Annotated in this window: 42 protein-coding genes, 2 rRNA genes and 1 other RNA gene (1 of these 45 running past the window's edge); 33 read left to right on the plus strand and 12 right to left on the minus strand. The window is 73.3% G+C overall.

The annotated features are described in order from the left end of the window. From ACFWIS_RS14505 to ACFWIS_RS14520, 4 genes are all read left to right on the plus strand, one after another. Positions 1-93, plus strand: a 23S ribosomal RNA gene (locus ACFWIS_RS14505); the annotation flags it as partial. A 71-nt stretch (positions 94-164) separates the two neighbouring features. Continuing rightward, positions 165-281: ribosomal RNA gene (rrf, locus tag ACFWIS_RS14510) — 5S ribosomal RNA — on the plus strand. Between the two features lie 216 nt (positions 282-497). Next, the gene (locus ACFWIS_RS14515; RefSeq protein ID WP_380453631.1) at positions 498-905 is read left to right on the plus strand and encodes a YciI family protein; all 408 of its coding nucleotides are present in this window, start codon (positions 498-500) and stop codon (positions 903-905) included. Positions 906-913: 8 nt separating this feature from the next. Further along, entirely contained in the window at positions 914-2,071 is a 1,158-nt protein-coding gene (locus ACFWIS_RS14520) for an RNA polymerase sigma factor (protein WP_380453747.1), read from the plus strand. Positions 2,072-2,098: 27 nt separating this feature from the next. On the opposite strand, the gene ACFWIS_RS14525 is transcribed toward ACFWIS_RS14520, so the two are convergent. The 5 genes from ACFWIS_RS14525 to ACFWIS_RS14545 form a co-directional block, all read right to left on the minus strand. Continuing rightward, on the minus strand, positions 2,099-3,409 hold the full coding sequence (locus ACFWIS_RS14525; protein ID WP_380453632.1) for a DUF58 domain-containing protein: 1,311 nt from the start codon (positions 3,407-3,409) through the stop codon (positions 2,099-2,101). Between the two features lie 63 nt (positions 3,410-3,472). After that, the gene (locus tag ACFWIS_RS14530; protein WP_380453749.1) at positions 3,473-4,453 is read right to left on the minus strand and encodes an AAA family ATPase; all 981 of its coding nucleotides are present in this window, start codon (positions 4,451-4,453) and stop codon (positions 3,473-3,475) included. Between the two features lie 26 nt (positions 4,454-4,479). Beyond that, a complete protein-coding gene (locus ACFWIS_RS14535) occupies positions 4,480-5,733 on the minus strand; it encodes a DUF4350 domain-containing protein (RefSeq protein ID WP_380453633.1) in 1,254 nt (417 codons plus the stop codon). After that, positions 5,730-6,431 (minus strand): DUF4129 domain-containing protein, encoded by a 702-nt coding sequence (locus ACFWIS_RS14540; RefSeq protein WP_380453634.1) that lies wholly within the window; start codon positions 6,429-6,431, stop codon positions 5,730-5,732. Before ACFWIS_RS14540 ends, ACFWIS_RS14535 begins: the two co-directional genes overlap by 4 nt. A 5-nt stretch (positions 6,432-6,436) precedes the next feature. Beyond that, positions 6,437-7,591, minus strand: coding sequence for a hypothetical protein (locus ACFWIS_RS14545; protein WP_380453635.1), 1,155 nt, complete (start codon positions 7,589-7,591; stop codon positions 6,437-6,439). Between the two features lie 287 nt (positions 7,592-7,878). Between ACFWIS_RS14545 and mtrA the strand changes: the two genes are divergently transcribed. The 3 genes from mtrA (at position 7,879) to ACFWIS_RS14560 (ending at position 12,521) form a co-directional block, all read left to right on the plus strand. Further along, entirely contained in the window at positions 7,879-8,556 is a 678-nt protein-coding gene (gene mtrA / locus ACFWIS_RS14550; RefSeq protein WP_030283937.1) for an MtrAB system response regulator MtrA, read from the plus strand. A gap of 124 nt (positions 8,557-8,680) precedes the next feature. Then, positions 8,681-10,663: an MtrAB system histidine kinase MtrB gene (gene mtrB, locus ACFWIS_RS14555; RefSeq protein WP_380453638.1), complete on the plus strand. Its 1,983-nt coding sequence runs from the start codon at positions 8,681-8,683 to the stop codon at positions 10,661-10,663. Next, positions 10,638-12,521 (plus strand): LpqB family beta-propeller domain-containing protein, encoded by a 1,884-nt coding sequence (locus tag ACFWIS_RS14560; protein WP_380453640.1) that lies wholly within the window; start codon positions 10,638-10,640, stop codon positions 12,519-12,521. The genes mtrB and ACFWIS_RS14560 overlap by 26 nt, the downstream gene beginning before the upstream one ends. A 15-nt stretch (positions 12,522-12,536) precedes the next feature. Here the strand turns inward: ACFWIS_RS14560 and ACFWIS_RS14565 are convergent, their stop codons facing one another. Next, positions 12,537-13,259: a ComF family protein gene (locus ACFWIS_RS14565; protein ID WP_380453642.1), complete on the minus strand. Its 723-nt coding sequence runs from the start codon at positions 13,257-13,259 to the stop codon at positions 12,537-12,539. A 378-nt stretch (positions 13,260-13,637) separates the two neighbouring features. Between ACFWIS_RS14565 and hpf the strand changes: the two genes are divergently transcribed. Beyond that, entirely contained in the window at positions 13,638-14,333 is a 696-nt protein-coding gene (gene hpf / locus ACFWIS_RS14570) for a ribosome hibernation-promoting factor, HPF/YfiA family (RefSeq protein ID WP_380453644.1), read from the plus strand. Positions 14,334-14,573: 240 nt separating this feature from the next. After that, entirely contained in the window at positions 14,574-15,332 is a 759-nt protein-coding gene (locus tag ACFWIS_RS14575) for a response regulator transcription factor (protein WP_363433966.1), read from the plus strand. Between the two features lie 21 nt (positions 15,333-15,353). Here ACFWIS_RS14575 and ACFWIS_RS14580 read toward each other — a convergent pair whose 3' ends face one another. Together ACFWIS_RS14580 and ACFWIS_RS14585 are read right to left on the minus strand one after the other, a co-directional pair. Beyond that, a complete protein-coding gene (locus ACFWIS_RS14580; RefSeq protein WP_380453646.1) occupies positions 15,354-16,577 on the minus strand; it encodes a winged helix-turn-helix domain-containing protein in 1,224 nt (407 codons plus the stop codon). Between the two features lie 100 nt (positions 16,578-16,677). Continuing rightward, positions 16,678-17,244 (minus strand): GNAT family N-acetyltransferase, encoded by a 567-nt coding sequence (locus tag ACFWIS_RS14585; protein WP_380453648.1) that lies wholly within the window; start codon positions 17,242-17,244, stop codon positions 16,678-16,680. 242 nt (positions 17,245-17,486) lie between these two features. On the opposite strand from ACFWIS_RS14585, the gene secA reads away from it, so the two are divergent. Beyond that, positions 17,487-20,249 carry a preprotein translocase subunit SecA gene (secA, locus tag ACFWIS_RS14590; protein WP_380453650.1) on the plus strand — a complete coding sequence of 921 codons (2,763 nt, stop codon included), beginning with the start codon at positions 17,487-17,489 and terminating at the stop codon, positions 20,247-20,249. Between the two features lie 77 nt (positions 20,250-20,326). Here secA and ACFWIS_RS14595 read toward each other — a convergent pair whose 3' ends face one another. Continuing rightward, entirely contained in the window at positions 20,327-20,911 is a 585-nt protein-coding gene (locus ACFWIS_RS14595; RefSeq protein ID WP_380453652.1) for an Rv3235 family protein, read from the minus strand. A 319-nt stretch (positions 20,912-21,230) separates the two neighbouring features. Here ACFWIS_RS14595 and ACFWIS_RS14600 point away from each other — a divergent pair, with 319 nt between their 5' ends. The 6 genes from ACFWIS_RS14600 (at position 21,231) to ACFWIS_RS14625 (ending at position 31,778) form a co-directional block, all read left to right on the plus strand. Further along, a complete protein-coding gene (locus ACFWIS_RS14600; RefSeq protein WP_380453654.1) occupies positions 21,231-22,352 on the plus strand; it encodes a patatin-like phospholipase family protein in 1,122 nt (373 codons plus the stop codon). Between the two features lie 122 nt (positions 22,353-22,474). Further along, positions 22,475-22,984, plus strand: coding sequence for a DUF6912 family protein (locus tag ACFWIS_RS14605; RefSeq protein WP_380453656.1), 510 nt, complete (start codon positions 22,475-22,477; stop codon positions 22,982-22,984). A gap of 88 nt (positions 22,985-23,072) precedes the next feature. After that, on the plus strand, positions 23,073-23,729 hold the full coding sequence (locus ACFWIS_RS14610) for an HAD family hydrolase (RefSeq protein WP_380453657.1): 657 nt from the start codon (positions 23,073-23,075) through the stop codon (positions 23,727-23,729). Positions 23,730-23,959: 230 nt separating this feature from the next. Next, on the plus strand, positions 23,960-25,585 hold the full coding sequence (gene pruA / locus ACFWIS_RS14615; RefSeq protein ID WP_380453750.1) for an L-glutamate gamma-semialdehyde dehydrogenase: 1,626 nt from the start codon (positions 23,960-23,962) through the stop codon (positions 25,583-25,585). A gap of 286 nt (positions 25,586-25,871) precedes the next feature. Next, complete coding sequence (locus ACFWIS_RS14620; RefSeq protein WP_380453659.1) at positions 25,872-30,818, plus strand: NAD-glutamate dehydrogenase; 4,947 nt, start codon at positions 25,872-25,874, stop codon at positions 30,816-30,818. 129 nt (positions 30,819-30,947) lie between these two features. After that, positions 30,948-31,778, plus strand: a complete 831-nt coding sequence (locus ACFWIS_RS14625; protein ID WP_380453661.1) for a hypothetical protein — start codon at positions 30,948-30,950, stop codon at positions 31,776-31,778. Between the two features lie 184 nt (positions 31,779-31,962). On the opposite strand, the gene ACFWIS_RS14630 is transcribed toward ACFWIS_RS14625, so the two are convergent. Then, positions 31,963-34,908, minus strand: coding sequence for an FtsK/SpoIIIE domain-containing protein (locus ACFWIS_RS14630; RefSeq protein ID WP_380453663.1), 2,946 nt, complete (start codon positions 34,906-34,908; stop codon positions 31,963-31,965). Positions 34,909-35,224: 316 nt separating this feature from the next. Between ACFWIS_RS14630 and ACFWIS_RS14635 the strand changes: the two genes are divergently transcribed. From ACFWIS_RS14635 to prfB, 3 genes are all read left to right on the plus strand, one after another. After that, positions 35,225-37,096, plus strand: coding sequence for a serine/threonine-protein kinase (locus ACFWIS_RS14635; protein WP_380453665.1), 1,872 nt, complete (start codon positions 35,225-35,227; stop codon positions 37,094-37,096). 247 nt (positions 37,097-37,343) lie between these two features. Beyond that, positions 37,344-38,597 carry a serine/threonine-protein kinase gene (locus ACFWIS_RS14640; protein ID WP_380453667.1) on the plus strand — a complete coding sequence of 418 codons (1,254 nt, stop codon included), beginning with the start codon at positions 37,344-37,346 and terminating at the stop codon, positions 38,595-38,597. Between the two features lie 58 nt (positions 38,598-38,655). Then, positions 38,656-39,768 (plus strand): peptide chain release factor 2, encoded by a 1,113-nt coding sequence (gene prfB, locus ACFWIS_RS14645; RefSeq protein WP_380453669.1) that lies wholly within the window; start codon positions 38,656-38,658, stop codon positions 39,766-39,768. Positions 39,769-39,866: 98 nt separating this feature from the next. Here prfB and ACFWIS_RS14650 read toward each other — a convergent pair whose 3' ends face one another. Further along, positions 39,867-40,061 carry a hypothetical protein gene (locus ACFWIS_RS14650; protein ID WP_380453671.1) on the minus strand — a complete coding sequence of 65 codons (195 nt, stop codon included), beginning with the start codon at positions 40,059-40,061 and terminating at the stop codon, positions 39,867-39,869. Positions 40,062-40,429: 368 nt separating this feature from the next. Here ACFWIS_RS14650 and ftsE point away from each other — a divergent pair, with 368 nt between their 5' ends. The 8 genes from ftsE (at position 40,430) to ACFWIS_RS14690 (ending at position 49,454) form a co-directional block, all read left to right on the plus strand. After that, positions 40,430-41,119 carry a cell division ATP-binding protein FtsE gene (ftsE, locus tag ACFWIS_RS14655; RefSeq protein ID WP_188307673.1) on the plus strand — a complete coding sequence of 230 codons (690 nt, stop codon included), beginning with the start codon at positions 40,430-40,432 and terminating at the stop codon, positions 41,117-41,119. A 78-nt stretch (positions 41,120-41,197) separates the two neighbouring features. Beyond that, the gene (gene ftsX, locus ACFWIS_RS14660) at positions 41,198-42,109 is read left to right on the plus strand and encodes a permease-like cell division protein FtsX (RefSeq protein WP_380453673.1); all 912 of its coding nucleotides are present in this window, start codon (positions 41,198-41,200) and stop codon (positions 42,107-42,109) included. Between the two features lie 113 nt (positions 42,110-42,222). Continuing rightward, positions 42,223-43,359 (plus strand): S41 family peptidase, encoded by a 1,137-nt coding sequence (locus tag ACFWIS_RS14665; RefSeq protein WP_380453675.1) that lies wholly within the window; start codon positions 42,223-42,225, stop codon positions 43,357-43,359. Positions 43,360-43,422: 63 nt separating this feature from the next. Continuing rightward, a complete protein-coding gene (smpB, locus tag ACFWIS_RS14670) occupies positions 43,423-43,899 on the plus strand; it encodes an SsrA-binding protein SmpB (RefSeq protein ID WP_188304143.1) in 477 nt (158 codons plus the stop codon). A gap of 86 nt (positions 43,900-43,985) precedes the next feature. Continuing rightward, positions 43,986-44,367: a transfer-messenger RNA gene (gene ssrA / locus ACFWIS_RS14675) on the plus strand. Positions 44,368-44,518: 151 nt separating this feature from the next. Continuing rightward, positions 44,519-46,822 (plus strand): HelD family protein, encoded by a 2,304-nt coding sequence (locus ACFWIS_RS14680; protein ID WP_380453677.1) that lies wholly within the window; start codon positions 44,519-44,521, stop codon positions 46,820-46,822. 348 nt (positions 46,823-47,170) lie between these two features. Beyond that, complete coding sequence (locus tag ACFWIS_RS14685; protein WP_380453679.1) at positions 47,171-48,640, plus strand: NAD-dependent malic enzyme; 1,470 nt, start codon at positions 47,171-47,173, stop codon at positions 48,638-48,640. A gap of 532 nt (positions 48,641-49,172) precedes the next feature. Then, the gene (locus ACFWIS_RS14690) at positions 49,173-49,454 is read left to right on the plus strand and encodes an HU family DNA-binding protein (RefSeq protein WP_030059737.1); all 282 of its coding nucleotides are present in this window, start codon (positions 49,173-49,175) and stop codon (positions 49,452-49,454) included. Positions 49,455-49,524: 70 nt separating this feature from the next. Here the strand turns inward: ACFWIS_RS14690 and murA are convergent, their stop codons facing one another. Then, complete coding sequence (murA, locus tag ACFWIS_RS14695) at positions 49,525-50,865, minus strand: UDP-N-acetylglucosamine 1-carboxyvinyltransferase (protein WP_380453681.1); 1,341 nt, start codon at positions 50,863-50,865, stop codon at positions 49,525-49,527. 299 nt (positions 50,866-51,164) lie between these two features. Between murA and ACFWIS_RS14700 the strand changes: the two genes are divergently transcribed. From ACFWIS_RS14700 to ACFWIS_RS14725, 6 genes are all read left to right on the plus strand, one after another. Next, entirely contained in the window at positions 51,165-51,758 is a 594-nt protein-coding gene (locus ACFWIS_RS14700) for a YqgE/AlgH family protein (protein WP_380453683.1), read from the plus strand. 75 nt (positions 51,759-51,833) lie between these two features. Continuing rightward, complete coding sequence (locus ACFWIS_RS14705; protein WP_380453685.1) at positions 51,834-52,118, plus strand: DUF3039 domain-containing protein; 285 nt, start codon at positions 51,834-51,836, stop codon at positions 52,116-52,118. 91 nt (positions 52,119-52,209) lie between these two features. Then, the gene (locus ACFWIS_RS14710) at positions 52,210-53,946 is read left to right on the plus strand and encodes a beta-N-acetylhexosaminidase (protein WP_380453687.1); all 1,737 of its coding nucleotides are present in this window, start codon (positions 52,210-52,212) and stop codon (positions 53,944-53,946) included. Positions 53,947-54,265: 319 nt separating this feature from the next. After that, positions 54,266-55,132: an FAD binding domain-containing protein gene (locus ACFWIS_RS14715; RefSeq protein ID WP_380453752.1), complete on the plus strand. Its 867-nt coding sequence runs from the start codon at positions 54,266-54,268 to the stop codon at positions 55,130-55,132. Then, positions 55,129-56,343: a (2Fe-2S)-binding protein gene (locus tag ACFWIS_RS14720; RefSeq protein ID WP_380453689.1), complete on the plus strand. Its 1,215-nt coding sequence runs from the start codon at positions 55,129-55,131 to the stop codon at positions 56,341-56,343. Before ACFWIS_RS14715 ends, ACFWIS_RS14720 begins: the two co-directional genes overlap by 4 nt. Continuing rightward, positions 56,340-57,671 carry the 5' portion of a xanthine dehydrogenase family protein molybdopterin-binding subunit gene (locus tag ACFWIS_RS14725; RefSeq protein ID WP_380453691.1) on the plus strand. 999 nt of this gene lie beyond the right edge of the window, so only the first 1,332 of its 2,331 coding nucleotides appear in the window; its start codon is at positions 56,340-56,342; its stop codon lies off the right edge, out of view. Before ACFWIS_RS14720 ends, ACFWIS_RS14725 begins: the two co-directional genes overlap by 4 nt.

Below are 57,671 nucleotides of genomic sequence, written 5' to 3' on the forward strand. Positions count from 1 at the left end.
GGCTCCCAGTAGACGACTGGGTTGATAGGCCGGATATGGAAGCCCTGTAAGGGGTGGAGTTGACCGGTACTAATAGGCCGAGGGCTTGTCCTCAGTTGCTCGCGTCCACTGTGTTGTTCTGAAACAACGACCGCCTTGTCGGCGGGTCGACAGTTTCATAGTGTTTCGGTGGTCATAGCGTGAGGGAAACGCCCGGTTACATTCCGAACCCGGAAGCTAAGCCTCACAGCGCCGATGGTACTGCAGGGGGGACCCTGTGGGAGAGTAGGACGCCGCCGAACAATTCTTCAGAAAAGGCCCACCCGGGTTTCCGGGTGGGCCTTTTCGCGTTTCCGGCGGAAACGGGATCCAGCAAAGCGGCACTCGGGGGACGGGAACGGGGGAGCGGGGGATCCCGGAAAAGATCTTGGCCGGCCGTGTCGAGAACCCTTCACCTGCTCCGTCCCCGGGGTGGACGCGGCCACAATGGGTCGCACCAGCACCGAAGGAGAAGCACGATGGCCAAGTACCTGCTGCTCAAGCACTACCGCGGTGGCCCCGCGCCGATCGACTGCGCGCCGATGGACCAGTGGACGCCGGAGGAGGTCACGGCGCACATCAAGTACATGCAGGACTTCGCGGCCCGGCTGGAGCAGACCGGTGAGTTCGTCGACGCCCAGGCGCTCGCCCCGGAGGGGACGTGGGTCCGGTTCGACGGCGAGGGGCGTCCGCCGGTGACCGACGGTCCGTTCGCCGAGACCAAGGACCTCATCGCCGGCTGGATGGTGATCGACGTCGACAGCTACGAGCGCGCGCTGGAGCTGGCCGGGGAGCTGTCCGCGGCCCCCGGAGCCGGGGGCGAACCGATCCACGAGTGGCTGGAGCTCCGTCCGTTCCTGGCCATGCCGCCGACCATCACGGAGTGACCTCCCCGATGAACGAGGCCCTGATCCGGAGCCTCACCCCAGGTGTGCTCGGTGTTCTCGTCCGCCGCGGAGCCGATTTCGCGGCGGCCGAGGACGCCGTGCAGGAGGCGCTGGTGGAGGCGGTGCGCGTCTGGGAGCGCGATCGGCCGAGGGATCCCAAGGGCTGGCTGGTCACCGTCGCCTGGCGGAAGTTCCTCGACGCGGCCCGGGCGGACACCGCCCGCCGACGGCGGGAGGACCAGGTCGAGCGGGAGCCGGAGCCCGGGCCGGCGGCCGAGCTGGACGACACGTTGCAGCTCTACTTCCTGTGCGCCCACCCGTCGTTGACGCCGTCCTCGGCGGTGGCGCTCACCCTGCGGGCGCTGGGCGGGCTGACCACCCGGCAGATCGCCCGGGCCTACCTGGTGCCCGAGGCGACCATGGCGCAGCGGATCAGCCGGGCCAAGCGGACCGTCTCGGCCGTCCGGTTCGATCAGCCGGGCGATGTCGCCACCGTGCTGCGCGTCCTCTACCTGGTCTTCAACGAGGGCTACTCCGGTGACGTCGACCTCGCCGCCGAGGCGATCCGGCTGACCCGGCAGTTGGCGGCGGCCATCGACCACCCGGAGGTGGCGGGGCTGCTGGCGCTGATGCTGCTGCACCACGCCCGGCGGGCCGGCCGGACCGCGCCGGACGGCAGTCTGGTCCCGCTCGCCGAGCAGGACCGCGGCCGCTGGGACACCGGGCTGATCGCCGAGGGCGTCGTGATCCTGCAGACCGCCCTGGCCCGGGACCGGCTGGGCGAGTTCCAGGTCCAGGCGGCCATCGCGGCGCTGCACGCGGACGCGCCCACCGCCGGGGAGACGGACTGGGTGCAGATCGTCGAGTGGTACGACGAGTTGGTGCGGCTGACGGACAGTCCGGTGGTGCGACTCAACCGCGCGGTGGCAGTCGGCGAGGCCGACGGGCCGCGGGCCGGGTTGGTGGCGCTCGGGGAGTTGGACGGCTCGCTGCCCCGGTACGCCGCCACCGCGGCCTACCTCCACGAGCGTGATGGGGACTTGGCTACGGCGGCCCGGCTGTACGCCGAGGCGGCCCGCCAGGCGTCCAACCTCGCCGAGCGCGATCACCTGACGCGCCAGGCCGCCCGGCTCAATGCCCGGCTCAACGCCCGCCGCAGCGGCTGACCCCGGCGGCTGACCCCGGCGGCCGGTTCAGAGTCGGCCGGCCGCCTTGAGCGCCAGGTAGGCGTCCGCCAGGGCCGGGGCGATCTGGGCGGGCGGCGCGTCGAGAACGGTGACGCCGTGCCGGGTGAGCCGGTCGGCGGTCTGCCGCCGGTCGGCGCGGGTCTGCTCGGCGGCGGCGGCCCCGTAGACGGCCTCCACGGTGCCGCGGCCGGCCGCCAGCACGTCCAGGTGCGGGTCGGCGACGGAGGCCAGGACGACCTCGTGGCGCTTGGTCAGCAGTGGCAGCAGCGGGCGCAGGCCGTCCTCGACGGGCGCCGCGTCCAGGCCGGTGAGCAGGACGATCAGTGAGCGGTGCGGGGCCATCTTGAGCGCGGTGGAGACCAGCGAGCGCATGTCGGTCTCGTGCAGCGCGGGCTCCAGCAGGGCCATGGCGTTGGTGAAGGCCGGCAGGATCTCGCTGGGCGAACTGCCGATGACCGAGGCGCGCTTGCGGGCGTCGTGGGCTAGCAGGTCGACCCGGTCACCGGCCCGGGTGGCGAGGGCGGTGATCAGCAGGGCGGCGTCGAGGGCGGCGTCCAGGCGGGGGGCGTCGCCGACCCGGCCGGCCGAGGTGCGGCCGGTGTCGAGGACGACGAGGATGTGCCGGTCGCGTTCGGGGCGCCAGGTGCGGACGGCGACGGTGTTGCGGCGGGCGCTGGCGCGCCAGTCGATCGAGCGGACGTCGTCGCCGGGCAGGTACTCCCGCAGCGAGTCGAACTCGGTGCCCTGGCCTCGGGTCAACACCGAGGTGCGGCCGTCGAGTTCGCGCAGCCGGGCGAGCCGGGAGGGCAGGTGCTTGCGGCTGTTGAACGGGGGGAGGGCACGGACCGTCCAGGGGACGTGGTGGGAGCCCTGGCGGCCGGCCAGGCCGAGCGGGCCGAGCGAGCGGACCGTCACCCGGTGGGCGCGGTGGTCGCCGCGCCGGCCCGGGGTGAGGACGGAGACGGCCCGGCGCCGTTCGCCGCCGGGGACGGCGAGGGTGTGCCGGGAGGCGGTCTCGGCGGTGCCGGGGCGCCACGCGGAGGGGGCCCAGGCGTCCCGGATCAGCGCCCGGAGCGGCCGCCCGGAGGGGTTGGTGACGGTGAGTTCGACCGAGGCGTCGTCGCCGAGCCGGACGGTGGTGTCGCCGCTCCGGACGATCCGCAGACTGCGGACGGGGGCGGCGAGCACCAGGTCGACCAGGACGGCGAGCAGCAGCGCGCCGGTGACGGCCCCGATCCCGGTCCAGGAGGGCAGCAGCAGGCCCACGAAGAGCGCGCCGAGCGCGGCGATCAGGGCGGTTCGCCCGGTGAGGGCCATGCGGGGTGCGCTCCTTCGGAAGCCCGGTGGATTCGAGGACCCGGTACGCCTACCGGTGGTGGATCAGCGGGGGGCGGGCGTCTGGGCGAGGACGGCCTGGATGACGGAGTCGGCGGTGACGCCCTCCATCTCGGCCTCGGCGCGCAGCGCGACCCGGTGCCGCAGGGTGGGCAGGGCGAGGGCCTTGACGTCGTCCGGGGTGACGTAGTCCCGCCCGGCCAGCCAGGCCCAGGCGCGCGAGGCGGCGAGCAGCGCGGTGGCGCCGCGAGGGGAGACGCCGATGGACAGCGACGGGGACTGCCGGGTGGCCCGGCAGAGGTCGACGATGTACGCCAGGACCTCGGGCGAGACGGTCAGCCGGGCGATCTGCTCGCGGGCGGCGGCGAGGTGCTCGGGCCCGGCGACCGGGCGGACGCCGGCGGCGGCGAGGTCCTTGGGGTCGAAGCCGGAGGCGTGCCGGGACAGCACCTGGAACTCCTGGTCGCGGTCGGGCAGCGGCAGGATCAGCTTGAGCAGGAAGCGGTCCAGCTGGGCCTCGGGCAGCGGGTAGGTGCCCTCGTACTCGACCGGGTTCTGGGTCGCGGCGACCAGGAACGGGACGGGCAGCGCGCGGGGCTCGCCGTCGACGGTGACCTGCCGTTCCTCCATGGCCTCCAGCAGGGAGGCCTGGGTCTTCGGCGGGGTGCGGTTGATCTCGTCGGCCAGCAGCAGGTTGGTGAAGATCGGGCCGGGCTGGAAGGAGAACTCGGCGGTGCGGGCGTCGTAGACGAGCGAGCCGGTGACGTCGCCGGGCATCAGGTCGGGGGTGAACTGGATGCGCTTGGTCTCCAGGCTGAGCGCCGTGGACAGGGTGCGGACCAGCAGGGTCTTGGCGACGCCGGGGACGCCCTCCAGCAGCACGTGGCCGCCGCAGAGCAGCGCCACCACCAGGCCGGTGACGGCGGCGTCCTGGCCGACCACGGCCTTGCCGATCTCGGCGCGCAGGGCGGTCAGCGCCGTGCGCGGGTCGGTGGCGGGGGTAGCGGGTGCCGTGGCGGGGGTGATGCGGAGCTGGGCGGTTGCCTGTTCGGTCACGGGTTCCGTACCTGCCTTTCGAGGGCGTCGAGATCGTCGGCGAGCCGCAGCAGCGCGGCGTCGTCGGTCGGGGGCGGGCCGTACAGCAGGGCCCGGACGTCCCCGGCGGGTCGTTCGGGGAGGCGGCCGGCGACGGCCGCGCAGAGTGCCTCCGGCTCGGGTGCGCCGGCCTGCAGCGGGACGCCGAGGGCGGGGGCGAGGCGGTGGGCGGCGGCCCGGCGCAGGGCGTCGGCGGCGCGGCCGCGGGCCCTGGCCCGCCGGTAGAGACGGGCGCGGCCCTCGGTGGTCTCGGCGGCGCGGACCACCACGGGCAGGTTCTCGCTGACCACCGGCCCGAGTCGGCGGGCGCGCCAGAGGGCGGCGAGCACGGCGGCGACGGCGAGCTGGTAGAGCGCCCAGTGCCAGCCCTTCGGAATGAAGTCGCCGAAGGTCTTGTGCTGGGTACCGGCGGCGACCGGCGCGGAGTAGTCGGGCAGGTGCCAGGTGAGGCGGGGCTGCGCGCCGAGCAGGCCGAGCGCGAGCGAGGCGTTGCCGTCCTCGGCGAGGTGGCCGTTCGCCAGGAACTGGCCGCTGCCGAGCACGATGACGTCGCCGCCCCCGCTGGGGGTGCTGACCAGCGGGTAGCCGTGGCCGTGCGAGTAGCAGCCGTCGCCGCGGCTGCCGCTGGTGTAGAGCGTGCCGCCCATCGAGGCGGTGCCGGCCCGGACGGCCTCGGGCAGTTCGCAGCCCGGGCGGATGCTGCGGACGGCCGCGAACGGACCGCCACTGGCGTCCTCGGCGACGCGGATGCCGGGGGCGAGCTCGTGAAGGGCGGCCGGGCCCGGGTTGATCAGGACCAGCCGCTGGTGCCGGGCGGCGGCGACCGCGCGCAGCTGGGCCGGGCTGAGCAGGTCGGGTTCGGGCAGGAGCAGGGTGTCGGCGCCGTTCGCCGGGGCCGCGGGGTCGGTGTTGAGGTCGGCCTTGACGCCCTGGCGTTCGAGTAGCGCGACCACGGCGTGGGAGCCGTCGGCGTCGTAGGAGCGCGGGTCGTTCGGCGGGTAGCGGTGGCCCTGGTTGACGACGGCGAGGCCGATGGCGGCGACCAGCAGGACGGCGAGGAAGAGCAGGTACCAGCGGGCCCGGCGGAGCAGGCCGCGCCCGGTGGGGGCGAGGCTGGTCGGCGTGGCGTCGGTGGCCTGCTCGGCGGGTCGCTCGGCAGATGGCTCGGCAGGTCGTTCGGCGGCGGGGGGAGCCGGGGCGGTGCTGGTCATGCCGCTCCTCCCGGGGTCGGGGTCGGGGCCGGGGCGGTGGCCGTGACGGGGGTGTGGACCGGACGGGTGCGCTCCAGCGTCCGGTCGAGGTCCAGCAGCAGCCGGTAGGCGGCCTGGTCGGCGGTGCGCTCGCCGTACGCGATGTCGTCGAAGGCGCGGGCCGCGGCGGTCAGTTCGGCGGCGTGCTCGGGCAGGGCCCGGCCGGCTTCGGCGGCGGCCTCGTCGGCGGTGCGGCCGGGCCGGTTGTCGAGCAGGGTGCGCTCCTCCAGGGCCCGGACCAGCGCGCGCATCTGCTCGCGGACGGCTTCGGCCCAGCGCCCCGCGGCGGCGTGTCCGGCGGCGTCGGCGCGGTACCGGGCGGCGCTGCGCGGGCCCTCGGCGCCGTACACGCCGACGACGGTGCGGGCGGCGCGCTTGGGCGCGCCGAGGCGCCACCAGACGGCGGCGGCGATCACCACGGCGACGATCAGGAAGAGCACCAGGCCGGTGCTGCCGTCGGTGCCGCCGGCGGAGATGGTGCCCACGGCGCGGTCGATGTGGTCCCAGATCCAGTCGACGACGCGTTCCAGGACACCCGGGTCGTTCTTGTGGTACTCGGCGTTGAGCAGCTCGTCGCGGGCGGCGTCACGGGCCGGGTCACGCGGAACGGTGACCGGGGCGCCGCCGGCGGCGAGGAGCCTGTCCCCCCAGATAGGCATCCGGTTCAGCGCCTCGCCGGAGTCTGGTCGGCCGGGTCGTTCCAGCCGGGGCCGCCCGGCTCGGCCAGTCCGGCGGCGCGGGCGAGTTCGATGTCCAGGGCCTCGCGGCGGATCCGCTGGTCGATGTAGACCAGCACGCTGACGGCGGCCAGGAAGGGGGTGGACAGCGCGGAGGAGATGATCCCGGAGATCGCGGTCATCACCATCATGCCGATGGACTCGTGGGCGGTGTCGCTCAGCCGGTCCAGGGAGCCGAAGCCCAGTACCAGGCCGATGAAGCGGAACGGGACGGCGAACGTCACCCCGACGATCCCGGCCAGCACCCGGCTCAGCAGGACGATGCCGAGGATCCGCCACCAGGAGCCGCGGGCCAGCCGCCGGGAGCGCGACAGCGCGGTCAGCACGCCCTGCTTCTCCAGCATCAGTGCGGGGGCGGCCAGGCTGTAGCGGATCAGCAGCCAGAGGGCGACCGGGACGGTCAGCAGGCCGACCAGGAACAGCAGGGAGACGGTGGCGGGGGTGTCGGCGCCGCCGGCGCTGTAGCCGAGCAGCGGGGTGAAGCCGAGCAGCACCACGCCGGCGCTCATCAGGGTGGTGAGCACGGTGAGCCCGAGCAGCTGCAGCAGCCGGGGGCGGGCGTCGCGCCAGGCGTCCCCGGCGGTCACCGACCGGCCGAGGACGGCGCGGCTGACCACGATGGTGAGCAGGGCGACGGCGAGCGCGTCGAGCACCAGTGTCAGCGGCATGCTGACGAGCACGGTGAGCAGCTGGGTGGAGGCGCCGGTGCGGCCCCTGACCAGGAGCGCGGCGACGAAGGCGCCGGCCTGGTCGAGCACGGCGACGCCGAGCGAGAGGGTGAGCGCGGTGCGCCAGTGCCGGCGGACGGTGGTGACGGCGCCGTCGAGCAGTTCGCCGACGCTGAGCGGGCGCAGCGGGATGACGCCGGGCCGGGGGCTGCGCGGGACGTCCCAGCCGTACGGGCCGCGGCCGGGCGGCTGGGCACCCCGGTTCGGCTGTCCGTACTGTGCGTCCCGGCCGGGGGTGGCCTGAGGGGGTGCCGACGGCCCGGGCACGGCGGCGGGCGCGTCGGCCGGGGGCCGGGCGCCGTCGCGGGGCGGCTCGGACGAGCTGGGCGAGGCCCAGCCCGGAGTGTCGGTCATCACTGCTCCTCGGAGGGCGTCACTGGGCGCGGCTCCGGGCGGATCTTTCGCCCGCGCGCAGCGCCCATCGTGCCATGGGGCCCGGAGACGCCCCAGGGGTATCCGGTTGCTGATCGGCAACAGGGGCCGCCGGGGGGTTCGACGGCGGGTGCCGGACGGTTCGGAGGCACTTCGGCGGGGGCTATTCGCCCGGTATGGCCGGAATTCGACGGCGGGCGAGTTGGCCGTTGTGGAGCATTGGCACTGCTGTGCGGCAGGTCACAATCCGGTAATGAGAAGATGGACCCATGAAGGGACGCGTCCTCGTCGTTGATGACGACTCCGCACTGGCCGAGATGCTCGGCATCGTGCTGCGTGGTGAGGGTTTTGAGCCGTTTTTCGTCGCGGATGGGGACAAGGCGCTAGCCGCGTTCCGGGAGAGCAAGCCCGATCTGGTCCTGCTCGACCTGATGCTGCCCGGCCGGGACGGCATCGACGTATGCCGGCAGATCCGGGCGGAGTCCGGCGTGCCGATCGTCATGCTGACCGCGAAGACCGACACGGTCGACGTCGTGGTGGGCCTGGAGTCCGGCGCCGACGACTATGTCACCAAGCCGTTCAAGCCCAAGGAGCTGGTGGCCCGGGTGCGAGCCCGGCTGCGGCGTGCCGAGGAGCCGACGCCCGAGCAGCTGACCATCGGCGACCTGGTGATCGACGTGGCCGGCCACTCGGTGAAGCGGGACGGGCGGAGCATCCCGCTGACCCCGCTGGAGTTCGACCTGCTGGTCGCGCTGGCCCGCAAGCCCTGGCAGGTGTTCACCCGGGAGGTGCTGCTGGAGCAGGTCTGGGGCTACCGCCACGCGGCGGACACCCGCCTGGTCAACGTCCACGTGCAGCGTCTGCGCTCCAAGATCGAGAAGGACCCGGAGCGCCCCGAGATCGTGGTGACCGTCCGCGGCGTCGGCTACAAGGCCGGACCCAGCTGAGGTGACGGACCGGGCTGAGGACACCCCGTCGGGTACCGCGACCGACGGGGCGGGGGCCGTGCGCGGGGACGTGCTGAGTTCCACCACCCGCCGCCGTCGCGGCCCGTCCGGAGTGTTCGGTCTGATGAAGCGACAGTTGCGGAGGCCCGCGCGCCGGGTGAGCGCGCTGTACCGCCGGTCGATCCAGCTGCGCGTGGTCGCGGTGTCCCTGCTGGCCTCCATCGCGGTGGTCCTGGTGCTGGGCGTGGTCGTGGTGGCGCAGGTGCGCAACGGCCTGCTCGACACCAAGATCGACGCGGCCCGGGCGCAGGCCCGGATCGGCTTCCAGGTCGAGCAGAAGAAGATCGACGAGGCCCGGGACCAGGCCCTGCGCGGCGCCGTCGACCCGAGCACCGGTGAGGCCGGCACCTGGCTGCTGCGCCAGGTCAACGACCTGGCCGCGAGCGGGCAGACGGTCTACTCGGTGATCGCGATGGCCCCCGGCACCGGGGCGGTCGTCCCGGACAGCGCCGGCTTCGCGCCCCGCTACTCGGGCGACATCCAGCCCAGCAGCGTCCCGGACACCCTGCGGGCCAAGCTCATCGAAGAGCCCGGGCAGATGTTCGACCAGCCGACCCGGATCCACCGCTCGCCCGAGGCGGGCGGCAAGAGCGAGCCCGGACTGGCCCTCGGCATGCAGTTCGTCGGCCCGGCCGACACCAGCTACCAGCTGTTCTACGTGTTCTCCTTCGGCCAGGAGACCGACACCCTCAACCTGATCACCGGCACCCTGGCGACCGCCGGCGTCTTCGTGGTGATCCTGATGGGCGGCATCGCCTGGGTCGTGGTGCGCCAGGTCGTCACGCCGGTCCGGATGGCGGCAGGCATCTCCGAGCGGCTCGCCGACGGGCACCTGGAAGAGCGGATGAAGGTGACCGGGACGGACGACATCGCCCGCCTCGGGGAGTCGTACAACCGGATGGCCAATGCCCTGCAGGCGCAGATCCGCCAGCTGGAGGAGCTGTCCCGGGTGCAGCGGCGCTTCGTCTCGGACGTCTCGCACGAACTGCGCACCCCGCTGACCACCGTCCGGATGGCCGCCGACCTGATCTACGACAGCCGCGAGGACCTCGACCCGATGGCGGCCCGCTCGGCGGAGCTGCTGCAGGGCCAGCTGGACCGCTTCGAGTCGCTGCTGGCCGACCTGCTGGAGATCAGCCGCTTCGACGCCGGCGCCGCGATCCTGGACGCCGAACCGGTCGACCTGCGCGAGATCGTCGCCCGGGTGGTGGAGGCCGCCGACCCGCTGGCCGACGCCAAGGGCAGCACCGTGGTGATCCGCGGCGACGGCGAGCCGGTGCTGGCCGAGGTGGACTCCCGCCGGATCGAGCGCATCCTGCGCAACCTGGTGGTCAACGCGCTGGAGCACGGCGAGGGCCGCGACGTGGTGGTCCGGCTGGGTTCGGCGGACGGCGCGGTCGCGGTCGGCGTGCGCGACTACGGCATCGGCCTCAAGCCGGGCGAGGCGTCCCGGGTGTTCCACCGCTTCTGGCGGGCGGACCCGTCCCGGGTGCGCACCACCGGCGGCACCGGTCTGGGCCTGTCCATCGCGGTCGAGGACGCCCACCTGCACGGCGGCTGGCTCCAGGCCTGGGGCGAGCCCGGCGGCGGTTCGCACTTCCGGCTCACCCTGCCGCGCACCCGCGGCGGCGAGATCAACCGGGCGCCGTTCCGGCTGGAGCCGGAGGACTCACGCAACAACCGGGGCCTGGGCGCGTACGGCACGCCGTACCGGCGGGCGATCTCCCCGGCCGGCTCCACGGCGATGACCGCCGCCGAGGAGCAGAACGAGGCGCCGGAGGGGACGGGCAGCGGGCTGGGCAGCGGGCTCGGCGGGGTGCTGAACATCGGCCCCGGGCTGGGCCTGCGCCGGATGCCCGAGGGACCGCGTTCGGATCCCTCGGACGTCCGGACCGTGGGGGCCGGGTACGGCGCCACCGGCGCCCAGGTCATGGTGGACCCGACGCCCGGACGGCCGTCGGTGGCACAGCGGACGGCGGAACCGGACGCGACGGGTGGGACGGACCTGGAGGGGTCGCAGCGTGCGAAGGACGAGCAACAGGACTGAGCCGCGGCTCGTGGCGGTGGCCGGCGCGGTGCTCGGCGCCCTGGTGGCGAGCGGCTGCGCGGCCATGCCGGACTCCGGCGGCATCACCAAGGTGGAGCTGTCCCAGGGCTCGGCCGACAAGAACCTGCAGGCCAGGGTGTTCCCGGTGGCCCCCGGCAAGGGCGCCAAGCCGCGCGAGCTGCTGACCGGGTTCCTGGACGCGGTGACCGCGGACGAGGGGTACGAGACCGCGCGCAAGTACCTCACCGAGCACGCCGCCGCGACCTGGAACCCGGACGCGGGCATCCAGGTGCTCTCCGCCACGAAGATCCCGTCGGACCAGGTGGTCGGCGACAAGGACACCGAGTACTCCGAGACGGTGACCGGGCAGTTGGTCGCCAAGGTCGACGAGAGGCATTCGTACCTGCTGGTCACCGGGCAGAACAACAACGCCTTCGACTTCACCTTCACGCGCGAGGACGGTGAGTGGCGGATCGCCAAGCTGCCGCCCGGCGTGATCATGAACGAGACCAACTTCCGGAACAGTTTCCGGCAGGTCGAGCGCTTCTTCTACACCGCCCCCGACCCGTCCGCGCCCCCAGCGGGCGGCGGCGGTCAGGAAGTGCTGATAGCCGACCCGATCTACCTGCGGCGCCGGATCGATCCGCTGGCCTCGGCCGCCAAGGCACTGGTCGCCGGGCCGTCGAACTGGCTCTCGCCGGTGGCCCGGACGGCCTTCCCGAGCGGCACCACGGTCGACAAGGTGACCATCGACGACAGCCGGATCGCCCACGTGCAGCTCGGCGGCGCGGACCTCGGCGACGCGGTGGCCTGCCGCCGGATGGCGACCCAGCTCTTCTACACCTTCGCCGACCAGGGCAAGGGGCAGGTCGAGCGGCTGGAACTCAAGGGACAGCGGGGCTCCTGCACCGCCAGCCGCACCGACGACCCGGCCGTCGGCCCCGGCGCGCTGGCCGGGCGGCTGCCCGTGCAGCAGTACTACCAGCGCGCCGACAACGGCGTGCTGATGGCGGCCGACGAGGGGCGCAGCGGCGACCCGGTGCCCGGGGTGCTCGGCAAGCCGCACCCGAACGGCGCGCCCCAGCTGGGCACCGTCGCGGTCAGCCGGGACGGCTCCCAGGCCGCCGCGATCTCGGACGACGGCCACCAGCTCTACTCGGTGCCGCTGCAGCCCGGTACGGCGACGCTGCCCGAACCGGTGCTCAGCTCCCCGGCGAAGGCGGGCGCCAAGGACGACGGCCTCACCTCGCCCAGCTGGGACGGCCGCGGCGACCTCTGGGTGGTGGACCGCAATCCGCAGGCCCCGCGGGTGGTGATGGTGCGCGGCGGCAAGACGTACACCGTGTCGGTGACCGCGCAGACCGGGCAGCCGGTGCAGGGCGTGCAGGCGCTGAAGCTCTCCTCGGACGGCGCCCGGATCGCTCTGGTGGTCAAGTCGCCCGGGGTGAACGGAAGTTCGCTGATGTTCGGACTGGTGGAGCACGGCGGCACGCCGTCCGCGCCGACCGTGCGGATCACCGGGGTGCGCCCGGCGGCGCCGTCGCTGGTCGACGTCGCGTCGGTGTCCTGGGCGGAGACCGACCAATTGCTGGTGCTCGGCAAGGAGGCCGACCGCCCCCAGCAGTTGTACTACATCAGCACCGACGGCTCGCAGGGCACGGACAGTCAGCTGCAGACCGGCAACGGCCTGCCGTCCTCCCCGCAGTCCATCTCGACCGCGGAGTCCCGCGGGTACATCCTGGCCCAGCCCTCGCCGGTGCTCGCGGTGGCGGCGGGCACCGTCTACCGGCTGGTCAACAACCAGTGGCGGGAGGCCCAGTTGGTGGACAAGGCCCGCTCGTACTTCTACGCGGGCTGAGGCCGGACCGGCGCGCTAGTCCACCGGTCGCAGCTCGGTGGCCGCGACCGTGGCGCCGGCCCGGGCCGGCAGTCCGGCGTCGGCCAGCGCCCGGGCCGCCTCGGCCAGGCTCGCCCCGGTGGTCACCAGGTCGTCCACCAGCACCGGTTGACGGCCGGCCAGGCCCCGGCGGGCCCGTGGCAGGACGGTGAGCGCGCCGTGCAGGTTGCGCCGCCGCTCGGCGGCGTTCAGCCCGGTCTGGTCGGCGACCGGACGGGCGTGCCGCAGCAGCGGCGCGGCCCGGGCGTCCAGACCGGCCCGGCGCAGCGACCGGGCTGCGGCCCCGGCCAGCCGCAGCGTCGGGTCGTGGCCCCGGGCGCGCACCGCCGAACGGGCCGAGGGCATCGGCACCAGCAGCAGCGGCGCGGCCCCGGCCCGGGGCCCCAGGGCGGAGCGCACCGCCCGGCCGAGCACCTCGCCGAGCGGCCCGGCCAGCCGCAGCGCGCCCCGCTCCTTGTGGGCGAGCAGCAGTTGGCGCACCGGGTCGGTGTACGGCGTGGCCGCGTGCGCCCAGGGCAGCAGGGTGGGGCCGGGGCGGGCGGTGGCCAGGGCGTGCCGACAGGCCGGGCAGAGCTGGCTGCGCCGGGCCCCGCAGCCCGCGCAGTCGGCGGGGAGCAGGACGTCCAGCAGCCCGGCCAGTGCGTGGTCGAACGGTGTCCGTGGGGACGGCGGACGGTCGGGGGAGGGGGACGGCGGCACGGCTGCTCCTGGCGGCGGCAGGCACGGAGAGTCAGCAAAGGATCCGCCGTATGGGGGGCGTTGTCCAGGTATTTACCCTTACTTCACCCTCAGGAGGGTAGACAGGGTGCAACAGTTTGACCGCCCGTCCCCAGCACCGCCCGAAGTATCGGGTCATACCCACCGTTCCGCCCGGGGAGGCGAAAACCCCGCGCGAGGTGTTCGATAAGGCTCCAGGGGGTTTCAACCGTCCCTGATGGGGAGGAAGTGAGATGAGGGCCAGTCGTTCCCGCCGGTGGCGGGGGCGGGGGGCCGGCAGTGGATGGGCTGGTCCAGCTGGAGCTCAGTCCGGTCCGGTAGCACCCGGATCGGCGTCAGCACGAGGGATCGGAGTTCTGCGTGGACATCGTCGTCAAGGGCCGCAAGACCGAGGTGCCCAAGAGGTTCCGCGAGCACGTGGCCGAGAAGCTGGAGAAGGTCCAGAAGTTCGACGGCAAGGTGATCAGCCTCGACGTCGAGGTGTCCAAGGAGCACAACCCGCGGCAGGCCGACCGGTCGGACCGCGTGGAGATCACTCTTCGTACCCGTGGCCCGGTGATCCGGGCCGAAGCCGCGGCCGGCGACCCATACGCGGCGCTCGACCTCGCCTCGGCGAAGCTCGACGCGCAGCTGCGCAAGTCCGCGGACCGCCGCCGGGTGCACAAGGGCGGCGCGAACGGCCGCACCCCCATCAGCGTCGCCGAGGCGACCGCGGCCCTGGCCGCGCTGCCCGCAACGACGGCGCCGGAGGGCGAGACCAACGGAGCCGTCCGCAAGACCATGATGGGATCCCTGGAAGTGGAGGGCGAAGGCCCGCTGGTGGTCCGGGAGAAGACGCACTCGGCCGCCCCCATGGCGCTGGACCAGGCGCTCTACGAGATGGAGCTGGTCGGCCACGACTTCTACCTGTTCGTGGAGAAGGACAGCGGCCTGCCGAGCGTCGTCTACCGCCGGCACGGCTACCACTACGGCGTCATCCACGTGCAGCCGGACATGGCGGCAGGCGTGGCCAGTGGCGCGGGCGGTGCGATCGGCCGGTTCGACGACGAGGACTGACCGTCCCGGCAGTGACGATCGAGGGATGACCCCGGCGGCAGCAGGCCGCCGGGGTCACCGGCGTTCCGGGGCGTTCCGCCCGTACCGGACACCGCCCGGTGGGACGGGTTCGAACGGTGCTCGGGCCCGTTATGTCCGGGCGTCACCCGATGCGGGGGAATCGGCGGCGGAGGGTGACCGCGGCGGTGGCGGGGCGTGGAATGATTGGGCGCACGTCGACCCGCGAAGGGGGAGGAGCGGATGGGGGATCACTTCGGGCTGGGGCCCGCTGCGGGGCCGGTCACCGGGCTGCCACCGGGGCCGGAGGAGGAACCCGCGTACGCGCCGCGCCGGGGTGAGCCGATCCGCGTCCTGGTGGTGGACGACCACGCCCTGTTCCGCCGGGGACTGGAGATCGTCCTGGCGGAGGAGCCGGACATCAAGGTCGTCGGGGAGGCCGGGGACGGTGCCGAGGCGGTGCTGAAGGCCGCCGACCTGCTGCCCGACATCATCCTGATGGACGTCCGGATGCCGCGCCGCAGCGGGATCGAGGCCTGCACGGCGATCAAGGACGTGGCGCCCAGCACCAAGATCATCATGCTGACGATAAGCGACGAGGAGGCCGACCTCTACGAGGCGATCAAGGCGGGGGCCACCGGCTACCTCCTCAAGGAGATCTCCACCGACGAGGTCGCCACCGCGATCCGGGCGGTCGCCGACGGGCAGTCGCAGATCAGTCCGTCGATGGCCTCCAAGCTGCTCACCGAGTTCAAGTCGATGATCCAGCGGCGCTCCGACGACCGGGACCTGGTGCCGGCTCCCCGGCTCACCGACCGGGAGCTGGAGGTGCTGAAGCTGGTGGCCACCGGAATGAACAACAGGGAGATCGCCAAGGAGCTGTTCATCAGCGAGAACACCGTGAAGAACCACGTCCGCAACATCCTGGAGAAGTTGCAACTGCACTCCAGGATGGAGGCCGTGGTGTACGCGATGCGGGAGAAGATCCTCGAGATAGGGTGACCGCCGCTCGCCGCGGACGGCCTAGGCGGCGAGCAGCTTCTCCAGGGCCGGGCGCAGCCGTTCGTCGTGCAGCGCCTCGATCCGCACTCCGTCGCAGCCGACCCAGGTGGCCGCCTCGCGGAGTGCGGTGGCCAGCGCCTCGACCGGCCGGGCGCCCGGCCCGCGGTCGCGTCCGCGCTCGTCGGTCAGCGAGACCTGGCGGGCGACCAGGGTGCGCCCCTCCCGGGCCGGGTCGACCCGGCCGACCAGCCGGCCGCCGGCCAGCAGCGGCATCGCGAAGTAGCCGTGCACCCGCTTGTGCTTGGGGGTGTAGGCCTCCAGCCGGTGGGTCATCCCGAAGATCCGCTCGGTGCGGGCGCGGTCCCAGATCAGCGAGTCGAACGGCGAGAGCAGCGTGGCGCGGTGGCGCCCGCGCGGGGCGGTGGCCAGCGCCGCCGGGTCGGCCCAGGCCGGCGCCCCGGTGCCGCCCGGGCCCCAGCCCGCCACCTCGACCGGGACCAGTCCGGTGTCCGCCAGTACCGCGTCCAACTCCTCGGCGCGCAGCCGGTGGTAGTCCAGCAGGTCGGCCCGGGTGGCCACGCCGAGCGCGGCCCCGGCCTGGGCGACCAGGGTGCGCACGCACTCCTCGTCGGACCGGTCCTGGCCGAACAGGGCGTCGGGGACGGCCTGTTCGGCCAGCGCGTAGACCCGCTTCCAGCTCCGGCGCTCGGTGCAGACCACGTCCCCGAAGGCCAGCGCCCGCTCCACCGCGATCTTGGCGTCGGACCAGTCCCACCACTCGGAGGTCCGCTTGGCGCCGCCCAACTCGGTGGAGGTCAACGGCCCCTCGGCGCGCAGTCTGTCGAGCACCGCCCGGTACGCCTCCGGCGAGACCTGGTGGCTCCAGAGGTTCCCGCGGTCGCGGTAGCGGCGGCGCCGGAAGGCGAACAGCGGCCACTCCTCGACCGGCAGGACGCAGGCCGCGTGCGACCAGTACTCGAAGCTGGTGCCCGCACCCCAGTAGGCCGCCTCGACCGCCGGGCGGCCGACCGCGCCGAGCCGGGCGTAGGGCACCAGCTCGTGCGAGCGGGCCAGCACCGAGATGGTGTCCAGCTGGACCGCGCCCAGGTGCCGCAGCACCCCACGGACTCCGGCCCGGCGGTCGGGCGTGCCCAGCAGGCCCTGGGCGCGCAGGGCGATCCGGCGGGCGTCGTCGGCGCTCAGGACGGTGACGGGGGCGGGGTCGGCGGCGGAGGCGGCGGTCATGCCGGCGAGCGTAGCCGGGGGGACCGACAGCTGTGCCGGTGCCGGGCTCCGGCCCGGTACGGCTCCGGGGCGCGGTGCGGCTCCGGGGCCCGGTGCGGGCTCAGTCCAGGTCGGACGGGAGCAGCGAGGCGACCCAGGCGTCACGGAAGACCCCGCGCTGCTCGGCGTACGAGCGCAGCGTGCCCTCGTGGCGGTAGCCGATCCGCTCGGCGACCGCGCGCGAGCCCTCGTTGCCGACGTAGGCGAGCCACTGGAGGCGGCGCAGGCCGAGGTCGGTGAGCGCCCAGCGGGCGACCGCCCGGGCCGCCTCGACGGTGAGGCCGCGGCCGCGCTGCTCCTTCGCCGTCCACCAGCCGACCGAGGCGGCGGCCGGGTCGTCCGGCTTGCGGGTGACCGCCTGGGTGCCGACCAGCCGGTCCGTCCCGCGCTCGACCACGCACCAGATGAACTCGGTGCCGCCGGCCAGCCCGCCGGGGGCCAGGGTGCGGACGAAGAACTCGGCGTCCTCGCGGCGGTACGGGACCGGGACGACCGTCCAGCGCTGGATCTCGGCGTCCTGGCAGGCGGCGAGGATCGCGTCGACGTCCGACTCCCGCGGGGCTCGCAGGACCAGGCGGTCGGTGGTGAGGGTGGGGAGGACGGCGGGTTCGCCGGGCTGTTCTTCCATGGGTGGATTATTCGCCCCCAGCGGGAACGCGGGCATCCGAATATGCGGCCAACTCCCCGGTCCGCCGACCGTTTTGCCCCGGTGGGCGGTGCTATCGGTCCATGTGCACGCGCGGGTGACACGGGAATACCGTGCTGACGCACCTCCCGGCGCGTTGGACTCCTCGCATACGATGGCCCGTGCGGTGGGGTGGACCCCCCGTGCAGTAGTCCAGTGCCAATACAGGCAAGGAGCCCGCTCAAGTGTCCGTCTTCGACAAGATCCTGCGCGCCGGCGAAGGCAAGATCCTTCGCAAGCTGCAGCGGATTGCTGCCCAGGTCAACTCCATCGAAGAGGACTTCGTCAACCTCACCGACGCTGAGCTGCGCGCGCTGACCGACGAGTACAAGCAGCGACTCGCGGACGGCGAGACCCTGGACGACATCCTCCCCGAGGCGTTCGCCACCGTCCGTGAGGCCGCCAAGCGCGTGCTCGGCCAGCGGCACTACGACGTCCAGCTGATGGGCGGCGCGGCGCTGCACCACGGGTACGTCGCCGAGATGCGCACCGGTGAGGGCAAGACCCTCGTCGGCACCCTGCCCGCGTACCTGAACGCGCTGACCGGCAAGGGCGTTCACCTGATCACCGTCAACGACTACCTCGCCGAGCGCGACTCGGAGTGGATGGGCCGGGTGCACCGCTTCCTCGGCCTCGAAGTCGGCGTGATCCTGGCCAACATGACGCCCGCCGAGCGCAAGCGCCAGTACGCGATGGACATCACGTACGGCACGAACAACGAGTTCGGCTTCGACTACCTGCGCGACAACATGGCCTGGTCGAAGGACGAACTCGTCCAGCGCGGGCACAACTTCGCGGTCGTCGACGAGGTCGACTCGATCCTCATCGACGAGGCCCGCACCCCGCTGATCATCTCCGGCCCGGCGGACCAGGCGACCAAGTGGTACGCCGACTTCGCCAAGCTGGTGCTGCGCCTGAAGATCGACCGCGACTACGAGGTCGACGAGAAGAAGCGCACCGTCGGCGTCCTGGAGGAGGGTGTCACCCGGGTCGAGGACTACCTCGGCATCGACAACCTCTACGAGTCGGTGAACACCCCGCTCGTCGGCTTCCTGAACAACGCCATCAAGGCCAAGGAGCTGTACAAGAAGGACAAGGACTACGTCGTCATGAACGGCGAAGTCATGATCGTCGACGAGCACACCGGCCGCATCCTGGCCGGGCGCCGCTACAACGAGGGCATGCACCAGGCGATCGAGGCCAAGGAGGGGGTGGAGGTCCAGAACGAGAACCAGACCCTGGCCACCATCACCCTGCAGAACTTCTTCCGGCTGTACGACAAGCTGTCCGGCATGACCGGTACCGGCACCACCGAGGCCGCCGAGTTCCACCAGATCTACAAGCTCGGCGTGGTGCCGATCCCGACCAACAAGACGCCGCTGCGCATCGACCAGCCCGACCTGATCTACAAGTCGGAGCCGGCCAAGTTCGCCGCCGTGGTCGAGGACATCGCCGAGAAGCACGAGAAGGGCCAGCCGGTGCTGGTCGGCACCGTGTCGGTCGAGAAGTCCGAGTACCTGTCGCAGGAGCTGCGCAAGCGCGGTATCCCGCACGAGGTGCTGAACGCCAAGCACCACGAGCGCGAGGCGCAGATCGTCGCCCAGGCCGGCCGCAAGGGCGCCGTCACCGTCGCCACCAACATGGCCGGCCGTGGCACCGACATCATGCTCGGCGGCAACCCGGACCACCTGGCGTCGGCCGAGCTGGCCCAGCGCGGGCTCTCCGCCGTCGACACCCCGGAGGAGTACGAGGCCGCGTTCCCGGCCGCGTTGGAGAAGGCCAAGGCCTCGGTCAAGGCCGAGCAGGACGAGGTCAAGGAGGCCGGTGGCCTCTACGTCCTCGGCACCGAGCGGCACGAGTCCCGCCGGATCGACAACCAGCTGCGCGGCCGTTCCGGCCGTCAGGGCGACCCGGGCGAGTCCCGCTTCTACCTGTCGCTGGGCGACGACCTGATGCGCCTGTTCAAGGCCGGCATGGTCGAGCGCGTGCTCTCGATGGCCAACGTGCCCGAGGACGTGCCGATCGAGTCCAAGATGGTCACCCGCGCGATCGCCTCCGCGCAGACCCAGGTCGAGCAGCAGAACTTCGAGATCCGCAAGAACGTCCTGAAGTACGACGAGGTGCTCAACCGCCAGCGCGAGGTCATCTACGGCGAGCGCCGTCGCGTGCTGGAGGGCGAGGACCTGCAGGAGCAGGTCGGCCACTTCATGGACGACACCGTCGAGGCCTACGTCAAGGCGGCCACCGGCGAGGGCTTCGAGGACGACTGGGACCTCGACAAGCTCTGGACGGCTTTCAAGCAGCTCTACCCGATCACCCTGGACCTGGCGGAGCTGGAGGAGGAGGTCGGCGGTCCGGCCGGCCTGACCCCCGAGTTCCTGATCAAGGTCGTCCAGGAGGACGTCCAGGCGCAGTACGGCGCCCGCGAGGACCAGCTCGGCGAGGAGATCCTGCGCGAGCTGGAGCGCCGCGTGGTGCTCTCGGTGCTGGACCGCCGCTGGCGCGAGCACCTCTACGAGATGGACTACCTCCAGGAGGGCATCGGCCTGCGGGCCATGGCGCAGCGCGACCCGCTGGTCGAGTACCAGCGCGAGGGCTTCGACATGTTCACCGCGATGATGGAGGGCATCAAGGAGGAGTCCGTCGCCTACCTGTTCAACCTGGAGGTCCAGGTCGAGCAGCAGGTCGAGGAGGTCCCGGTGGCGGACGCCGAGGTGATGCTCGACAAGCTGGAGAAGGACGCCGCCCGCCCGGAGATCAAGGCCAAGGGCCTGGAAGCACCGAAGCCGCAGCGGCTGCACTACACGGCCCCCTCGGACGAGGTCGGCGGCGGCGTGATCGAGGGCGACTTCGAGGACCTCGCGCCGGAGGACGACGGTGACGGGATGACCCGCGCCGAGCGCCGCAAGGCCGCCAAGTCCGCCAAGGGCCGTCGCCGCAAGGGCTGAGCCCGCCGTAGGACGCCACGCAGGGCGCCGCTCCCGTACCGGGGCGGCGCCCTGCGCCGTCCCCTGCGCCACGGCCGTCATCGGGCCTCCACGGCGGTGCACTGCCACTGGCCGGCCTGGCCGCGCTGCTCCAGTCGGAAGGCCACCATGTGGTGCCGGCGGCCGAGGTCGACCCGTACACAGGCCTCGACGGCGTCGGGCGAGGGTGACCGGTCGTGCACCGGGCCGAGCCGGGGCCGGTCGGCGGGGCCGCCGCGGCGCAGCGCACCGGCCCGGACCAGGGAGGCGAGCTGCCCGTAGCCGTCCAGGCTGGTGTGCCGCATCAGCTGGCCGGAGGGCCGGGCGCCGGTGAGTACCTCGACCAGCTGGTGGGCGAACCGGGCGGCGAGCGCCCGGGCGTCGTGCCGGTCGGGCGCGGCGGTGCCGGGTGTGCCGACGGCCCCGACGGTTCCGGCGGCCCGGGCGCAGGCGGCGCGCGGGTGGCGCGGCCGGCGCCCGCCCGGTTCGCAGCCGCCGGAGGCATGGACCCGGCGGTGCGGGCGGGCGGCGAGACGGGCGGTGTGGTCGGTGCCGAGCGGGGCGCCGTGCTGGGCGGCGCTGGGGTGAGTGCAGCGGTGAGTGCAGCGGTGAGCGCTGTGCTGGGCGGTGGGACGGACGGTCACGGTGGCTCCCGGCAAGGGTGGTGCGGGTACGGACGGGCCCAGGCTGGCGGTGACGATCACCGGGCGGCAACGCGTTTTCGGATGCCTTCGGGCCCGCGCGAAGTTCACCTATCCGGGTGAGTCGGCCAGTGCGGCGACGGGCCCGGCGAGCGCTTCCGCGGCGCCGGGTTGACGTGCGGGGACGGGCCGTACGGCCCGAAAGGGGACGCCCCGGTACGGCGGACCGGGTGGTCCGGGGCCGGGGCTCCCGTTGCACCGCACAGCCGTTCACGCGCACCATCGGAGCCTGACCCGATCCCCACGACGACGGGTGGCCGGGATGACGACAGCCGGGACGACCACACGGGCGGGGGCCTCGCCGAGCCCGAGCGCCGGGGGCGCACTCCGGCGCGGGCTGGTGCTGGGCGGTGGCGGGATGCTCGGCGCGGCCTGGACGGTCGGCGCGCTGTGCGCCGTCGAGGAGGCCACCGGGCACCCGTCGGGCGAGGCGGACGTGCTGCTGGGCACCTCGGCGGGCGCGGTCCTGGCCGCGCTGCTGGCCGGGGGCGTGCGCCCCGAGCAGCTGGGCGACCACCAGCGCGGGCTGCCGATCACCGAGGGCCCGCTGGCCGGGGTGGCCTTCGACTACGACACGGCGGTGGGCGGCGCGCTGCCCTCCCGCCCGCGGGCCGGGATCGGCTCGCCGGACCTGCTGCGGGACGCCGTCCGGCACCCGCGCGAGTACCCGCTGCTGACCATGGTCTCGGCGATGGCGCCGCACGGCCGCGGCTCGCTGGCCCCGGTCGGCGAGCTGGTGCGCGGGCTGCACGGCCCGGGCGGTTGGCCGACCCAGGGACCGGCGGACCCCCGCGCGGTGGCGCCCAGCCACGCCGCCGCGTCGCTGCGGGTGGCCGCAGTGGACTACCGCAGCGGCCACCGGGCGGTCTTCGGCGACCCGGACGCCCCGGCCGTCCCGGTGGCCGACGCCGTGATGGCCTCCTGCGCGATCCCCGGCTGGTTCGCCCCGGTGCGCCTGGACGGCTCGGCGTACGTGGACGGCGGCTGCTGGTCGGCCACCAACGCCGACCTGCTGCTCGGCCGCGGCCTGGACGAGGTGTACGTGCTCGCCCCGATGGCCCTGCGGCTGGGCCCGCGGGCCCAGCGCGCGGACCGCGGCACCCTGGCCGCGCTGCGCGAGTGGCGGGACCGGGACCGCCCGCGCGGAGTGCTGGCCCAGCTGGTCAGCCGCTACCGCCGCGCGGTGACCCGGCAGCTGCTGCGCGAGGCCGCGCTGCTGCGGGCCGAGGGCGTCCGGGTGCGGCTGCTCGCGCCGAACCTGGCCGACCTGGCGGTGATCGGTCCGAACCTGATGGACCCGGCCCGCCGCGGCGAGGTGCTGGAGAGTGCCCTGCGGAGCAGCCGGGAGGCGCTGGGCGCCGGGAGCGGGCCCGGCCCGAGGTGATCACGGACGGTCCGGCGGAGCTTATTCTTGGGGGCGCTGGATGCTGTGCCGCTGGACGAAACCCCCGCAGGGCGAACCCCTGCCGGACGAACCCCCGCTGGACGAACCGGAGAGTGCCACCGATGCGCGTGTACGTGCCCACCACCCTGACCGGCCTGGCGGCGGCGCACGAGGGAGGCGCCCTGGAGCAGTCCGCCGCGTACGCCGTGACGCCCGCGCTGCGCGAGTGGTACGTCAGCGACGACCTGGAGGAGCTGGAGTACGCGGCGCTGAACCGGGCCGCGCAGTCCTCGCTGCGGCTGCTGGCGGCCGACCCGGACTCCCCGCGCCGGCGGGTCGTGGTGGCGCTGGACGTGGCCGACACGGCGGTGCGGCCCTTCCCCGGCGACGAGTACCAGGACCAGGCCTCGCTCGGCCGGGTGGTGCTGGCCGGCCCGGTGAAGCTGGCGAAGGCCGCGTCGGTGCACGCCGACGTGGCCGACGACGAGGTGGTCGAGGACGTCGCGGCGGCGGTTGCGGCGGTGGCCGCGGCCGACGCGGGCGACCAGGACGCCCAGTTCACGGTGGACGGCGCGGAGGACCACGACCTGCTCTGGTACGCGACCCAGGAGATCCCCGCGCTGCTGGCCTGAGGCCGCGCCCGGCCGCGCCCGGCCCGGCGCGGCCGGAGTGCGGATCGTCCTACCGGCGTGTCGGCCGTTCGGGTTACCGTTTGCCCCCGTGCGCACTCACATCGTTTGGGACTGGAACGGGACCCTCTTCCACGACATGGACGCGGTCCTCGGCGCGAGCAACGCCGCGTTCGCGACCATCGGCGTCGGCCCGATGACCATGCAGGAGTACCGGGAGCAGTACGAGATCCCGATCCCCCGCTTCTACGAGCGGCTGCTCGGCCGGATGCCCTCCCAGGAGGAGTGGCTGCGGCTGGACGACGCCTTCCAGGACCGCTACCGCGAGCTCAGCCCGGCCTGCGGCCTGACCGAGGGCGTGCCCGAGCTGCTGGCGGGCTGGCGCGCGGCCGGGCACAGCCAGTCGCTGCTGTCGATGTACGAGCACGACAGGCTCGTCCCGCTGGTCGGCGCCTTCGGCCTGACCGGCAGCTTCCTGCGGGTGGACGGCCGCAGCGGCCCCTCCGGCGGCCAGAAGGCGGAGCAGCTGACCCGGCACCTGGCCGAGCTCGGCGAGTGGGTCGACCCGGCTCGTACGGTGCTGATCGGCGATGCCGCGGACGACGCCCTGGCGGCGCTGCACGCGGGGGCGCACGCGGTGCTGTACTCCGGCGGCTCGCACACCCGGGAGAAGCTGGAGCCGGTCGGCGTCCCGGTGGTGGACAGCCTGGCCGAGGCGGTCGAGCTGGCGGGCCGGCTGGCGGGCTGAGCCGGCGACCGAACCGGCGACTGAACCGGAGCGTCGCGACGGCGGACGTGGCGGGCGCCACGTCCGCCGTTGGCGTGTCTGGACGGGCGGATCCGCCCGGGCCTGGTCAGGCTGGTGTCGAACCCCAGCCCGAGGTCATGCCCGCCCCCCTCGGCCTGAATCCAGCCCGACCCGCAGCCCGATTCGCCAGCCCGACCCCCAGCCGCCGCCAGGACGGAGCCGCCATGCCCATCGACGCAGTCACCGAGGTGCCGAGCCCGGTCAACGAGCCGGTGCGCGGGTACGCGCCCGGCAGTCCGGAGCGGGGGCGGCTGGTCCGGAGGCTGGACGAGCTGGCGGCCGAGCAGATCCCGCTGCCGATGACCATCGGCGGCGAGCAGCGCTTCGGCGGCGGCGAGCGGATCGACGTCGTCCAGCCGCACCACCACGCGGCCAAGCTGGGCGTGCTCGGCAACGCCACCCGGGAGGACGCCCGGCTGGCGGTGGACGCGGCGCTGGCGGCCGGGCCGCAGTGGCGCTCGCTCTCCTTCGACGACCGGGCGGCGGTCTTCCTGCGCGCCGCCGACCTGCTGGCCGGGCCGTGGCGGGAGACGCTCAACGCGGCGACGATGCTCGGCCAGTCCAAGTCCGCGCACCAGGCCGAGATCGACTCCGCCTGCGAGCTGATCGACTTCTGGCGGTTCAACGTCGGGTTCGCCCGGCAGGTCCTGGCGGATCAGCCGATCTCCTCCCCGGGGGTGTGGAACCGGGTCGACCACCGCCCGCTGGAAGGTTTCGTCTACGCGATCACCCCGTTCAACTTCACCGCGATCGCCGGCAACCTGCCCACCGCCCCCGCGCTGATGGGCAACACGGTGGTCTGGAAGCCCGCGCCGACCCAGACCCTGGCCGCGTACCACCTGATGCGGCTGCTGGAGGCGGCCGGCCTGCCGCCCGGGGTGATCAACCTGGTCACCGGCGACGGCCTGCAGGTCTCCCCGGTGGCGCTCGCCGACCCGGCCTTCGCCGGGCTGCACTTCACCGGCTCGACCGCGACCTTCCAGTCGCTCTGGCAGACGATCGGTGCGAACATCGGCGGCTACCGAACGTACCCGAGGATCGTCGGGGAGACCGGTGGCAAGGACTTCCTGCTGGCCCACCGCTCGGCCGACCCGGACATCCTGAGGACCGCGATGATCCGCGGTGCCTTCGAGTACCAGGGCCAGAAGTGCTCGGCGCTCTCCCGCGCCTACCTGCCGCGCAGCCTCTGGCTGAAGATCAAGGACGACTTCCTGGCCGAGGTGGACGCCCTGACGGTGGGCGACGTCACCGACCTGTCGAACTTCATGGGCGCGCTGATCGACCGGCGCGCCTTCGAGAAGAACCGCAACGCGATCGAGCGGGCGAAGGCGGACCCGACCGTCGAACTGGTGGCCGGCGGCCAGTACGACGACGCGATCGGATGGTTCGTCCGGCCGACCGTGCTGGTCTCCTCCGACCACCGGGGCGAGATCTTCCGGACCGAGTACTTCGGCCCGATCCTCGCCGTCCACGTCTACGAGGACTCCCGCTGGGACGACGTGCTGAGGCGGGTCGACTCGGGCGCCCCGTACGGACTGACCGGCGCGGTGATCGCCCAGGACCGCTACGCCATCGCCCAGGCGGTGGAGGCGTTGCGCTTCACCGCCGGGAACTTCTACATCAACGACAAGCCCACCGGTGCCGTCGTCGGTCAGCAGCCCTTCGGCGGCTCCCGGGCCTCCGGGACCAACGACAAGGCGGGCGCCGCCCAGAACCTGCTGCGCTGGACCTCGGCCCGGGCGATCAAGGAGACCTTCGTCCCGCCGACCCAGCACGGTTACCCACATATGGGCTGAAAGCGAACACGGCACTCCGGTTTGGACATGGTGTCCAGGACGGACCCGACATCCTGCGGGTTTGCGCCTCCCTGTCCCTGTCCACCTTCGATTGATCCGGTTAGGCTGGCTGGCGTCGTCGGGTGGCTTGCAGGACGAACGTGTCGTCCTACCCGCTGGGAGGGCGTTTCATGCGTGCCATGAGCCCCTTTCAGTCGGACGGTGCGGCAGGATTGCGAGCGACCCGTCGGTGTACACCCACACACCACCGAGTCACGCAACGGCGCGCGACAGGAGCCAAGAAGTCATGCAGACCAAGCTGGACGCAGCCAAGGCCGAACTGCTCAAGAAGGCAGCCGTAGCCGCTGAGAACAGCCAGGTGGGGGGAGCGGCGCCCGGGGAGGGTCTGAGCAACGGCGCTCTGACCGCGTACCTGCACCACTACTACCTGCACACCGCGCCCGAGGACCTGGTCGACCGCGACCCGGTCGACGTGTACGGCGCGGCCGCCTCCCACTACCGCCTGGGGCTCAAGCGCCCCCAGGGCACCGCCGAGGTGCGGGTCCACACCCCCTCGGTCGAGGAGAACGGCTGGTCCTGCGGCCACACCGTGGTCGAGGTCGTCACCGACGACATGCCCTTCCTGGTCGACTCCGTCACCAACGAGCTGTCCCGCCAGGACCGCGCGATCCACATCGTGATCCACCCCCAGCTGGTCGTCCGCCGTGACATCACCGGCAAGCTGCTGGAGATCCTGGACGTCGACGCCTGCTCCCGCAGCCAGGCCGCCGGCGCCGAGTGGCCCGCCGACGCGACCGTCGAGTCGTGGATGCACATCGAGATCGACCGCGAGACCGACCGCGACGACCTGCGCGGTATCGAGACCAACCTGCGCCGGGTGCTCGGCGACGTCCGCGAGGTCGTCGAGGACTGGGGCAAGATGCGCGACAGCGCGCTGCGCCTGGCCGACGAGCTGGCCGAGGAGCCCCCGGCCGGCCTGGCCGAGCAGGAGGTGGGCGAGGCCTGGGAGCTGATGCGCTGGCTCGCCGACGACCACTTCACCTTCCTCGGCTACCGCGAGTACGACCTGGTCGAGCACGAGGGCGAGGAGGTCCTCAAGGCCGTCGCCGGGACCGGCCTGGGCATCCTGCGCTCCGACCCGCACAGCCACGACGACCGCCACCACTCGGTCTCCGAGGCCTTCGGCCGGCTCTCCGCCCCGGTCCGCGCCAAGGCCCACGAGAAGAAGCTGCTCGTCCTCACCAAGGCCAACAGCCGCTCCACCGTGCACCGCCCCTCCTACCTGGACTACGTCGGCGTCAAGAAGTTCAACGCCGCCGGCGAGCCGACCGGTGAGCGCCGCTTCCTCGGCCTGTTCTCCTCCGCCGCGTACACCGAGTCGGTCACCCGCATCCCGGTCGTGCGCCGCAAGGTCCAGGAGGTGCTGGACGGCTCCGGCTTCTCCAGCGAGAGCCACGACGGCCGCGACCTGCTGCAGATCATGGAGACCTTCCCGCGGGACGAGATCTTCCAGACCGCGGCCTCCGAACTGCTCTCCATCGCGACCAGCGTGCTCTACCTGCAGGAGCGCCGTAAGCTGCGCCTCTTCCTGCGCCAGGACGAGTACGGGCGCTACTTCTCCGCCTTCATCTACCTGCCGCGCGACCGCTACACCACGCGCATCCGGCTGCTGCTCACCGACATCCTCAGGGAAGAGCTGAACGGCGCCACCATCGACTACACGGTGTACGCCACCGAGTCGGTGCTGACCCGCCTGCACTACGTGGTCCGGGTCGCCCCGGGCACCGAGCTGCCCCGGCTCACCGACTCCGACATCGAGCGGATCGAGAACCGGCTGGCCGAGGCCGCCCGGTTCTGGATGGACGGCTTCCACGACCAACTGCACACCGAGCTGGGCGAGGAGAAGGCCGCCGAACTCGGCCACAAGTACGCCAACGCCTTCCCCGACGGCTACCGCGCCGACTTCCCGCCGCGCACCGCCGTCTCGGACATCAAGCAGATCGAGTCGCTGCACGGCGAGGGCGACTTCCGCCTGAACCTCTACCAGCCGGTCGGCGCGGGCGACGACGAGCGCCGCTTCAAGATCTACCGGGTCGGCGGCCCGATCTCGCTCAGCGAGGTCCTGCCCGTCCTCCAGCGCCTGGGCGTCGAGGTGCTGGACGAGCACCCGTACGCGCTGCGCCGCTCCGACGGCACCACCGCGTGGGTGTACGACTTCGGCCTGAAGCTGCGCGAGGCCACCGAGCTCACCGAGGAGGCCCGCGAGCGCTTCCAGGACACCTTCGCCGCGACCTGGACCGGCAGGGCCGAGAACGACGGCTTCAACGAGCTGGTCCTCACCGCCGGGCTGAACTGGCGCCAGGCGATGGTGCTGCGCGCGTACGCCAAGTACCTGCGCCAGGCGGGCTCCACGTTCTCCCAGGACTACATGGAGGACGCGCTCCGCAACAACACCCACACCACCCGGCTGCTGGTCAACCTGTTCGAGGCCCGGCTGAGCCCCAGCCACCAGCTGGGCGCCGCCGAGCTGACCGAGGGCATCCTGGAGGAGCTGGCCGGCGCGCTCGACGAGGTCGTCTCGCTGGACGAGGACCGCATCCTGCGCTCCTTCCTGCACCTCATCAAGGCCACCCTGCGGACCAACTTCTTCCAGCACGACGGCGCCGGCGAGTGGCACTCGTACGTGTCGATGAAGTTCGACCCGAAGGCCATCCCGGACCTCCCGGCCCCGCGCCCGGCGTTCGAGATCTGGGTCTACTCGCCGCAGGTCGAGGGCGTGCACCTGCGCTTCGGCAAGGTCGCCCGCGGCGGTCTGCGCTGGTCCGACCGGCGCGAGGACTTCCGCACCGAGATCCTCGGCCTGGTCAAGGCCCAGATGGTCAAGAACACCGTCATCGTCCCGGTCGGCGCCAAGGGCGGCTTCGTCGCCAAGCAGCTGCCGGACCCGTCGGTGGACCGCGACGCCTGGCTGGCCGAGGGCATCTCCTCGTACAAGACGTTCATCTCGGCGCTGCTCGACATCACCGACAACCTGGTGGCCGGCGAGGTCGTCCACCCGGCGGACGTGGTGCGCCACGACGAGGACGACACCTACCTGGTCGTCGCCGCCGACAAGGGCACCGCGACCTTCTCCGACATCGCCAACGGCGTCGCGGAGTCGTACGGCTTCTGGCTGGGCGACGCCTTCGCCTCCGGCGGCTCGGCCGGCTACGACCACAAGGGCATGGGCATCACCGCCCGCGGCGCCTGGGAGTCGGTCAAGCGCAACTTCCGCGAGCTCGGCGTCGACACCCAGTCCGAGGACTTCGCCGTCATCGGCATCGGCGACATGTCCGGCGACGTCTTCGGCAACGGCATGCTGCTCAGCGAGCACATCCGGCTGGTCGCGGCCTTCGACCACCGCCACATCTTCCTGGACCCGAACCCGGACGCGGCCGTCTCGTACGCCGAGCGCCGCCGGCTGTTCGAGCTGCCGCGCAGCTCCTGGGACGACTACGACAAGTCGCTGATCTCGACCGGCGGCGGGGTCTTCCCCCGCAGCGCCAAGTCGATCCAGGTCAGCGCGCAGGTCCGGGCCGCCCTGGGCATCCAGGAGACCCGCCTGACCCCGGCCGAGCTGATGAAGGCGATCCTGCAGGCGCCGGTCGACCTGTTCTGGAACGGCGGCATCGGCACCTACGTCAAGGCCTCCACCGAGACCAACGCCGAGGTCGGGGACAAGGCCAACGACGCCATCCGGGTCAACGGCGAGCAGGTCCGGGCCCGGGTCATCGGCGAGGGCGGCAACCTCGGTTGCACCCAGCTCGGCCGCATCGAGTACGCGGCCACCGGCGGCCCCGAGGGCCGCGGCGGCTGGATCAACACCGACGCCATCGACAACTCGGCCGGTGTGGACACCTCGGACCACGAGGTCAACATCAAGATCCTGCTCAACCAGGTCGTCGCCGAGGGCGACATGACGGTCAAGCAGCGCAACGTGCTGCTCGCCGAGATGACCGACGAGGTCGGCCACCTGGTGCTGCGCAACAACTACGCGCAGAACGTGGTGCTGGCCAACGCCGTCGCCCAGGCGCACAGCATGGTCAACGTCCACGCGCGGATGATCAACCGCTTCGAGGGCGCCGGCCGGCTCGACCGCGGGCTGGAGTTCCTGCCCGCCGAGCGCCAGATCCGTGAGCGCCAGCAGAACGGCCGCGGGCTCTCGCAGCCGGAGATGTCCGTCCTGCTCGCCTACACCAAGATCATCCTGGCCGACGAGCTGCTGGCCACCGACCTGCCGGACGACCCGTACTTCCGCACCGCGCTGCACGAGTACTTCCCGAGCGCGCTGCGGGCGAAGTTCGCCGACGCGATCGACAACCACGCGCTGCGCCGCGAGATCATCACCACGCTGATCGTCAACGACACGATCAACCGCGGTGGCTGCACCTTCGCCTTCCGCCTGAAGGAGGAGACCGGCGCGACCTACGAGGAGATCGCCCGGACGCACACCGCCGCGCGGGCCGTCTTCGGCCTGGAGGAGATCTGGGCCGAGATCGAGGGTCTGGACAACAAGGTCCCGGCCCGGATCCAGACCAAGATGCGGCTGCACTCGCGGCGCCTGGTCGAGCGCGCCACCCGGTGGATGCTCAACAACCGCCGCCAGCCGCTCGACATCGCCGGCACCATCGAGTTCTTCCACGACCGGATCCGCCAGGTCTGGGGCTCGCTGCCCAAGCCGCTGCGCGGCGAGGACCTCACCTGGTTCGAGTCGATCCAGGGCGAGCTCGCCGCGGCCGGCGTGCCCGACGAGCTGGCCACCCGGATCGCCGGACTGTCCTCGGTCTTCCCGACCCTGGACATCACCGAGGTCGCGGACCGCTCCGGCAAGGACGTCGCCGAGGTCGCCGAGCTGTACTACGACCTGGGCGACCGGCTGCAGATCTCGCACCTGCTCGACCGCATCATCGACCTGCCCCGCACCGACCGCTGGTCGTCGATGGCCCGGGCCGCGATCCGCGAGGACCTCTTCGCGGCGCACGCGGCGCTGACCGCCGACATCCTGGCCTGCGGCCCCGACGGCGCCACCCCCGAGGAGCGCTACAACGCCTGGGCGGACCTCAACGCCACCCTGCTGAACCGCGCCAAGGCCACCCTCGACGACATAAGGGGTTCGGACAACTACGAGCTGTCCAGCCTCTCGGTCGCGATGCGCGTCATCCGCACCCTGCTGCGCACCGGTTCGATGCGCTGACGGACGGCTGTTCGGAAGGGCCCGCGTCCTCGGACGCGGGCCCTTCCGCGTACCCGGTCGGAAACCGGTTCGGATCGTGGGCGCACCTTCGGTACGGTGCTCCCGAACGATCTTTCTGGGGGGAACGACATGGGGAAGTACCGGGGACCGATCCGCGCAGTGGGCGCGGCCGTCTCGGTGGTGCTGCTGGTCGCCGGAGCGGCGGCCTGCGGCAACGACGACAAGAAGGACACGGCGAAGGGCGACTCCACCGCCGCGCCCGCGGCGGCGCCGACGGCCAAGGGACCGGAGGCCTTCGCGGCAGCCGGCTACCGCGGCCTGAAGCCGGGGATGGCGAAGGACGCCGGGCTGGCCACCGGCGCGCTGGAGGCGGCGCCGGTCTCGCTGCTCGACGGCTGCACCGACTTCGTCTACAAGGGCGGCCCGGCACCGGACAAGACCCGGATGGACGCCGAGGCGGCCACCGAGGCCCGCTACAAGGACCTCAACGCCAAGGCCGACGCGGCCGCGGGCAAGACTCCTGCCCCGGGCGGCACGCTGCCGCCCGGCGCTTCCGCCAAGGACGCCGCCGCTGCCGCCGCCGGCTCGGCCGCCGCGGCCAAGGACTCGGCCGCCACCGCCAAGCTGATGGCCGACGCCACCCAGTCCATCGCGGACATGTGGGTGGCCCGCGAGGCCAGGGACAAGGCCTTCCTGGCCACCGGCCGGGTCTCCTTCGCCGCCGCCGGTCTGCGCGAGCTGGTCGCCCCGGCCGAGGCGAAGACCGCCGAGGGCATCGGCGCCGGCTCCACCGTGGACGCGCTGCAGCAGGCGTACGGCGCCAAGGGCCTCCAGCTGGCCAAGAGCGGCAAGTACGAGCTGCCGGTCGAGGGCCAGCAGGGCTGGAAGTGGGAGTTCACCGTGGACGGCGGCACGGTCGTCGGGATGGCCGTGGCCGACCGCGACATCAAGTGCGCCTGACCGCCTCAGCGGCCGGTCGCTAGGGCAGGCATCCCGTGCCCGCGCAGCGCTGCGCGGGCACGGGCGGCGCCGCCGGGTGTGGCGGCGCCGCCGGTGCCGATCGCGGGCGTTCTGGTGCCGCCGGGGCCTGCGCAGGGGCGGCAGATGCCGGGGGGCTGCTGCTTGACGCACCCCCGCAGAGCGCTCAGCGGGCGGCGGCCCGTTGGAGGGCGCTGGCGAGGAGGGCGAGGTCGGTGGGGCCGTTGCCGAGTTCGCGGACCGGGCGGCGTGCGGGTGGGGCGCCGAGCTGGAGGGGGTCTATCGCGACCACGGTGGGACGCAGGGTGGCGGTGCGGGGGATGCGGCCGCTGATCCGGGCGGTCTGGAAGGCGGTGACGCCGCCGTCCGGGCGGCGCAGGTAGCCGCGGCCGGGGGTGTCCTCGGGGAGGGCGGCCGCGTCGCCGAGGTGGATCAGCAGGTCGGAGTCGGCCGGGTCGTCGGTGCGCAGAGCGATCCGCAGCAGGGCGGACTCGTCGACCTCGGTGCCGGCGCTCTCCTCCGGACGGCCGGTGGCGACCGCGAGGTGGATGCCGAGCGGGCCGCCGCGCCGGGCGACGGCGGCGAGCGCGCGGGCCAGCGGGCGGCCGACCGGGGAGGTGGGGGAGAGCAGGGCGTCGTAGTCGTCGACGACGACGATCAGCCGGGCCGGGACGGGCCCGGAGGGGGTGGTGGCGGGCCGGGGGCCGTCGGCACTGCGCGGCGGGATGATCCGGGGTACCGGCGTGGAGGAGGCACCCACCGTGGCGGGCACCGGCACGGCGTTCGCGCCCTGCCCGTCCAGGCTGTGACCGTCCAAGATCCGGGTGGCGTGCCAGGAGGCGAAGTCCAGCCCGTCGAACAACCGCTCCCGCAGGGCGAGTTCGTCCTCCAGCGCCTCGGCCGCGAGGAGTGCGGCGCGCGGGTCGGCGGCGGCGTTGACCCGGCCGGTGACGTGCGGCAGTTCGGTGCAGCCGTCCAGGCCGTCCTGGCCCTCGCCGGTGGCCCGGCCCTCGATGATGGTGACGGCGAGGCGCTCGGGCCGCTCCGAGACGGCGAGCGAGGCGACCAGGGTGCGCAGCAGCTCGGTCTTGCCGGAGCCGCGGGCGCCGCCGATCAGCAAGTGCGGGCCGCCCGGGTCGGGGGAGGGCAGGGTGAGCTCGGGGTCGGCCAGGTCGAGGGTGCACAGCTCGTCCCGGGTGGTGCCGAGCAGCCCGGTGGCGGCGCCGATGCCGCCCGCGTGGGCGTCCCAGCGGGCGGACAGCTTGGCCGGGGTGACGGTGTCGAGCTGGAGCAGGTCGAGCAGTCGCAGCGCGTCCGGCAGCGGGCCGCGGGAGGCCGGGGCGGCTTCGCGCAGCGGGGCGAGGACGCGGGCCAGCCGCTCGGCCCATGCGTCGGAGACGGCGTCCAGCGAGACCTCGTGCAGGGTCTCCCGGCCGCGGGCGACCGGGCGGTCCAGCGAGAGCTGGGTGCCGACCTCGCCGGTGATCAGGCCGGTGGCGCCGAGGCCGCGAGGGAGCAGTTCGGGCTGTTCGGCGAGGCAGATCGGGAAGATGCCGACCGCCGGGCCCTGGCGGAGCAGCAGGTCGAGGGCCTGCCGGGCGGTCTCGGTGGCCGGGCGGCCGTCCACCACGACCACGGTGGCGGGGTGGCCGCCGAGGCCGCTGGGGCCGCTGAGCCGGGCGGTGAGTTCGGTGAGCCGGGCGGAGGCCTGGTCGTCGTCGAGGCCGAGGAGCAGCCGGCAGTCCTGGCCGTCGAGGGGGCGCAGGTGGGGCAGCCACAGCGCCCAGGCCCAGGTGTCGACCCGCTCCTCGGCGCTGCGGACCGGGTCGGCGTCGACCACGACCAGGCTCAGCCCGGTCGGCGGGTGGAGCGCGGCGAGCTGGGCGACGACGGCGCGGGTGAGCGCGTCCAGGCGTTCGCGCGGGCCGCTGAGGCCGAGGCTGCCGGCGGTCTGGAGGTCGAGGGTGACGGGCACGGCGGGCAGCAGGGTGCCGGGCGTGGTGCCGGGGCCGCCGGGGCGGTCGGCGGTGCCCAGGCGCAGGGTGAGCGCGTCGGGGTGGCCGGGGCCGCGCTCCCACAGTCGCGGGCCGGGGGCGACGGCGTTGAGCAGCACGGTGGCGAGGTCGGGCCAGCGTTCGCGCTGGGCGGCGGCCTGGCGCAGCCGTACGGCGGCGTGGTGGCGTTCGGCGCTCTCCTGGCCGGGGGGTTCGGCGGCGCGGCCGGGCAGGAGGGAGAACAGTCCACGGCCGCGGCCCGGGGCGGGCTCGGGGGCGGCGGGGGGTTCGATCACCGGCGGCGCGGGCCGGGCCGGACCGGGGGCGGCGAGCTGGAGGTGGCCGTTGCCGTCGGGCAGGGCGGCCCGGACGGAGGCTTGGTCGGCCGGTTCGACGACCTGGAGGGTGGACTCGCCGATCCGCAGCAGCGCGCCGTTCTCCAGCGGGACGGCGGCCTCGGGGGGCAGCGGCGGGACGATCCGGCCGTCCAGGGTGGTGCCGTTGGTGGAGCCGAGGTCGCGGACGGCGATCCGTCCGTCGTCGTCGAGGTGCAGGGCGAGGTGCAGCCGGGAGACGTCCGGGTCGTCGAGCGGGACGTCGGCCTCGCCGGAGCGGCCGACCCGGATCTCCCGGCCGTGCAGCCGGTGCACGCCGCCGGCGTCCGGGCCGCCGACCACGCGGAGCTCGGCGGCGGCGGAGGCGTCGTCGGGGTCGTCGGCGGTCGGGTCGGGCTCGTTGAGGCTGAGCACGGCGCCGTCGAGCAGTGGTGGATGGCCGAGCAGGGTGTGCTCGTCCACCCGGTGCGCCCCGGCGTACAGGTGCACGTGGGTGGCGGCCCGCGGTCCGCGCACGCCGACGGCGCCCGCGAGCGCGCCCGCGATGGCGCCGAGCGCGGTGCCGACGGGCGCGGTGACCAGCACGTCCACGTAGGGGATGGCGGAGCCGGCGGCGGTCGGGCCGCTGCGCGGTCGGAGGACGGTCAGCCGGATCTGCATCTCGCCCGCGGGTCCCTTCTGCTGGTGTGATGCCTGGTACCGCTGCCCGGTGTCGTCGCGGACGCGCGGGGCGGTCTCGGCGACCCGTTGGGCCACACGAGTGGCGAGTGTCCATCCTGCCATCCGGCGTGGACAGTCCGCGCCCGGTACCGGATTTGACGATCTTGCGATCATCGCCATGGTGGAGGCGACGGTGGGTCAGGTCAACCGCCGCCCCGGCGGACCGGTGGCGGACCGGTGGCGGACCGGCGGCGGGCCCCGGCGGGCGCCTCCGGGCAGTCCCCTAGGGGATGTCCCCCAACCCCGCTCGGATGGCCTGCCGGGCACCTCAAAAACCAGTACGGACACCGTTAGAGTGGCCCGAACACGGGCCCGGCAGGCTCACCGCACACCTGCGGGGGAGCGCCCCGCGCGGGCGGCACGGCGAGGAGTGCGACAGGTGCGGCCAGTCGGCAGCAAGTATCTGCTTGAGGAGACCCTGGGGCGGGGGGCCACCGGGACGGTCTGGCGCGGCCTGGTCCGCGAGGACGTCCAGGTGCCGGGCAGCGAGCCCGGCCAGCAGGTGGCGATCAAGGTGCTGCGCGAGGAACTGGCGGCCGACCCGGACGTCGTGATGCGCTTCCTGCGTGAGCGCTCGCTGCTGCTGCGGCTGAACCACCCGAACATCGTCCGGGTCCGCGACCTGGTCGTCGAGGGCGAGCTGCTGGCCCTGGTGATGGACCTGGTGGAGGGCCCCGACCTGGCCCGCTACCTGCGTGCCAACGGCCCGTTCAGCCCGATCGCCGGCTCCCTGCTGATGGCCCAGGTCGCGGACGCGCTGGCGGCCAGCCACGCGGACGGGATCGTCCACCGCGACCTCAAGCCGGCCAACGTGCTGCTCGCCTCCACCGTGGTGCAGGGCACCGAGCAGATGCACCCGATGCTGACCGACTTCGGCATCGCCCGGCTGGCCGACTCCCCGGGCGTCACCCGCACCCACGAGTTCGTCGGCACCCCCGCGTACGTCGCGCCGGAGTCCGCCGGGGGCCGCCCGCAGACCTCCGCGGTGGACGTCTACGGCGCCGGGATCATGCTGTACGAGCTGGTCACCGGCCGCCAGCCGTTCCAGGGCGACAGCGCCCTGGCCGTGCTCCAGGCCCACCTGGCGCAGGAGCCGCAGCGGCCCAGCACCATGCCCGAGCCGCTCTGGACGGTGATCGAGCGCTGCCTGCGCAAGGACCCGGCGCACCGGCCGAGCGCCACCGCGCTGGCCCGTGCGCTGCGGGTGGTCGCGGCCGGGGTCGGGGTGCACGCCTCCCCGGCGGCGGTGGACGAGGCGCTCGCGGTCGGCACCCTGCTGCTGCCGGACCCGCAGCCGACCGCCGTCCCCGGCAGCGTGCCGGTCGCGCCAGGCGGCCCGTACGGCACCGAGGACCGCACCCAGGTGCTGCCGCCGGCCCCGGGCGGCCCCCAGTACGACCCGGCCGCGTCGACCCGGGTGATGGGCACCCAGCCGCCGCCCGCGCCCCCGTACGGCGGCCAGGACCGCACCCAGGTGATGCCGCCCACCGCCGTGCCGCCGCCCCCGCCCGCCGGGCCGCCGGGGCCGCAGGAGGAGACGCCGCACCCGTGGCAGACCCAGCTGCGGGCGGCGCGCGACCGCAACCAGCAGACCCAGGTCGGCTACTTCGGGCCGGAGGACTTCGAGGACCCGCAGGTCGCCCCGGCGCCCTACCAGGCCGGCCCGGGCGGGCCGGGCGGGCCTGCCGGCCAGGGCCACCGGCCGCAGCCGCCGGCCGGCTACCAGCCGGACCCGCGCCGGCCGGGGCCGCCGCCCGGCTACGCGCAGCGCCCGCCGGTCGCCCCTCCGCCCTACCAGGCCAATCAGGCCAATCAGCGGAACCAGGCGCCCCAGGGCGGCCGGGGCGGCGACCGCCCGCAGCCGCCCGGCGGCTACCGGCAGGCCCCGGGCGGGTACGGCCAGTCGCAGGGCGGCTACCCGCCGCCGCCCCCGCCCACCCCGGTGCCGCGCCGGGCCGAGCCGCCCGCGCCGCAGTACCGGGAGCCCCGGCCGCCCCGGGAGGAGCCGCGCGAGCCGTCCCGCCGGGAGAGCGCGCCGCCGCGCGAGCGCCGTCCGCGCAGCCGCAACCGGATGTACATCCCGGGGCTGGGCTGCCTCAAGGGCTGTCTGATGGTGCTGCTGGTGCTGGCGGTGGCCGCGCTGGCGCTGTGGAACTTCACGCCGCTGCCGCACTACTGGGACAACGTCGTGAGCTGGTACGACAGCGCGCGCTCCTGGGTGAGCAGCGTCTTCGGCAGTTCCGGCTCGTAGCGCTGCGCCGGGCGGCGGGGAGGCGCGGGCGGGCCGCCCCGGCGGCTGACCGGGCGTCCGGACCGGTCCCGGAAGCCAGGATTGACGCTTTGTCGACAATCCGCGAGATTTATCGCCCCGAGTCCCGCTCCACGGCCCCCAGGCGGCCCGCGCGGGGCGTCCGGGCGCGTAGGTTGGTCGCTGTTGTCCCGCCCCACCGAGCGCGCCCGGACCCCCGGAGCGCTCCCGCGCCGCCCACGGAGCAGCATTGGCACGCAAGATCGGCAGCCGGTACACCGTCCACCAGGTCATCGGCCGGGGTTCGGCCGGGACGGTCTGGCTCGGTGAGGGGCCCGACGGCCCGGTGGCGGTCAAGCTGCTGCGCGAGGACCTCGCCGCCGACCAGGTGCTGGTCGGCCGCTTCGTCCAGGAGCGCACCGCGCTGACCAGCCTCGACCACCCCCGGGTGGTCGGCGTGCGCGACATGGTCGTGGACGGCAGCGACCTCGCCCTGGTGATGGAACTGGTCCAGGGCACCGACCTGCGCTCCCGGCTGGAGCGGGACGGCGCCCTCCCGCCGCAGATCGCCGCCTCGGTCATCGCCGACGTCGCCGACGGCCTCGCGGCCGCGCACGCCGCCGGGATCGTCCACCGCGACGTCAAGCCGGAGAACGTGCTGCTCGACCTCGCCGCCGCCCCCGGCCCCGGCGGCGCCCCGCGCGCCAAGCTCACCGACTTCGGGGTGGCCCGCCTGGTCGACGCCCCGCGCCGCACCCGGGCCACCCGGATCATCGGCACCCCCGACTACCTCGCCCCCGAGATCATCGAGGGCCTGGAGCCGCGCGCCGCCGTCGACATCTACGCCCTCGCCACCGTGCTGTACGAGCTGCTGGCCGGCTCCACCCCGTTCGGCGGCGGCCACACCGGGGCGGTGCTGCGCCGGCACGTCACCGAGCAGGTGCCGACGATCCCCGGCCTGCCGGACGGGCTGTGGCGGATCATCTCCGAGTGCCTGGCCAAGGCCCCCGCCTCCCGGCTGCGCGCCGCCGAGCTGGCCGCCCGGCTGCGCGAGCAGCTGCCCTCGCTGGCCGGCCTGCCGGTGCTGGCCGTGCCCACCCAGGGCCGCCCCCCGGCGGAGGAGCAGCTGACCCCGGGCGAAGCCGTCTACGCGGAGGTCGACGCCGGCCCCGGCGTCCACAAGCGCCGCCGCGGCCCGGCCGTCCCCCTGGTGCCCGGCGTCGCCCCGGACTCCACCCGGGACACCCACACCAGCCTGCGCCGCCCCTCGGCCGACGAACTGGCCGCGTACGCCGCCGAGTCCCGCGCCCAGCGCACCGCCCCGGGCCACCGCCGGGACCGCGCGGCCCTGCTGCGCCGTCGCCGGCTGCTGGCCGTCCTGCTGGCCACCGTCCTGCTGCTGGCGGGCGCCGCCGCGGCCTGGACGGCCTTCGCGGCCACCGAGCCGGGCGGCGGCCACCCGCCCCGTCCGGCCGTGCACGGGACCGCCCCGCGGGCGCCGTAACCCCGGGGGAACCGGGGGTGTCGTCATGACCACCCCCGGAACCATTACCCTGGGGGGCGTGGCAGCCGTCGATCCTTCCGAAGAGCTCAAGAACCTCGATACGACCATGGGGTCGATCGAGGCCGTCCTCGACCTGGACAAGATCCGGGCCGACATCGCGGTCCTGGAGGAGGAGGCAGCCGCCCCCACCCTGTGGGACGACGTCGCGAACGCGCAGAAGGTGACCAGCCGGCTCTCCTTCCTCCAGGGCGAACTGCGCCGCGTCGAGGGCCTGCGGGGCCGCATCGACGACCTGGGCGTGCTGTTCGAGCTGGCCGAGGCCGAGAACGACGCGGACACCCGCGCCGAGGCCGAGGTCGAGCTCGTCTCGCTGCAGAAGGCCGTCGAGGAGCTGGAGGTCCGCACCCTCCTCTCCGGCGAGTACGACGCCCGCGAGGCCCTGATCAACATCCGTGCCGAGGCCGGTGGCGTGGACGCCGCCGACTTCGCCGAGCAGCTGATGCGCATGTACCTGCGCTGGGCCGAGCGGCACGGGTACCCCACCGAGGTGTACGACACCTCGTACGCCGAAGAGGCCGGCATCAAGTCGGCGACCTTCACCGTGAAGGCGCCGTACGCCTACGGCACCCTCTCGGTCGAGCAGGGCACCCACCGCCTGGTCCGCATCTCGCCGTTCGACAACCAGGGCCGCCGGCAGACCTCGTTCGCCGGTGTCGAGGTGCTCCCGGTCGTCGAGCAGTCCGACCACGTCGACATCGACGAGGGCGAGCTGCGGGTGGACGTCTACCGCGCCTCCGGCCCCGGCGGCCAGGGCGTCAACACCACCGACTCGGCGGTGCGCATCACGCACCTCCCGACCGGCATCGTGGTGTCCTGCCAGAACGAGCGCTCGCAGATCCAGAACAAGGCGTCCGCGATGAACGTCCTCCAGGCCAAGCTGCTCGAGCGGCGCCGCCAGGAGGAGAAGGCCGCGATGGACGCGCTCAAGGACAGCGGCAGCTCCTGGGGCAACCAGATGCGCTCCTACGTCCTGCACCCGTACCAGATGGTCAAGGACGTCCGCACCGCGTACGAGGCGGGCAACCCGCAGGCCGTCCTGGACGGCGACATCGACGGCTTCATCGAGGCCGGCATCCGCTGGCGCAAGCAGCGCGAGACCAGCGCCGAGTAAGCACGTCGCCGAGTGGCACGCGCCGAGTAGGCACCCGGACAGACAGCGAGAAGGCCCCCGACCGCAGTGGTCGGGGGCCTTCGTCGCACCTCGGGGTCTCAGCCCAGCGCCTGCCGCGCGATCAGCGCCACCGCGAGCAGCCCGGCCAGCAGGGCCAGCAGCATCGCGGGGGAGAGCGTGGCGAACGGCCCCTGCTGCTCCTGCAGCCGGGCCCGGTTGGCGCGGCACACCGGGCAACGCCCGTCGCTCACGCGGCCGTTGCAGTTGGCGCACACCAGATGGTCGCACGTCATGCGATCTCCTCCTCGCTGCTACAGCCAACGCACCGGACGGGGCTTTGGTTCCCTCTTCCTACCTGTACGGGGGAGTCTGCCCTGTACGGGGGAGCGACCGGACACGGTCGCCACCTCCACTCTGCCAGGTTCTGGCGCTTCCGGCTCCCGGGCTGTGAGATGGCTCGCAATTATCGGGGCACAGCCGGACATTCTCCCCCAGATTCGGAGGTCCGCCCTGGGCTGTCCCTGCGAGCCGGTCGTCGGTTCGCGTATGGTCCCAGACCGGGAGCGGCCCTCCGCGCTCCCGTCGCCCGCTCCCGGGTCGGGCCGCCGGGGCGGATCGACCGAGGACTGGCGCCGCCTAGGATGGCCTCCGTGATGCAGCCGTGATCAGATTCGACAACGTCTCCAAGACCTATCCCAAGCAGAACCGTCCCGCCCTGGACAACGTCTCGCTGGAGATCGAGAAGGGTGAGTTCGTCTTCCTGGTCGGCTCGTCCGGCTCGGGCAAGTCCACCTTCCTGCGCCTGTGCCTGCGGGAGGAACGTCCCTCCACGGGCGCGGTGCACGTGCTGGGCAAGGACCTCGGCAAGCTGTCCAACTGGAAGGTTCCGCACATGCGGCGCCAGCTGGGCACCGTCTTCCAGGACTTCCGCCTGCTGCCGAACAAGACGGTCGCGCAGAACGTCGCCTTCGCGCTGGAGGTGATCGGCAAGCCCAAGAGCGCCATCGGCAAGGTGGTGCCCGAGGTGCTGGAGCTGGTCGGCCTCGGCGGCAAGGAGGACCGCATGCCGGGCGAGCTGTCCGGTGGTGAGCAGCAGCGCGTCGCGATCGCCCGGGCGTTCGTGAACCGTCCGATGCTGCTCATCGCGGACGAGCCCACCGGTAACCTCGACCCGCAGAACTCGGTCGGCATCATGAAGCTGCTCGACCGGATCAACCGCACCGGCACCACGGTGCTGATGGCCACCCACGACCAGGCCATCGTCGACCAGATGCGCAAGCGAGTCATCGAACTCGACAAGGGGCTGCTCGTCCGCGACCAGGCCCGCGGCGTCTACGGATACCAGCACTGACCGACCAGCGCTGACCCCGTAGGGCCGTCGGCCCGGACCGCCCGACCGCGCAGTACCGACCCTGGAGTTGTTTCCCGCATGCGTGCCCAGTTCGTCCTGTCGGAGATCGGTGTGGGTCTCCGACGCAACCTGACCATGACCATCGCGGTCGTGGTCAGCGTCGCGCTCTCCCTCGCCCTCGCCGGTTCCTCGCTCCTGGTCCGCGACCAGGTGAACTCCATGAAGGGGTACTGGTACGACAAGGTCGAGGTGAGCATCTACTTCTGTACCAAGGCGGATGCCCGCAACTCGCCGCAGTGCGACAAGGGTGCGGCCACCGACCAGCAGGTCCAGGACATCAAGGACCAGCTGGACAAGATGAGTTCGGTGGTCCAGACCTCCACGTACGAGAGCTCCGCGGAGGCGTACAAGCACTGGAAGGACATGAACCCGGACAACCCGCTCATCTCCGTCCTGGGCCCTGACGCCATGCCGCAGTCCTGGCGGGTGAAGCTCAACGACCCGACCAAGTACGACGTCATCCAGAGCGCCTTCGCGGGCAAGCCCGGCGTCAAGTCGGTCGAGGACCAGCGGAAGATCCTGGAGAACCTGTTCGGCCTGCTCAACGGCCTGCAGACGGCGGCGTTCGTGATCATGGTGTTGATGCTCTTCGTCGCGTTGCTGCTCATCGTCAACACCGTCCGGGTGTCGGCGTACAGCAGGCGGCGCGAAACCGGCATCATGCGCCTGGTCGGTGCCTCGAACTTCTACGTCCAGATGCCGTTCATCGCCGAGGCCGCGTTCTCCGCGCTGCTCGGTGCGGCGCTGGCCTCCGGTCTCCTGATCGGCGGACACTTCTTCGTCCAGAACTGGCTGGCCGACCGGGTGCAGTTCATCCACTTCATCGGCCTCGGATCGGTGCTGGCGGTGATCCCGCTGCTGGTCGTGGTCGGTATGGGCATGGCCGGTGTCGCGGCGTTCTTCACGCTGCGCAAGTACCTCAAGGTCTGATCCCCGCAGGCTGCTTCGGCCCCGTACGGCACTGCGCCGTACGGGGCCGTCGCCGTTCCGCGCTCCGCCGTTCCGGCCCGTCGCGCGCGGCGCGGTGTCTACACTCCGGTGCCATGCTGCAAACTCCGTGCGGGGCGCGTCAGGTGGCCGCCCTCGGCCTGGTGTTCGGCGCCGTGCTGCTGGTCGGCGCCGCGACCGGCGCCTGGGGCGACCCGGGCGGCCCGCCGCGCCGCACCTCCGCCGACCACGCCCCGGTCGCCGCCGGGCCGCCGGCGGACCCGGCCGGCGCCGCGCTGTCCGAGCAGCAGGCCGAGCACCTGCTCGCGGCCGGCGGCGACCGCTGGGGCGCGTACTACAGCGCCCAGGAGTACGCCGAGTTCAGCCAGGGCCTGGACGGCCGCTACCCCGGCGTCGGGCTTTCGGTCGGCCGGGGCGAGGACGGCGTCACCGAGGTCTCCCAGGTCACCCCGGCCGGGCCCGCCGCCGAGGCCGGGATCGCCCCCGGCGACCGGCTGCTGCGGATCGACCGGGACCAGGCCGACCGGCTGCCGGTCACCGAGGTGGTGGCCCGGCTGCGCGGCCAGGGCGACGAGCGCCGGGCCGGCTCCGAGGTCACCCTGGCCGTGCGGCGCGGCGACGGCGAGGTGCGCGAACTGCGGCTGCGGCGGGTGCTGCTGGACAGCCGGCAGGTCACCGCCGAGCACCTGGAGCGGGGCGTGCTGCGGATCACCGTCCGGGCCTTCACCAGCGGCGTGGCCGACCAGGTGCGCGCCGCGCTGCGCACCCCGCACAGCGGCGTGGTGCTCGATCTGCGCGGCAACTCCGGCGGGTTGCTGGACGAGGCGGTCGGCACCGCCGGGAGCTTCCTGGACGGCGGCGCCGTCGGCTCGTACCAGGAGCGCGGCGAGAAGCGGGAGTTGACCGCGCCGCCGGGCGGCGACCGGCGCACCCCGCTGGTGGTGCTGGTGGACGGCGGCACGATGAGCGCCGCCGAACTGCTCGCCGGGGCCCTCCAGGACCGCAGCCGCGCCGTCGTGGTGGGTTCGCGGACCTTCGGCAAGGGCACCGTCCAGCAGCCCAGCAGGCTCGCCGACGGCGCGGTGCTGGAGCTGACCGTCGGCCGCTACTACACCCCCGCCGGGCGCTCCCTGGACGGCACCGGCCTGACCCCGGACGTCCCGGCCGGCGCCGGCGAGGACGCCGACGCGCTCGCCCTGAGGGTGCTCGCCGGCCTCGGCACCCAGTCCTGACCCGCCCGCCCGCGCCTAAAGCAGCTGCCCGACCGGGCCTCGAAGTGCGAGAATGGCCGCGCTATGGCAAAGGAAACCGGACACAAGCTGATCGCGCAGAACAAGAAGGCGCGGCACGAGTACACGATCCTCGACACCTACGAGTGCGGCCTCGTACTCACCGGCACCGAGGTCAAGTCACTGCGGGAGGGGCGGGCCAACCTGGTCGACGGATACGCCTACATCCAGAACCACGAGGCGTGGATCGACAACGTCTTCATCCCCGAGTACACCCAGGGGACGTGGACCAACCACGCGGCCCGGCGCAAGCGCAAGCTGCTGCTGCACCGGCTGGAGATCCGCAAGATCGAGACCACGGTCCGCGACGCGGGCCACACCCTGGTCCCGCTGTCCCTGTACTTCAAGGACGGCCGGGTCAAGCTCGAACTCGCACTGGCCGTCGGCAAGAAGCTGTACGACAAGCGCCAGACGCTGCGGGAGAAGCAGGACACCCGCGAGACGGCCCGCGCGGTGGCGGCGGCCAGGCGGCGCCAGCGTTAATCCGCTGGACCCTCGCCCGTCGCCTCGCGTACTATGGTGCAAGCAACACGGACGGTCATCGTCCGAGCTGTTTCTCAAAAAAACATGGGGATGATCGGTTTCGACAGGGGATGTTGAAACAGGGGAAGCGAGCCGAGGAACGCGGCAATGATCTCGTTAACCACGTGTCGCAAAAAAATAATCGCCAACTCTAAGCGCGATTCCCAGCAGTTCGCTCTCGCTGCCTAATAAGCACCGATAGCGCTTGGGTGTCAGACCGGGGAGTTCCCGACCCGGACCCTGGCATAATCTAGGGAACTCAACCGTCCGCCCGGGCTGCGGGGGTGGATGGGAAATCAAACAGCAGCTGGGCCTGTTGGCGGCTTGTCCGTGTGACCGCCAGGGCCGAGAAAAGCACAGCGGACTGCGCTCGGAGAAGCCCTGAATTAACTCCACTGGACCCGGGTTCGATTCCCGGCATCTCCACCACCCCATGTTCACACCGAAGGCCGTCCACCGCTGATGCGGAGGGCGGCCTTCGATTTTGTACGTTCCGGAGCAGCGCGTGCGGGGGGTCGCGGCGTAGGATCATCCGTCCGCTCGTTTTCCGGAGCCGGATTCCGTCGCAACCACCGAGGCCATGCAGAGCAACACGGACACCACCCCCGCCACCGATCACGAGACCGTCCGCGAGCGCGAGATCGCCGGTGAGCAGCAGCACCTCGACACCGTCTACCACCGGCTGGAGGAGAAGCTCGCCGAGGCCGAGTACATCCTCGAGGACGCCGCCAAGCGGGTCCAGGTCGGCACCCCCGGCGCCCTCGCCGAGCGCGACGCCCAGGTCTACCGGGCCGGCGCGCACCTCCAGCGGCTCAACAACGAGTTCGAGGACTTCCTCTTCGGCCGGATCGACCTCCAGCAGGCCGACGCCCCGGAGGAACACGGCATCCCGTCGAACACCCCGCTCGACCCGGCCGACCCGGCCGTCGCCGAGACCCTCCACATCGGCCGGCTGGGCGTGCTGGACGCCGAGTACGGCCCGCTGGTGATCGACTGGCGGGCCCCCGCGGCCGCGCCGTTCTACCGTGCCACCCCGGTGGAGCCCGGCCGGGTCATCCGCCGCCGGGTGATCCGCTCCAAGGGCCGCAAGGTGATCGGCGTCGAGGACGACCTGCTGCGCCCCGACCTCACCCCGACCCTGGGCGGCGAGGAACTGGCCGTGGTCGGCGACGGCGCGCTGATGGCCTCGCTCGGCCGGGCCCGCAGCCACTCCATGCGGGACATCGTCTCCTCGATCCAGAAGGAGCAGGACGAGGTGATCCGGGCCGCCGCGGCCGGGGCCACCCTCGTCACCGGCGGCCCCGGCACCGGCAAGACCGCCGTCGCCCTGCACCGTGCCGCGTACCTGCTCTACCAGGACCGCCGCCGCTACGCCGGGGGCATCCTGGTGGTCTCGCCCACCGCGCTGCTGGTCTCCTACACCGAGGGCGTCCTGCCCTCGCTCGGCGAGGAGGGCCAGGTCGCGATCCGCGCCGTCGGCTCGCTGGTGGACGGCATCGAGGCGGGCACCTACGACAGCCCGGAGGCGGCCCGGATCAAGGGCTCGGCCCGGATGGTCCAGCTGCTGCGCCGGGCCGCCCGGGCGGCCCTGGAGCTGGGCGCCCCGCAGGAGCTCAAGGTGGTCGCCCGAGGTGAGGTGCTGAAGCTCGACGCTGGCCGGCTGAGGGCCGTCCGCGGCAACGTGGTGGGCTCCGGCGGCACTCCGCTGAACCTGCTGCGCCCGCGCGCCCGCCGACTGCTGCTGGACGCCCTGTGGCAGGAGGCCACCCGGCACCTGCCCAAGCCGGCCGACCACTACGCCCGGGAGCAGCGCCAGGAGGAGAAGGAGTCCTTCGACGACTACGTCTCGGACGAGTCGTCGTTCCTGGACTTCCTGGACGCCTGGTGGCCGCCGCTGAGCCCGCGCCGGGTGCTCGGCACGCTCAAGCAGACCCGGCACACCAACCGGATCGCCCGCCGCGCCGTCACCCCGGACGAGGCCAGGGTGCTGGCCGCCTCCTGGCGGCACCTGTCCCCGCAGGGCGAGGGCGCGCTGTCGGCGCACGACGTGGCGCTGGTGGACGAGCTGCAGGTGCTGCTCGGCGAGCCGGCCCGCCCGAAGGTCCGCGAGGTGGACGCGGTGGACCTGCTGAGCGGTCTGGAGGAGGTCACCACCTTCGCCGACCGCAACTCCCGCCAGCGGGAGCGCCAGCCGGTGGAGCGCAAGGAGTACGCCCACGTCATCGTGGACGAGGCCCAGGACCTCACCCCGATGCAGTGGCGGATGATCGGCCGGCGCTCCCGGATGGCCACCTGGACCATCGTCGGCGACCCGGCGCAGTCCTCCTGGCCGTTCCCGCAGGAGGCCCAGGCCGCGCTGGACGAGGTGCTGGCCGGCAAGCCGCGCCGCCGCTTCACGCTGACCGTCAACTACCGCAACCCGGCCGAGATCGCCGAGGTCGCCGCCAAGGTGCTGGCCCTGGCCGCCCCGGGCACGCCCTCGCCGAGCGCGGTGCGCCACGTCGGCGTGGAGCCGCGCTTCGCGGCCGTCACCGACCCCGCGCCGGAGGCCTTCGGCCGGGCCGCCCGGGTGGAGCTGGAGCGGCTGCTGGGCGAGGTGGACGGCACCGTGGCGATCGTGGTGCCGATGGACCGCCGGGCCGAGGCGGCCGGCTGGGCCGAGGGCCTGGACGGGCGCGTGGTGGTGCTGGGCAGCCTGGAGGCCAAGGGCCTGGAGTACGACGCGACGGTGGTCGCCGACCCGACCGGCATCGCCGGCGAGTCGGAGGCCGGCCTGCGGGTGCTGTACGTGGCGCTGACCCGGGCGACGCAGCGGCTGACCGTGCTGTCCGGTCCTGACGACCTGCCGGATGCGGCCGGCGTGCCCGCGCTGCTGCACGGCTGACCCGCCCACGACGAAGGCCCCTCACCGGTGGTGAGGGGCCTTCGGACGTTTAAAACACCGACCCGCCATGCTCGCCTCGCGGCAAGTGGTCCCTCTAAGGGACGAAGGTTGGGCCCGGGGGCTTGGATCGAGCCGGTGTCCCGTCCAATGTAACGCATCGGCTGGGAGAGGCAAGGAGTGTGCGGCCGGAGACTGTGGGCGACCCGGTCCGGTTGTCGGATCCGCACACTCAATGAACGTTATTTCTGGCAACCGCTTGGAAGGTGCGACGATCGAGGTCTAGCATGCGCAGGCGATGCCTTCAACAAAATGTTGAGCCTGCGGGACAGACGGAAGAAGGAAGCGTCGATGGCGACGGTGCCCAGTGTCTCCAACTCGATCACGGTGCGACTGGAGGTCCCGGCCCGCGGCAACGCGGTCAGCGCGATCACCACGGCCGTGGAGTCCTCCGGCGGATCGGTGACCGGTCTCGACGTCACCGCCTCCGGCCTGGAGGCGCTGCGGATCGACGTGACCGTGGCGGCCTCCTCGGTCGCGCACGGCGAGGAGATCGTCGAGAAGCTGCGGGCGATCGACGGCGTGTCGATCGGCAAGGTCTCGGACCGCACCTTCCTGATGCACCTCGGCGGCAAGATCGAGATGTCCTCGAAGCTGCCGATCCGCAACCGTGACGACCTGAGCATGATCTACACCCCGGGCGTGGCCCGGGTCTGCATGGCGATCGCCGAGAACCCCGAGGACGCCCGCCGCCTGACCATCAAGCGCAACAGCGTCGCGGTGGTCACCGACGGCTCCGCGGTGCTGGGCCTGGGCAACATCGGCCCGGCCGCCGCGCTGCCCGTCATGGAGGGCAAGGCCGCCCTGTTCAAGCGCTTCGCCGGGATCGACGCCTGGCCGATCTGCCTGGACACCCAGGACACCGACGAGATCGTGGCCATCGTCAAGGCGATCGCCCCGGGCTTCGCCGGCATCAACCTGGAGGACATCTCCGCGCCGCGCTGCTTCGAGATCGAGGCCCGGCTGCGCGAGGCCCTGGACATCCCGGTCTTCCACGACGACCAGCACGGCACCGCGATCGTGGTGCTGGCCGCCCTCACCAACGCGCTGAAGGTGGTCGGCAAGGAGATCGGCGACATCCGCGTGGTGATGTCGGGCGCCGGCGCCGCCGGCACCGCGATCCTCAAGCTGCTGCTGGCCGCCGGTGTCGAGCACGCCACCGTAGCCGACGTGCACGGCGTGGTCCACCTGGGCCGCGAGGACCTCAACGACAGCCTGCGCTGGATCGCCGAGCACACCAACCGCTCGGGCCGCACCGGCAGCCTCAAGGAGGCCGTGGCGGGCGCGGACGTCTTCATCGGCGTCTCGGCCCCGAACGTCCTGGACGGCGACGACCTGGCCACCATGGCGGACCAGGCGATCGTCTTCGCGCTGGCCAACCCGGACCCGGAGGTCGACCCGGCGGTGGCCCGGCAGACCGCCGCGGTGGTCGCCACCGGCCGCAGCGACTTCCCGAACCAGATCAACAACGTGCTGGTCTTCCCAGGTGTCTTCCGCGGCCTGCTGGACGCCCAGAGCCGCACGGTCAACACCGAGATGATGATCGCCGCCGCCCGCGCGCTGGCCACCACCGTCGGCGACGACGAGCTGAACGCCAACTACATCATCCCGAGCGTCTTCCACAAGGACGTCGCCAAGACCGTCGCCTCCGCGGTGCGCGAGGCGGCCCTGGCCGATGCCCAGGAGGCCGCTCCGGCCCGTCCGACCCCCGGCATCGTCGGCACGCTCGACACCGCGGCCTTCCCGACCATCAGGCTCTGAGGGCCGCCGACGGGCCCGCGCCGGTCCTTTCCGACGGCGGGTCACCGATCGGTCAAATGTCCGATTAGCGGCCATACCCGCCCGCGCCCGCCCCGAACCCTTGCGACACAAGGGCGAGGGGCGTGTTTGGGCTTGTCGTGCCTAGGGCGTACGGTAGCCCTGCACGGGGCAGGCGTGTCCGACAAGTACGGAACGTCCCCCTGGTCTTCCGGCGTGTCGTCCCGACCGCCGTCCGCGCCCGGTCCGCCGGAGCCGACGGAGCGTCACACCTCCAACGGGCGGGCGATGTTCGGGTGGCTCGACTGGGGCCCGATTGGCTTTCTCGGGGCCGGTCGGGGCAGGATTCGTTCCCAGGCAGGCGGCGGGCCTCTTCGACGGCTCCGGCGCGCGGCATCGGGTACGGACCCGGCCTGCGACCACGCATTGCCTTGCATGAGCACAGTGTGCGGACCTGCGGCCCATCCGGGTGCCCCCCGGTGGGAGCACCGATGGGCCCCCGCACACCGCAAGCGAACAGACCACAGGAGTACACATGAACCGCAGTGAGCTGGTGGCCGCGCTGTCCGAGCGCGCCGAGGTGACCCGCAAGGACGCCGACGCCGTTCTGGCCGCCTTCGCCGAGATCGTCGGCGAGGTCGTCGCCAAGGGCGACGAGAAGGTCACCATCCCCGGTTTCCTGACCTTCGAGCGCACCCACCGCGCTGCCCGCACCGCCCGCAACCCGCAGACCGGCGAGCCGATCCAGATCGCGGCCGGCTACAGCGCCAAGGTGAGCGCCGGCTCCAAGCTGAAGGAAGCCGCCAAGGGCGCCTGAGTCACCCCTTGAACGCCCGAGAGGCCGGGCTCCCCGCGGGGAGCCCGGCCTCTCGCCGTGTGCGCGGTCGTTACGCGTCGACCAGCTGCTCGCTGGGCAGCTCGACGTGGGCGCCGAGGTCCCGCAGCTTCTCCATGAAGTTCTCGTAGCCGCGGTTGATCAGGTCGATGCCGTGCACGGTCGAGGTGCCCTCGGCCGCCAGCGCCGCGATCAGGTACGAGAAGCCGCCGCGCAGGTCCGGGATGACCAGCTCGGCGCCCATCAGCTTGGACGGGCCGGAGACGACCGCGGAGTGCAGGAAGTTGCGCGCCCCGAAGCGGCACGGGGTCCCGCCCAGGCACTCGCGGTAGAGCTGGATGTGCGCGCCCATCTGGTTGAGCGCGCCGGTGAAGCCCAGCCGCGACTCGTACACCGTCTCGTGGACGATGGACAGGCCGGTGGCCTGGGTCAGCGCGACCACCAGCGGCTGCTGCCAGTCGGTCTGGAAGCCCGGGTGGACGTCCGTCTCCAGGGCGATCGCCTTGAGCTCGCCACCCGGGTGCCAGAAGCGGATGCCCTCGTCCTCCACCTCGAAGGCGCCACCGACCTTCCGGAAGGTGTTGAGGAAGGTCATCATCTCCAGCTGGCGGGCGCCGCGGACGTAGATGTCGCCCTTGGTGGCGAGCGCCGCGCAGGCCCAGGAAGCGGCCTCCAGGCGGTCCGGCAGGGCGCGGTGGGTGTAGCCGTTCAGCTCGTCCACACCTGTGATCAGGATGGTGCGGTCGGTGCCCAGGGTGATGATCGCGCCCATCTTCTGCAGCACGCAGATCAGGTCGACGATCTCCGGCTCGATGGCCGCGTTGCGCAGCTCGGTGACGCCCTCGGCGAGGACGGCGGTGAGCAGCACCTGCTCGGTCGCGCCGACCGAGGGGTAGGGCAGCTCGATCTTGGTGCCGCGCAGCCGCTGCGGGGCGACCAGGTAGGTGCCCTGCGGGTGCTTCTCGATGGTGGCGCCGAACTGGCGCAGCACCTCGAAGTGGAAGTCGACCGGGCGGCCGCCGATGTCGCAGCCGCCCAGGCCCGGGATGAAGGCGTGGCCGAGGCGGTGCAGCAGCGGGCCGCAGAACAGGATCGGGATCCGCGAGGAGCCGGCGTGGGCGTCGATGTCGGCGACGTTGGCGCTCTCGACGTGCGAGGGGTCGAGGATCAGCTCGCCGTCCTCGTCGCCGGTGCGCACGGTCACGCCGTGCAGCTGCAGCAGGCCGCGGACCACCTTGACGTCGCGGATGTCCGGGACGTTGCGCAGTCTGCTGGGGCCCTGGCCGAGGAGCGCGGCGACCATGGCCTTGGGGACCAGGTTCTTCGCTCCGCGGACACGGATCTCGCCTTCGAGCGGGTTTCCGCCGTGGACCAGCAGGACGTCGTCGGTCATCGTTCTCGCAATCCGGGGTGCCAGAGGAATGGGAACGGCTCCGGTACGGAGCCGCAGGTGGACCGGTGGTACGGGCGTACGGGCGCGTTCGGGCCCCCGGAGAATCCGAGTCGGCACCGTAGAGGGGCGTCCACCATCCGTAGATGGTAGTGGGCGTGCCGATGGTTCCCGTGAGCCTCTCCCGTGATGGTGCTCTCTCCCGCCGCGCTCCCGCCCGCCGGTACGGCCGTACGGGTGTTCCTCCGGCGTGGCGGGGTTTCGGGTGTTGCGGTGTCCGACCGGTGCCGTTCTGCGGGATCATGTGTGGCATGACGGCGGCCCAATCGCACGGAGGCCGGTCCCACACCGGCCGTCTGCTCGTCGCGACGCCCATGCTCACCGACCCGAACTTCGCCCGGGCGGTGGTGCTGCTCCTCGACCACGACGTCGAGGGGGCGCTCGGCGTGGTGCTCAACCGGCCCACACCGGTCGAGGTGGGCAGTGTGCTGGACGGCTGGGGCAGACTCGTCGGGCAGCCCGCGGTGGTGTTCCAGGGCGGGCCGGTGGCGCTGGACTCGGCGCTCGGTCTGGCGGTCGCGCCGGGGGAGCCGGGCATCGGCGAGCCGCTCGGCTGGCGGCGGGTGCACGGCGCGATCGGCCTGGTGGACCTGGAGGCGCCGCCCGAGGTGCTGGCCGGGGAACTGGGCAGCCTGCGGATCTTCGCCGGGTACGCCGGCTGGTCGCCGGGTCAGCTGGAGAGCGAGCTGGAGAGCGGCGCCTGGTACCTGGTGGACTGCGAGCCCGGGGACGTCTCCAGCCCCGAGCCGGAGCGGCTGTGGCGCTCGGTGCTGCGCCGCCAGCGCGGCCCGCTGGCCCTGCTGGCGACCTACCCGGACGACCCGACGATGAACTGAGCCGCCGCCCGCGGACCCCGGGGTCCCCGCGCGACACTGGCCCGGTTTCCGGGGGCGCCCATAGACTTGGCACCTATGAGCACTCTTGAGCCCGAGCGCGGCCTCGGCACCGGCACCCTGGTCGAGCCCGTCCCCCAGGTGTCCCACGGGGACGGCGACCACGAGCGCTTCGCGCACTACGTCCAGAAGGACAAGATCATGGAGAGCGCGCTCTCCGGGTCCCCGGTCGTGGCGCTGTGCGGCAAGGTGTGGGTGCCCGGTCGCGATCCGAAGAAGTACCCGGTCTGCCCGATGTGCAAGGAGATCTACGACGGCATCGGCAAGCCGCAGGGCGGTGACGGGGACAACGGCGACAAGTAGCCCGGTGGCGTCCTCGGAACGCCGTTTTGCATAGCACCGCGTTTCCGAGGTGGTCTATGCCAATCGTTCCGGGCCTGGGCAGGATGTCGGAATGGACCTCATTCCCGCACCTTCGAGTGCCGTCCGGCGCCCGGACGAGGACTTCCCGCTCGACGCCACCACCACGCTGACCGCGCCGCCCGGGCTGGCCGACGCCGAGCGCTGGCTGCGCGGCACGCTGTCCGCCGCCACCGGGCTGCCGCTCGCCCCGGGCCGCCCGGGGGCGGGCATCGAGCTGGTCCTGGACGACACCCTGGCCGCCGAGGCGTACCGGATCACGGTGCGCCCCGGCCACGCCCTGCTCGCGGCGGGCGGCCCGGTCGGCGCGCTGTGGGCGGCCCAGACCCTGCGGCAGCTGCTCGGGCCCGACGCGTACCGCCGTTCCCCGCTGCGCCGGGAGGCCTGGGTGCTGCCCGGGGCGGACATCGCCGACGCGCCCCGGTTCGGCTGGCGCGGCGTGCTGCTGGACGTCGCCCGGCACTTCCTGCCCAAGTCCGACGTGCTGCGCTTCGTCGACCTGCTGGCCGCGCACAAGCTCAACGTGCTGCACCTGCACCTGACCGACGACCAGGGCTGGCGGATCGAGATCAAGCGCTATCCGCGGCTGACCGCGCGCGGCGCCTGGCGGGAGCGCTCGATGGTCGGCTACCGGGCCGGGCAGCGCCGGGACGACCGGCCGCACGGCGGCTACTACACCCAGGACGACCTGCGCGAGATCGTCGCCTACGCGGCCGCGCGCGGGATCACCGTCGTCCCGGAGGTCGACCTGCCCGGCCACACCCAGGCCGCCGTCGCCGCCTACCCCGAGCTGGGCAACACCGACGTGGTGGACACCGCCGAGCTCGGCGTCTGGACGGACTGGGGGGTGAGCCACAACGTGCTCAACGCCTCCGAGGGGACCCTGCGGTTCTTCGAGGGGGTGCTGGAGGAGGTCCTGGAGCTGTTCCCGTCCGAGTTCGTCCACCTCGGCGGCGACGAGTGCCCCAAGGAGCAGTGGAAGGACAGCGCCGCCGCCCAGGCCCGGATCCGCGAGCTCGGCCTGGCCAACGAGGACGAGCTGCAGAGCCACCTCATCCGGCACTTCGACCGCTGGCTGGCCGAGCGCGGCCGCCGGCTGATCGGCTGGGACGAGATCCTGGAGGGCGGTCTCGCCATTGCCACCACGCCGAAGGGCGCGCCGACGCCGAAAGCGACGAGCGACGAGCGACCGACGGAGGAGGGAGCGCCGGAGGGAGAAGCGTCGGCGTCGGGTACTGAGTGCCCGGAGGCGTGGGGGCGGTCGCGCGCGGCGGTTTCGTCCTGGCGGGGCTTCGGCGGCGGGATCGCGGCCGCCGAGGCCGGGCACGACGTGGTGATGTGCCCCGAGCAGCACGTCTACTTGGACCACCGGCAGGCGGACGGACCCGACGAGCCGATCCCGGTCGGCTTCGTGCGCACGCTGGAGGACGTCTACCGCTTCGAGCCCGTCCCGGAGCAGCTGGACGAGGCCGCCGCCCGGCACGTCATCGGCACCCAGGCCAACTTGTGGAGCGAGTTCATGGACAGCGCCCGGGACGTCGACTACCGGGCCTTCCCCCGGCTGGTCGCCTTCGCCGAGGTCGCCTGGTCCGAACTGCCCGCCCAGCCGGCCGAGCGGGACTACCCGGGCTTCGAGCGGCGGCTGCGCGCCCACCTGGAGGTGCTGGACGCGCTGGGCGTCGAGTACCGCCCGGTCGACGGGCCGCACCCCTGGCAGCGCCGGCCCGGGGTGGCGGGGCGGCCGATCGAGGGGCCGCCGCCGGTGCGCTGAGGCGGTGCCGCCGGTGTGCTGATGTGTCCGTCGGGAACTTATGGACGGTCATCTGACGTCAAGAAGAGATGAACATCTGCCCCGGGCCTGTTCGGGCCGGGGCAGATACCGCCCGGTATCCGCCCCAAACGGGCAGTCCCGTTCACCGGTCCCGAAATGATCATCGAGCATTGTGTGCCAGAGTTGCCCAACCCGGCCCGATCGCCCGTACCCTACGGCCAGGCCGGGCTGCTGACGCGGACAGTGCGGCCACGGCCGCGGGCGGCAGACGATCGATGAGCAAGTGGAGCACGGTGGGACCCAGGTGAACCGGACGATCATGCTGCCGGCCTCGCTCGACGAGGCCGTCGACGCGCTGGCCGCCGCCCCGGCCGCGGTACCGGTGGCCGGAGCCACCGACCTCATGGAAGCCGTCAACGCCGGACGGCTGCGCCCCGCCGCCCTGATCGGCCTCGGCCGGATCACCGAACTGCGCGGCTGGCGCTACGAGGACGGCGGCACCGCCGTGCTCGGCGCCGGACTCACCCACGCCCGGATGGACCGCCCCGACTTCGCCGCGCTCATCCCCGCCCTCGCCGACGCCGCCCGAACCGCCGGCCCGCCGCAGGTCCGCAACGTCGGCACCCTCGGCGGCAACATCGTCACCGCCGCCCCGGCCGGCGACACCCTCCCGGTGCTCGCCGCCCTGGAGGCCAGCGTCACCCTCGCCCGGGCCGGCGGCAGCCGCGAGGTGCCGGTCAGTCACCTGCTCACCGGCCTCGACCCGGTGCGTCCCGGCGAACTGCTCACCTGGGTGCGCGTCCCGCTGCTGCACGCGCCGCAGGTCTTCCTCAAGGCCACCGGCCGCAGCGGCCCGGCCCGCGCCACCGCCTCCGTCGCGCTCGTCCTCGACCCGGCCCGGCGCGCCGTGCGCTGCGCCGTCGGGGCCGTCGCCCCCGTCCCGCTGCGCCCGCTGGAGGCCGAGGCCTGGGTGGCCGGCTGCATCGACTGGGACGGCAGCCGGGAGATCGACCCGGCCGCGGGCGCCGCCTTCGGCGAGTACGTGGCCGCTGCCTGCGTCCCCGACAACTACGGCGCCGAGGGCGCCTGGGAGGCCGTGACCGAGGGGCCGACCGCGGCCGCCGTTCGGCTGCGGCGTACCGTATCGGTGCTGGCCCGACGGGCACTGGGAAGGGCGCTGAAGTGACCACAGACCCCATCGAGACCCTCGACGCCGACCCGCTCGGCCCCACCCCGCAGGTCAGCCGGGAGCTGCGCCCGTGCGCCTCCTACACGCTGCGGGTCAACGGTTTCGAACGGCCCGTCACCGACGCCTGGATCGGCGAGAGCCTGCTCTACGTGCTGCGCGAGCGGCTCGGCCTGGCCGGCGCCAAGGACGGCTGCGAGCAGGGCGAGTGCGGTGCCTGCTCGGTGCAGGTCGACGGCCAGCTGGTGGCCGGCTGCCTGGTGCCCGCCGCGCTGGCCGCCGACAGCGAGATCAACACCGTCGAGGGCCTGTCCGCGGCCGGTGGCGCGAGCGACGTCCAGCAGGCGCTGGCCGCCTCCGGCGCCGTGCAGTGCGGCTACTGCACCCCCGGCATGGCGATGGCCGTGCACGACCTGCTCCAGCGCAACCACCGGCCCACCGAGGTCGAGGCCCGGCAGGCGCTGTGCGGCAACCTCTGCCGCTGCACCGGCTACCGCGGCGTGCTGGCCGCCGTCCAGACCGTCGCGGACGCCCGCGCGCTGGAGGCCGCGGAGGCGGAGGAGGCCGCCGCGACCGCCGCCGAGGAGGCCACCGAGGCTTCCCGGACCGCCGATGCCTCCCCGGCCGGGCAGCAGCCCGCCGTCGAGCCGGAGCCGGCCGTCGAGCCGCCGGTCTACTCCGACGAGGCCTGGATCGAGCACGTCCCCCAGCCGCCCGTCGAGGCCGCCGCCGAAGCCGTCCGGGCCCCCGCCCCGGCTCCGGCCCCCGCCGAGCAGCCGTACGGCGACGGCGGCTACGACACCGGCGTGTACGACACCGGCGTGTACGACACCTCCGCCCTGACCGCGATGCAGCCCGGCAACCCCGCCCAGGCCACCGGCGACCAGGTGTACTACCCGCCGCAGGGCTACCCCGAGCAGCCGTACCAGGCCACCCCCGCGCACGGCACCTACGTGCCGGCGGGCTACCCGGACGGCCACCAGCAGCACCACGGCTACGACACCGGCTACGACGCCCCGGTCTACGAGCCCACCCCCGCGCACGGCACCCCGCTGCCCGGCGCCGTCCACGACGGCACGCCTCCTCACGGCACCCCGTACGCGGACCCGCACGGCGCCCCGGCCGAGGCCGGGGCGCCGACCACCGGCGTCCCCTACGGCGCCACCCCCGCCCACGGCATCCGGCTCCCCGAGGACGACCACGCATCATGACGTCGCCTACCGACATCGGCGCAGCACTCCAGCAGGACGGCGGCGAGGGCGGCGCCGCACCGGAGCCCTTCGGCCTGGGCACCTCCCCGCTGCGCAGCGACGCGCTGCCCAAGGCGCTCGGGATCTACCCGTACGCGGCCGACCTGTGGGCCGAGGGGCTGCTGTGGGGCGCGGTGCTGCGCTCGCCGCACCCGCACGCCCGGATCCGCGGCATCGACACCTCGGCCGCGCTCGCCCTGCCCGGGGTGCACGCCGTGGTCACCGCCGCCGACCTGCCGCCCGGCCCGGACGGCCTGCCGGACGGCGCCCCGGCCGGCCCGATCGTCGCCGACCGGCCGGTGCTGGCCGCCGGCGTGGTGCGCCACCACGGTGAGCCGATCGCCGCGGTCGCCGCCGACCACCCGGACACCGCCCGGCTGGCGGTCGGTCTGATCGCGGTCGACTACGAGCCGCTGGAGGCGGTCACCGACCCCGAGCAGGCCTTCACCGCGCCGGCGCTGCACCCGGACGGCAACCTGTTCCGCCACCTGCCGCTGCGCACCGGGGACCCGGACGCGGTCGGCGAGATCGTCGTCGAGGGCCTCTACCAGGTCGGCCGGCAGGACCCGGCCCCGCTCGGGGCCGAGGCCGGGCTGGCCGTGCCGCGCCCGGACGGCGGCGTGGAGCTGCACCTGTCCTCCACCGACCCGCACGGCGACCGCGACCGCACCGCCGCCTGCCTGGGCCTGGAGCCCGACCGGGTCCGACTGGTCGTCACCGGCGTGCCCGGCGCCACCACCGACCGCGAGGACATCTCCTTCCAGGTCACCCTGGCGCTGCTGGCGCTGCGCACCGGCCGCCCGGTGAAGATGACCCTCACCCGCGAGGAGTCCTTCCACACCCACACCTCGCGCCACCCGGCGCTGCTGCGCTACCGCCACCACGCCGACGCCGAGGGCACCCTGGTGAAGGTGGAGGCGCAGATCCTGCTGGACGGCGGCGCCTACGCGGACGTCTCCGCCGAGGCGCTGGCCGCCGCGACGGCCTTCTCGGTCGGCCCGTACGTCTGCCCCAACGTGTTCGTGGACGCCTGGGCGGTGCGCACCAACAACCCGCCGGCCGGGCGGATGCGCGGCGAGGGCGCGCTGCAGGCCTGCTTCGCGTACGAGTCCCAGCTGGACCAGCTGGCCGCCCGGGTGGGCGTGGACCCGGTGGAGATCCGCCGCCGCAACGCGATGTCCACCGGCGACCCGCTGCCCACCGGACAGGCCGTCACCTGCCCCGCGCCGGTGAAGGCGCTGCTGGACGCGGTGGCGGCCGAGCCGCTTCCGGCCCTGCCGGTGGACGAC

Source organism: Kitasatospora sp. NPDC127060, assembly GCF_042724935.1.
In the GTDB taxonomy this organism is placed as follows: Bacteria; Actinomycetota; Actinomycetes; order Streptomycetales; family Streptomycetaceae; genus Kitasatospora.

What these genes read in the sequence shown, in the direction of transcription:
- ACFWIS_RS14625 (WP_380453661.1), top strand. Translation starts at nt 30,948, where the DNA reads ATGGGGAAGTACCGGGGACCGATCCGCGCAGTGGGCGCGGCCGTCTCG.
- ACFWIS_RS14690 (WP_030059737.1), top strand. Translation starts at nt 49,173, where the DNA reads ATGAACCGCAGTGAGCTGGTGGCCGCGCTGTCCGAGCGCGCCGAGGTG.
- ACFWIS_RS14715 (WP_380453752.1), top strand. Translation starts at nt 54,266, where the DNA reads ATGCTGCCGGCCTCGCTCGACGAGGCCGTCGACGCGCTGGCCGCCGCC.
- ACFWIS_RS14580 (WP_380453646.1), bottom strand. Translation starts at nt 16,577, where the DNA reads ATGACCGCCGCCTCCGCCGCCGACCCCGCCCCCGTCACCGTCCTGAGC.
- ftsX (WP_380453673.1), top strand. Translation starts at nt 41,198, where the DNA reads ATGCGTGCCCAGTTCGTCCTGTCGGAGATCGGTGTGGGTCTCCGACGC.
- ACFWIS_RS14545 (WP_380453635.1), bottom strand. Translation starts at nt 7,591, where the DNA reads ATGACCGACACTCCGGGCTGGGCCTCGCCCAGCTCGTCCGAGCCGCCC.
- ACFWIS_RS14535 (WP_380453633.1), bottom strand. Translation starts at nt 5,733, where the DNA reads ATGACCAGCACCGCCCCGGCTCCCCCCGCCGCCGAACGACCTGCCGAG.
- ACFWIS_RS14705 (WP_380453685.1), top strand. Translation starts at nt 51,834, where the DNA reads ATGAGCACTCTTGAGCCCGAGCGCGGCCTCGGCACCGGCACCCTGGTC.
- ACFWIS_RS14585 (WP_380453648.1), bottom strand. Translation starts at nt 17,244, where the DNA reads ATGGAAGAACAGCCCGGCGAACCCGCCGTCCTCCCCACCCTCACCACC.
- smpB (WP_188304143.1), top strand. Translation starts at nt 43,423, where the DNA reads ATGGCAAAGGAAACCGGACACAAGCTGATCGCGCAGAACAAGAAGGCG.
- mtrA (WP_030283937.1), top strand. Translation starts at nt 7,879, where the DNA reads ATGAAGGGACGCGTCCTCGTCGTTGATGACGACTCCGCACTGGCCGAG.
- ACFWIS_RS14665 (WP_380453675.1), top strand. Translation starts at nt 42,223, where the DNA reads ATGCTGCAAACTCCGTGCGGGGCGCGTCAGGTGGCCGCCCTCGGCCTG.
- ACFWIS_RS14575 (WP_363433966.1), top strand. Translation starts at nt 14,574, where the DNA reads ATGGGGGATCACTTCGGGCTGGGGCCCGCTGCGGGGCCGGTCACCGGG.
- mtrB (WP_380453638.1), top strand. Translation starts at nt 8,681, where the DNA reads ATGAAGCGACAGTTGCGGAGGCCCGCGCGCCGGGTGAGCGCGCTGTAC.
- ACFWIS_RS14605 (WP_380453656.1), top strand. Translation starts at nt 22,475, where the DNA reads ATGCGCGTGTACGTGCCCACCACCCTGACCGGCCTGGCGGCGGCGCAC.
- ACFWIS_RS14600 (WP_380453654.1), top strand. Translation starts at nt 21,231, where the DNA reads ATGACGACAGCCGGGACGACCACACGGGCGGGGGCCTCGCCGAGCCCG.
- ACFWIS_RS14620 (WP_380453659.1), top strand. Translation starts at nt 25,872, where the DNA reads ATGCAGACCAAGCTGGACGCAGCCAAGGCCGAACTGCTCAAGAAGGCA.
- ACFWIS_RS14650 (WP_380453671.1), bottom strand. Translation starts at nt 40,061, where the DNA reads ATGACGTGCGACCATCTGGTGTGCGCCAACTGCAACGGCCGCGTGAGC.
- ACFWIS_RS14685 (WP_380453679.1), top strand. Translation starts at nt 47,171, where the DNA reads ATGGCGACGGTGCCCAGTGTCTCCAACTCGATCACGGTGCGACTGGAG.
- ACFWIS_RS14525 (WP_380453632.1), bottom strand. Translation starts at nt 3,409, where the DNA reads ATGGCCCTCACCGGGCGAACCGCCCTGATCGCCGCGCTCGGCGCGCTC.
- ACFWIS_RS14540 (WP_380453634.1), bottom strand. Translation starts at nt 6,431, where the DNA reads ATGCCTATCTGGGGGGACAGGCTCCTCGCCGCCGGCGGCGCCCCGGTC.
- murA (WP_380453681.1), bottom strand. Translation starts at nt 50,865, where the DNA reads ATGACCGACGACGTCCTGCTGGTCCACGGCGGAAACCCGCTCGAAGGC.
- ACFWIS_RS14630 (WP_380453663.1), bottom strand. Translation starts at nt 34,908, where the DNA reads ATGGCAGGATGGACACTCGCCACTCGTGTGGCCCAACGGGTCGCCGAG.
- ACFWIS_RS14710 (WP_380453687.1), top strand. Translation starts at nt 52,210, where the DNA reads ATGGACCTCATTCCCGCACCTTCGAGTGCCGTCCGGCGCCCGGACGAG.
- ACFWIS_RS14700 (WP_380453683.1), top strand. Translation starts at nt 51,165, where the DNA reads ATGTGTGGCATGACGGCGGCCCAATCGCACGGAGGCCGGTCCCACACC.
- ACFWIS_RS14515 (WP_380453631.1), top strand. Translation starts at nt 498, where the DNA reads ATGGCCAAGTACCTGCTGCTCAAGCACTACCGCGGTGGCCCCGCGCCG.
- ACFWIS_RS14680 (WP_380453677.1), top strand. Translation starts at nt 44,519, where the DNA reads ATGCAGAGCAACACGGACACCACCCCCGCCACCGATCACGAGACCGTC.
- ACFWIS_RS14520 (WP_380453747.1), top strand. Translation starts at nt 914, where the DNA reads ATGAACGAGGCCCTGATCCGGAGCCTCACCCCAGGTGTGCTCGGTGTT.